General features: G+C 67.9%; 50 protein-coding genes, 1 tRNA gene, 1 other RNA gene and 1 pseudogene (1 of these 53 only partly in view). 18 read left to right on the top strand and 35 right to left on the bottom strand.

The window, feature by feature from the left end; all coding sequences use genetic code 11:
- Positions 1–3 precede the first annotated feature (3 nt).
- The 3 genes from ACWDTD_RS12070 to ACWDTD_RS12060 are packed head-to-tail and all read right to left on the bottom strand — an operon-like array spanning position 4 to position 3,380.
- Complete coding sequence (locus ACWDTD_RS12070; RefSeq protein ID WP_449747339.1) at positions 4–1,032, bottom strand: fused (3R)-hydroxyacyl-ACP dehydratase subunits HadA/HadB; 1,029 nt, start codon at positions 1,030–1,032, stop codon at positions 4–6.
- A gap of 44 nt (positions 1,033–1,076) precedes the next feature.
- Complete coding sequence (locus tag ACWDTD_RS12065; protein ID WP_449747338.1) at positions 1,077–2,105, bottom strand: aspartate-semialdehyde dehydrogenase; 1,029 nt, start codon at positions 2,103–2,105, stop codon at positions 1,077–1,079.
- Positions 2,106–2,114: 9 nt separating this feature from the next.
- A complete protein-coding gene (locus tag ACWDTD_RS12060) occupies positions 2,115–3,380 on the bottom strand; it encodes an aspartate kinase (protein ID WP_449747337.1) in 1,266 nt (421 codons plus the stop codon).
- A gap of 213 nt (positions 3,381–3,593) precedes the next feature.
- On the opposite strand from ACWDTD_RS12060, the gene ACWDTD_RS12055 reads away from it, so the two are divergent.
- On the top strand, positions 3,594–4,901 hold the full coding sequence (locus tag ACWDTD_RS12055; RefSeq protein WP_449747405.1) for a hypothetical protein: 1,308 nt from the start codon (positions 3,594–3,596) through the stop codon (positions 4,899–4,901).
- 112 nt (positions 4,902–5,013) lie between these two features.
- Here the strand turns inward: ACWDTD_RS12055 and ACWDTD_RS12050 are convergent, their stop codons facing one another.
- The gene (locus ACWDTD_RS12050; RefSeq protein WP_449747336.1) at positions 5,014–5,721 is read right to left on the bottom strand and encodes a TetR/AcrR family transcriptional regulator; all 708 of its coding nucleotides are present in this window, start codon (positions 5,719–5,721) and stop codon (positions 5,014–5,016) included.
- A 209-nt stretch (positions 5,722–5,930) separates the two neighbouring features.
- Between ACWDTD_RS12050 and ACWDTD_RS12045 the strand changes: the two genes are divergently transcribed.
- Positions 5,931–7,466 (top strand): MFS transporter, encoded by a 1,536-nt coding sequence (locus tag ACWDTD_RS12045; protein ID WP_449747335.1) that lies wholly within the window; start codon positions 5,931–5,933, stop codon positions 7,464–7,466.
- A 10-nt stretch (positions 7,467–7,476) separates the two neighbouring features.
- A complete protein-coding gene (locus tag ACWDTD_RS12040) occupies positions 7,477–8,049 on the top strand; it encodes a nitroreductase family protein (protein WP_449747334.1) in 573 nt (190 codons plus the stop codon).
- A gap of 27 nt (positions 8,050–8,076) precedes the next feature.
- Here ACWDTD_RS12040 and ACWDTD_RS12035 read toward each other — a convergent pair whose 3' ends face one another.
- Entirely contained in the window at positions 8,077–8,505 is a 429-nt protein-coding gene (locus ACWDTD_RS12035) for a hemophore-related protein (RefSeq protein ID WP_449747333.1), read from the bottom strand.
- A gap of 353 nt (positions 8,506–8,858) precedes the next feature.
- On the opposite strand from ACWDTD_RS12035, the gene leuA reads away from it, so the two are divergent.
- On the top strand, positions 8,859–10,712 hold the full coding sequence (gene leuA / locus ACWDTD_RS12030) for a 2-isopropylmalate synthase (RefSeq protein ID WP_449747332.1): 1,854 nt from the start codon (positions 8,859–8,861) through the stop codon (positions 10,710–10,712).
- Positions 10,713–11,049: 337 nt separating this feature from the next.
- Entirely contained in the window at positions 11,050–11,457 is a 408-nt protein-coding gene (locus ACWDTD_RS12025) for a DUF6325 family protein (RefSeq protein WP_449747331.1), read from the top strand.
- On the opposite strand, the gene ACWDTD_RS12020 is transcribed toward ACWDTD_RS12025, so the two are convergent.
- The 6 genes from ACWDTD_RS12020 to ACWDTD_RS11995 all read right to left on the bottom strand — a co-directional run bounded on the left by ACWDTD_RS12020 (position 11,454) and on the right by ACWDTD_RS11995 (position 18,748).
- Complete coding sequence (locus tag ACWDTD_RS12020; RefSeq protein ID WP_449747330.1) at positions 11,454–14,159, bottom strand: LuxR C-terminal-related transcriptional regulator; 2,706 nt, start codon at positions 14,157–14,159, stop codon at positions 11,454–11,456. The two genes, ACWDTD_RS12025 and ACWDTD_RS12020, sit on opposite strands and share 4 nt — an antisense overlap.
- Positions 14,160–14,528: 369 nt before the next feature.
- Positions 14,529–15,938, bottom strand: coding sequence for a hypothetical protein (locus ACWDTD_RS12015; protein ID WP_449747329.1), 1,410 nt, complete (start codon positions 15,936–15,938; stop codon positions 14,529–14,531).
- An 11-nt stretch (positions 15,939–15,949) separates the two neighbouring features.
- On the bottom strand, positions 15,950–17,383 hold the full coding sequence (locus ACWDTD_RS12010; RefSeq protein WP_449747328.1) for a DUF2252 domain-containing protein: 1,434 nt from the start codon (positions 17,381–17,383) through the stop codon (positions 15,950–15,952).
- Between the two features lie 16 nt (positions 17,384–17,399).
- Complete coding sequence (locus ACWDTD_RS12005) at positions 17,400–17,801, bottom strand: DUF7144 family membrane protein (protein WP_449747327.1); 402 nt, start codon at positions 17,799–17,801, stop codon at positions 17,400–17,402.
- 89 nt (positions 17,802–17,890) lie between these two features.
- Positions 17,891–18,205: an SHOCT domain-containing protein gene (locus ACWDTD_RS12000; RefSeq protein ID WP_449747326.1), complete on the bottom strand. Its 315-nt coding sequence runs from the start codon at positions 18,203–18,205 to the stop codon at positions 17,891–17,893.
- Positions 18,206–18,271: 66 nt separating this feature from the next.
- Positions 18,272–18,748, bottom strand: coding sequence for a DUF6325 family protein (locus ACWDTD_RS11995; protein WP_449747325.1), 477 nt, complete (start codon positions 18,746–18,748; stop codon positions 18,272–18,274).
- Between the two features lie 263 nt (positions 18,749–19,011).
- Here ACWDTD_RS11995 and ACWDTD_RS11990 point away from each other — a divergent pair, with 263 nt between their 5' ends.
- On the top strand, positions 19,012–20,388 hold the full coding sequence (locus tag ACWDTD_RS11990) for an FAD-dependent oxidoreductase (RefSeq protein WP_449747324.1): 1,377 nt from the start codon (positions 19,012–19,014) through the stop codon (positions 20,386–20,388).
- A gap of 19 nt (positions 20,389–20,407) precedes the next feature.
- Here the strand turns inward: ACWDTD_RS11990 and ACWDTD_RS11985 are convergent, their stop codons facing one another.
- The gene (locus tag ACWDTD_RS11985) at positions 20,408–21,292 is read right to left on the bottom strand and encodes a LysR family transcriptional regulator (protein ID WP_449747323.1); all 885 of its coding nucleotides are present in this window, start codon (positions 21,290–21,292) and stop codon (positions 20,408–20,410) included.
- A 101-nt stretch (positions 21,293–21,393) separates the two neighbouring features.
- On the opposite strand from ACWDTD_RS11985, the gene ACWDTD_RS11980 reads away from it, so the two are divergent.
- The 3 genes and pseudogenes from ACWDTD_RS11980 to ACWDTD_RS11970 form a co-directional block, all read left to right on the top strand.
- On the top strand, positions 21,394–22,413 hold the full coding sequence (locus tag ACWDTD_RS11980) for an LLM class flavin-dependent oxidoreductase (RefSeq protein ID WP_449747322.1): 1,020 nt from the start codon (positions 21,394–21,396) through the stop codon (positions 22,411–22,413).
- Positions 22,414–22,521: 108 nt separating this feature from the next.
- On the top strand, positions 22,522–23,475 hold the full coding sequence (locus tag ACWDTD_RS11975) for an EamA family transporter (RefSeq protein ID WP_449747321.1): 954 nt from the start codon (positions 22,522–22,524) through the stop codon (positions 23,473–23,475).
- A gap of 446 nt (positions 23,476–23,921) precedes the next feature.
- Positions 23,922–26,059: pseudogene (locus ACWDTD_RS11970) on the top strand (MinD/ParA family ATP-binding protein); the annotation flags it as partial.
- Here ACWDTD_RS11970 and ACWDTD_RS11965 read toward each other — a convergent pair.
- Positions 26,047–27,117 (bottom strand): alpha/beta hydrolase, encoded by a 1,071-nt coding sequence (locus ACWDTD_RS11965; RefSeq protein WP_449747320.1) that lies wholly within the window; start codon positions 27,115–27,117, stop codon positions 26,047–26,049. The pseudogene ACWDTD_RS11970 and the gene ACWDTD_RS11965 overlap by 13 nt on opposite strands.
- 83 nt (positions 27,118–27,200) lie before the next feature.
- On the opposite strand from ACWDTD_RS11965, the gene ACWDTD_RS11960 reads away from it, so the two are divergent.
- A complete protein-coding gene (locus ACWDTD_RS11960) occupies positions 27,201–28,556 on the top strand; it encodes a MurT ligase domain-containing protein (protein WP_449747319.1) in 1,356 nt (451 codons plus the stop codon).
- Positions 28,553–29,275 carry a type 1 glutamine amidotransferase gene (locus tag ACWDTD_RS11955; RefSeq protein WP_449747318.1) on the top strand — a complete coding sequence of 241 codons (723 nt, stop codon included), beginning with the start codon at positions 28,553–28,555 and terminating at the stop codon, positions 29,273–29,275. Before ACWDTD_RS11960 ends, ACWDTD_RS11955 begins: the two co-directional genes overlap by 4 nt.
- Before the next feature lie 184 nt (positions 29,276–29,459).
- Here the strand turns inward: ACWDTD_RS11955 and ACWDTD_RS11950 are convergent, their stop codons facing one another.
- The 8 genes from ACWDTD_RS11950 to ACWDTD_RS11915 all read right to left on the bottom strand — a co-directional run bounded on the left by ACWDTD_RS11950 (position 29,460) and on the right by ACWDTD_RS11915 (position 35,452).
- Positions 29,460–30,197 (bottom strand): uracil-DNA glycosylase, encoded by a 738-nt coding sequence (locus tag ACWDTD_RS11950; protein WP_449747317.1) that lies wholly within the window; start codon positions 30,195–30,197, stop codon positions 29,460–29,462.
- A 16-nt stretch (positions 30,198–30,213) separates the two neighbouring features.
- Entirely contained in the window at positions 30,214–30,711 is a 498-nt protein-coding gene (locus ACWDTD_RS11945; RefSeq protein WP_449747404.1) for a uridine kinase family protein, read from the bottom strand.
- A 115-nt stretch (positions 30,712–30,826) separates the two neighbouring features.
- Positions 30,827–32,389 carry an alpha/beta fold hydrolase gene (locus tag ACWDTD_RS11940; protein WP_449747316.1) on the bottom strand — a complete coding sequence of 521 codons (1,563 nt, stop codon included), beginning with the start codon at positions 32,387–32,389 and terminating at the stop codon, positions 30,827–30,829.
- A 171-nt stretch (positions 32,390–32,560) separates the two neighbouring features.
- The gene (gene recR / locus ACWDTD_RS11935) at positions 32,561–33,172 is read right to left on the bottom strand and encodes a recombination mediator RecR (RefSeq protein WP_449747315.1); all 612 of its coding nucleotides are present in this window, start codon (positions 33,170–33,172) and stop codon (positions 32,561–32,563) included.
- A gap of 42 nt (positions 33,173–33,214) precedes the next feature.
- The gene (locus ACWDTD_RS11930) at positions 33,215–33,589 is read right to left on the bottom strand and encodes a YbaB/EbfC family nucleoid-associated protein (RefSeq protein ID WP_449747314.1); all 375 of its coding nucleotides are present in this window, start codon (positions 33,587–33,589) and stop codon (positions 33,215–33,217) included.
- Positions 33,590–33,612: 23 nt separating this feature from the next.
- A complete protein-coding gene (locus ACWDTD_RS11925; RefSeq protein WP_449747313.1) occupies positions 33,613–33,993 on the bottom strand; it encodes a hypothetical protein in 381 nt (126 codons plus the stop codon).
- Between the two features lie 5 nt (positions 33,994–33,998).
- On the bottom strand, positions 33,999–34,967 hold the full coding sequence (locus tag ACWDTD_RS11920; RefSeq protein ID WP_449747312.1) for a pseudouridine synthase: 969 nt from the start codon (positions 34,965–34,967) through the stop codon (positions 33,999–34,001).
- A gap of 44 nt (positions 34,968–35,011) precedes the next feature.
- Entirely contained in the window at positions 35,012–35,452 is a 441-nt protein-coding gene (locus ACWDTD_RS11915) for an SRPBCC family protein (RefSeq protein ID WP_449747311.1), read from the bottom strand.
- Positions 35,453–35,547: 95 nt separating this feature from the next.
- Here ACWDTD_RS11915 and ACWDTD_RS11910 point away from each other — a divergent pair, with 95 nt between their 5' ends.
- Both ACWDTD_RS11910 and ACWDTD_RS11905 read left to right on the top strand, forming a co-directional pair.
- Positions 35,548–36,945, top strand: coding sequence for an FAD-binding oxidoreductase (locus ACWDTD_RS11910; protein ID WP_449747403.1), 1,398 nt, complete (start codon positions 35,548–35,550; stop codon positions 36,943–36,945).
- Complete coding sequence (locus ACWDTD_RS11905) at positions 36,942–38,264, top strand: class I SAM-dependent methyltransferase (protein ID WP_449747310.1); 1,323 nt, start codon at positions 36,942–36,944, stop codon at positions 38,262–38,264. The genes ACWDTD_RS11910 and ACWDTD_RS11905 overlap by 4 nt, the downstream gene beginning before the upstream one ends.
- A 544-nt stretch (positions 38,265–38,808) precedes the next feature.
- On the opposite strand, the gene ACWDTD_RS11900 is transcribed toward ACWDTD_RS11905, so the two are convergent.
- The 9 genes from ACWDTD_RS11900 to ACWDTD_RS11860 all read right to left on the bottom strand — a co-directional run bounded on the left by ACWDTD_RS11900 (position 38,809) and on the right by ACWDTD_RS11860 (position 48,090).
- Positions 38,809–40,968 carry a DNA polymerase III subunit gamma and tau gene (locus ACWDTD_RS11900; RefSeq protein WP_449747309.1) on the bottom strand — a complete coding sequence of 720 codons (2,160 nt, stop codon included), beginning with the start codon at positions 40,966–40,968 and terminating at the stop codon, positions 38,809–38,811.
- 247 nt (positions 40,969–41,215) lie between these two features.
- Positions 41,216–42,502: a glycosyltransferase 87 family protein gene (locus ACWDTD_RS11895; RefSeq protein ID WP_449747308.1), complete on the bottom strand. Its 1,287-nt coding sequence runs from the start codon at positions 42,500–42,502 to the stop codon at positions 41,216–41,218.
- 6 nt (positions 42,503–42,508) lie between these two features.
- A complete protein-coding gene (locus tag ACWDTD_RS11890; protein WP_449747307.1) occupies positions 42,509–43,789 on the bottom strand; it encodes an aminotransferase class I/II-fold pyridoxal phosphate-dependent enzyme in 1,281 nt (426 codons plus the stop codon).
- A gap of 67 nt (positions 43,790–43,856) precedes the next feature.
- Positions 43,857–43,951, bottom strand: an RNA gene (gene ffs, locus ACWDTD_RS11885) — signal recognition particle sRNA small type.
- A 149-nt stretch (positions 43,952–44,100) separates the two neighbouring features.
- Positions 44,101–44,189: transfer RNA gene (locus tag ACWDTD_RS11880), tRNA-Ser, on the bottom strand.
- Between the two features lie 69 nt (positions 44,190–44,258).
- The gene (locus ACWDTD_RS11875; RefSeq protein ID WP_449747306.1) at positions 44,259–44,909 is read right to left on the bottom strand and encodes a trypsin-like serine protease; all 651 of its coding nucleotides are present in this window, start codon (positions 44,907–44,909) and stop codon (positions 44,259–44,261) included.
- A 57-nt stretch (positions 44,910–44,966) separates the two neighbouring features.
- Positions 44,967–45,872 (bottom strand): DUF5996 family protein, encoded by a 906-nt coding sequence (locus ACWDTD_RS11870; protein ID WP_449747305.1) that lies wholly within the window; start codon positions 45,870–45,872, stop codon positions 44,967–44,969.
- Between the two features lie 69 nt (positions 45,873–45,941).
- Positions 45,942–47,036 carry a DNA polymerase domain-containing protein gene (locus tag ACWDTD_RS11865; protein WP_449747304.1) on the bottom strand — a complete coding sequence of 365 codons (1,095 nt, stop codon included), beginning with the start codon at positions 47,034–47,036 and terminating at the stop codon, positions 45,942–45,944.
- A 1-nt stretch (position 47,037) separates the two neighbouring features.
- Complete coding sequence (locus ACWDTD_RS11860; RefSeq protein ID WP_449747303.1) at positions 47,038–48,090, bottom strand: ATP-dependent DNA ligase; 1,053 nt, start codon at positions 48,088–48,090, stop codon at positions 47,038–47,040.
- A gap of 233 nt (positions 48,091–48,323) precedes the next feature.
- On the opposite strand from ACWDTD_RS11860, the gene ACWDTD_RS11855 reads away from it, so the two are divergent.
- Positions 48,324–48,596, top strand: coding sequence for a hypothetical protein (locus ACWDTD_RS11855; RefSeq protein ID WP_449747302.1), 273 nt, complete (start codon positions 48,324–48,326; stop codon positions 48,594–48,596).
- A gap of 67 nt (positions 48,597–48,663) precedes the next feature.
- Here ACWDTD_RS11855 and ACWDTD_RS11850 read toward each other — a convergent pair whose 3' ends face one another.
- Positions 48,664–49,470, bottom strand: coding sequence for a hypothetical protein (locus ACWDTD_RS11850; RefSeq protein ID WP_449747301.1), 807 nt, complete (start codon positions 49,468–49,470; stop codon positions 48,664–48,666).
- 113 nt (positions 49,471–49,583) lie between these two features.
- Here ACWDTD_RS11850 and ACWDTD_RS11845 point away from each other — a divergent pair, with 113 nt between their 5' ends.
- Genes ACWDTD_RS11845 through gluQRS form a run of 3 tightly spaced genes read left to right on the top strand, consistent with a single transcriptional unit; the run spans position 49,584 to position 52,668 of the window.
- Entirely contained in the window at positions 49,584–50,303 is a 720-nt protein-coding gene (locus ACWDTD_RS11845) for a response regulator transcription factor (RefSeq protein WP_449747300.1), read from the top strand.
- A 40-nt stretch (positions 50,304–50,343) separates the two neighbouring features.
- Complete coding sequence (locus tag ACWDTD_RS11840) at positions 50,344–51,663, top strand: sensor histidine kinase (protein ID WP_449747299.1); 1,320 nt, start codon at positions 50,344–50,346, stop codon at positions 51,661–51,663.
- Positions 51,664–51,720: 57 nt separating this feature from the next.
- Positions 51,721–52,668: a tRNA glutamyl-Q(34) synthetase GluQRS gene (gene gluQRS / locus ACWDTD_RS11835; protein WP_449747298.1), complete on the top strand. Its 948-nt coding sequence runs from the start codon at positions 51,721–51,723 to the stop codon at positions 52,666–52,668.
- Between the two features lie 186 nt (positions 52,669–52,854).
- Here gluQRS and ACWDTD_RS11830 read toward each other — a convergent pair whose 3' ends face one another.
- The 3 genes from ACWDTD_RS11830 to tgt form a co-directional block, all read right to left on the bottom strand.
- Positions 52,855–53,874, bottom strand: a complete 1,020-nt coding sequence (locus ACWDTD_RS11830; RefSeq protein ID WP_449747297.1) for a hemolysin family protein — start codon at positions 53,872–53,874, stop codon at positions 52,855–52,857.
- On the bottom strand, positions 53,871–55,265 hold the full coding sequence (locus tag ACWDTD_RS11825; protein ID WP_449747296.1) for a hemolysin family protein: 1,395 nt from the start codon (positions 55,263–55,265) through the stop codon (positions 53,871–53,873). The genes ACWDTD_RS11830 and ACWDTD_RS11825 overlap by 4 nt, the downstream gene beginning before the upstream one ends.
- A 172-nt stretch (positions 55,266–55,437) precedes the next feature.
- Positions 55,438–56,730, bottom strand: coding sequence for a tRNA guanosine(34) transglycosylase Tgt (gene tgt / locus ACWDTD_RS11820; RefSeq protein ID WP_449747295.1), 1,293 nt, complete (start codon positions 56,728–56,730; stop codon positions 55,438–55,440).
- Positions 56,731–56,822: 92 nt separating this feature from the next.
- Here tgt and ACWDTD_RS11815 point away from each other — a divergent pair, with 92 nt between their 5' ends.
- Positions 56,823–57,260: a hypothetical protein gene (locus ACWDTD_RS11815; protein ID WP_449747294.1), complete on the top strand. Its 438-nt coding sequence runs from the start codon at positions 56,823–56,825 to the stop codon at positions 57,258–57,260.
- Between the two features lie 97 nt (positions 57,261–57,357).
- Here the strand turns inward: ACWDTD_RS11815 and ACWDTD_RS11810 are convergent, their stop codons facing one another.
- Positions 57,358–57,671: the 3' end of a UDP-N-acetylmuramoyl-tripeptide--D-alanyl-D-alanine ligase gene (locus ACWDTD_RS11810; protein ID WP_449747293.1), read on the bottom strand. The gene runs 1,003 nt beyond the window's last position; 314 of the gene's 1,317 nt are visible here — the last part of the coding sequence; its start codon lies beyond the right edge, outside the window — the gene reads right to left on this strand; its stop codon occupies positions 57,358–57,360.

Genomic DNA, 57,671 nt, shown 5'->3' with positions numbered 1-57,671 from the left:
CGGTCAGCTGAACCGAATGGTCGCGGTGGCCAGACCGAAGATCTTGCGTCCCAACGACTTTGCGCCCACGATGAGGACGCCGGTGCGCGTCTCCGGGTCGAGGGACTTGATCTTGCCGGTGTACTCGATGTCGCCGCCGGCGGCGGGGACCACCGCGGGTGAGGACAACCGCACCGCGAGACGGGTCAGCGCGCCAGGATCGCCCGACCAGGCGGACACGTAGCCGGCGGCCAGTCCCATCGTGAGCATCCCGTGCGCGATCACGTCGGGCAGGCCGGCGAGCTTGGCGATCGGCTCGTCCCAGTGGATGGGGTTGCCATCGCCGGACACACCGGCGTAGTTGACCAGATCACCACGCGAGATGCGCGCGTCGTACAGCGGCACCACGTCGCCGACGGCCACGTCCTCAAAGCGTGGGGTGCCGGGTGTCCGCTCGGTACCGACAGCGGAGATCCGTTGCAGCCCTTCGGGTCGCACCGTCTTGTGGTACTCCCCGTCGAGGATGTCCTTGGAAGGCACACTCACGTCGTGCACCATGATGGCGCGCGCGGCGGCAGTCATGGCCGGGTCGACGTCGTCGCCCCCGACTCCCACGACGGTGGTGTGCATGGAGTGCACGGTCTCGCCTGCGGCGTCGGTGAATGTGTTGGTGATGGTGAACATGTCGCGCCCGGCGATGCGCCGCACACCGGTCAGTTCGACGTCGGTGCTCAGTTCGTCGCCGACGACGATCGGCCGGTGCTGCTCGAAGACCTGCTCGGTCTGCACAAATGTCTCGTAGCCGACGACGATCGTCTCGAGAAGCTGCCGGTTGGCCGTCATCGCCGGGATCGCGGTGAACGTGAGCGGCGCCACCAAACCCGAATAGCCCAGAACCGCAGCGGCGGCCTCGTTCTTGTGGGCCGGATGCCGATCCTGCACCGCGCGGGCGTACTCACGGACTTTCTCGCGCCCCACCACGTAGGTGTCGTCGACGCGGTAATAGTGGCCGAGTCGGTCGGCCAGCGCCGGGGAGTCAGTGGGCGTGGACATTGGGCATCACCTATCGGAGGGGGTCGCGGAGAAGGGGTCGAAGGTCAGGAGACGAGGAGTTCGGCGATCTGAATGGTGTTGAGTGCCGCTCCCTTTCGGAGATTGTCACCGGAGACGAAGAGTGCGAGTCCACGACCGTCCGGTACACCGGGATCCTGCCGGATACGGCCCACCAGCGATTCGTCACGGCCGGCGGCGGCCAACGGCGTCGGCACGTCGGCCAGCGCGACACCGGGCGCCCCGGACAGGATCTCGGTGGCGTCGGCGACCGAAAGTGGTTGCGCGAACTCGGCATTGATGGACAGCGAGTGACCGGTGAATACCGGAACCCGCACGCAGGTACCGCTCACCAGCAGGTCGGGCACACCCAGGATCTTGCGGGATTCGTTGCGCAGCTTCTGATCTTCGTCGGTCTCACCCGACCCGTCGTCCACCAGCGATCCGGCCAGCGCGATCACGTCGAACGCGATGGGCGCGACGTATTTGTTCGGCGCGGGAAAGCTCACCGCCGACCCGTCGTAGACGAGTTTCTCCACGTCGTCGATCACCGCCCGCGCCTGGCCGGCGAGCTCCTCCACACCGGCCAGTCCGCTACCGGAAACCGCTTGATACGACGAGACGATCAGGCGCTGCAGGCCGGCCGCGTCGTGCAGCGGCTTGAGTACCGGCATCGCGGCCATCGTGGTGCAGTTCGGATTGGCGATGATCCCCTTCGGCGGATTCTGGGCCAACTCGCCGTTGACCTCCGAAACCACCAGCGGCACATCGGGATCTTTGCGCCACGCCGACGAGTTGTCGATCACCGTGACACCCGCGGCGGCAAAGCGCGGTGCCTGCTCGCGCGACATCGTGCCGCCCGCCGAGAACAGGGCGATGTCGAGTCCGGTGGGGTCGGCGGTCGCCGCGTCCTCCACCACGATCTCGCCGTCACCCCACGGCAGTCTTCGGCCGGCCGAGCGCGGCGACGCGAAGAACCGGATCTCGTCGGCGGGAAACTTCCGCTCCGCCAACAGGGTTCGCATCACCCCACCGACCTGACCGGTCGCACCCACTACTCCGATACGTGCTCCCATAACACTCCCCTATCGACCGGTGCCGGCATAGACGACGGCTTCCTCGTCGCCACCGAGATCGAACGCGGTGTGCAGCGCGCGCACCGCGTCGTCGAGCTCGGTGTCACGGCACAGCACCGAGATCCGGATCTCCGAGGTGGAGATCAGTTCGATGTTGATCCCGGCGTCGGAGAGCGCCTCGCAGAATGTGGCGGTGACGCCGGGGTGGCTCTTCATGCCCGCGCCCACCAGCGACACCTTGCCGATGTGATCGTCGTAAAGCAGTTCGGTGAAACCGATTTCGTGCTGGAGCCGGGTCAGCTTCTCCACGCCGGTCGGCCCGAGTTCGCGCGGCAGCGTGAACGTGATGTCGGTCTTGCCGGTGTCCACCTTCGAGATGTTCTGCAACACCATGTCGATGTTGATCTCGGCATCGGCGACGGCGCGGAACACCTTGGCGGCGTAGCCGGGCTTGTCGTCGAGTCCGACCACGGTGATCTTGGCCTCGCTGCGATCATGTGCCACACCGGTCAGAATGGCTTCTTCCACGGGAATGTCCTCCATCGAACCGGCCACCAGGGTGCCGGGTTTGGTCGAGTACGACGAGCGCACGTGAACCGGAACGTTGTATCGGCGGGCGTATTCCACGCACCGCAGCATCAAGACCTTGGCGCCGCAGGCGGCCATCTCCAGCATTTCCTCGAAGGAAACCGTCTCCAGCCGGCGGGCGTCGGGCACGATCCGCGGGTCGGCGGTGTACACGCCATCGACATCGGTGTAGATCTCGCACACATCGGCCTTGAGCGCCGCGGCGAGGGCCACCGCGGTGGTGTCGGAGCCGCCGCGACCCAGCGTGGTGATGTCCTTGGTGTCCTGCGCGACACCCTGGAATCCGGCGACCAGCACGATGTTGCCCTCGTCGAGTGCGGCACGCACCCGCCCGGGCGTCACATCGATGATCTTGGCCTTGCCGTGGCTGCTGGTGGTGATCACACCGGCCTGCGAACCGGTGAACGACTGCGCTCGCGCACCAAGTGAGCTGATCGCCATCGCGACGAGCGCATTGGAGATCCGCTCCCCGGACGTGAGCAACATGTCCATCTCACGGTCCGGCGGTGCGGGGTTGACCTGATGGGCGAGGTCGAGCAGTTCGTCGGTGGTGTCGCCCATGGCCGAGACCACCACGACCACGTCGTTACCCTGCTTCTTGGTCTCGACGATGCGCTCGGCGACACGGCGGATGCGCTCGGCCGTTGCGACCGAGGATCCACCGTACTTCTGCACGACGAGTGCCACGTTCGACTACCTCCAGGCGTTGGGTCGGGTCGGGATTACTGATCTGTCTGCCGCAACAACCTTACCGGCGCCACCGTCGGCCGACCGATCCGCGGTGCCCCCGACCTGCAGCGGTCCCCTACCATCGCTTTCGTGTCCAGTGATACCGGCGCGCGCGCCACGCGACCGCGACGCCAACCCGGGTCGCCATCGCGCGAGTCGACCGCACCGGCGCTGTCGGGACAGAACGGCAGGGCCCAGGATGAGAAGAGCCACCGGTCGCGGCCCGCGCGGTCCGGCCCCGACGCCGATGCGCCGCGTCGCTCGGCCGCGGTCCGCGCCGCGGGGTCGGCGACGGGGAGTGTTCCCGATTGGGTCCTCGCGGTCGGGGTGTTTCTGGTCATCCGCCTGGTCGGCGCCCTCGTGCTGTGGCGTTTCACCGCATTGCGCGACACCACGCTCGGCCGCGCACTGACGGTGTGGGACGGCAAGTGGATGCTCGCCATCGCCGAGCACGGTTACGCCGACATCCCGTTCGACCTCACCGATGCCCGTGGGCTGCACACCGCCGACACCGCCTACGCGTTCTTTCCCGGCTACCCGTATCTCGTCGGTGCGCTGGCGCGGCTTCCGCTGGTGAGTCCGTTCGGTGCGGCGCTCACCCTGAGCCTGCTGTTCGGCTGCCTGGCCGCCGCCGGCACCGCCCGGCTGGGCGCCCGGTCGGTGCGTCTGATGGCCCACCGATCGCCACTCGTTCGCGACCTCGACGTCGACCCCCGGCGTGTCGGACTGTTTCTGGTGGCGATCTTCGCCGCCACCCCCATGTCGGTGGTACTCAACATGGCCTACACCGAGGCGATGTTCTGTGCGTTGGCGGTCTGGGCGCTGGTCGGGGTCCTGGAGCGTCGCTGGCTGCTGGCCGGAGTGGCCGCACTCGTGGCCGGCGCCGTCCGGCCGACCGCGATCGTGGTGATCACTGTCGTCGTCGCGGCGGCCATCGTGACGTTGGTGACAGATCCGGCGACGCGTTCACTCCGTGGCGAGGGCGCACGGATCTGGGCGGCGATCGTGCTCAGTCCGCTCGGGTATCTCGGCTACCTTGCCGTCGTCTGGGCGCACACCGGATCACCCACCGGCTGGTTCCGCATCCAGACCGAAGGCTGGGACACCCGGTTCGACGGTGGGGCGGTCACGTTCAACTTCGTCAACGACTCGCTGGTCAACTCCGGCGAGGTGGCTCCGGTGGCCACCGCCTGGATCATCATCGCCACGGTGGTGTTGGTGATGGTCGCCGTCTGGTCGCGGCTGCCGTGGCCGGTGCTTCTCTACGGCACGCTGGTGGTGGCGTCGATCCTGCTCTCGAGTGGCCTGATGATCAGCCGCGCCCGGCTTCTGCTGCCCGCATTCGTGCTGCTGCTCCCGCTGGCGATCGTGCTGGCGCGGTGGCGGACGTCGGCGGCCATGGCCGTGGTGATTCCAATGGTCATCGGCTCCGCCTGGTTCGGCGCACACATGCTCACGGTGTACCCGCACGCCATGTGAGACCCGACCATCCGCGGGCACGCTCAACCAAAATCTGGGCACGCTCGACCCAGATCCGGGCACGCTCAACGAGAATCCGGGCACGCTCGACCGCTCGCGGCAATCCCGACCGTCACGTTTCGGTGGTCGTTGCGCCCGCACTCGCCTCGAAACCGGCACACAGATAGGCGACGCCGGCATCGAGTCCGACCCGGGGGTCGGCGAGCTGCGCCACCCCACCCCGTCGGGCCAGCGCGGCGAGAATGGGCAGTTGCGCAAGCCGCGGGTCCGACGCCGCATCCTCGCCACCGTCGAGAAGGTCCGCGACACCACCGGTGACGTCGGGGGACGCCTCGGCTCGCAGCAACTGCTCGCTCACCGTGATCAGCGCGACACCGTTGATGAAGTTCCAGAGGGTGAGCACCATCTCCACCGCGCGGGCGCCGTCGACCCCGAGTTCGGTGAATCCCTCGGCAAGCCACTCGAGACCCTCGAGACAATCGGCCCCGAGGCCGTACCGCGGCACCGAGTACGCCAGGACCACCCACGGATGATGCTGGTAGAGCTCCCAGTCGATGTCGACGGCAACGGCCACCCGCTCGCGCCAGGTCCGCGACACCCCGTCGCGGACCGGATACGGATATCTGCGACCGATCTCGACGACCATCGCCTGGAGCAGGGCGTCCTTGTCGGAGACATGGCGGTACAGCGACATCGCCCCGACCCCGAGTTCGTCGGCGATCCGACGCATCGACAACGCGTCGAGCCCATCGCGAGCGGCCACGTCGATGGCCGCGTCGACGATGGCCGACGCGGTCAACTTGGCCGTTTGCGTGGTCAAACGCCATCACTCCCGAGAATCGTGGCCTGGATCAGGACGTACGTCCGGAATAAAGCTCTTGCGTACAGCGTACTCACTTCCGTACCGTCGAATGGCGTACGGCGTACGCGCCGCATTCGCCCGACCACCGAAACCCCGACCACCGAAACACGGTCACCGCAGCACGTCCATCACCAAACCGAAGCACGTCCACCAAGGAGTCAGTCATCATGTCCGTCGCCGTCCGGCCGTCCGATCAGCGCACCCGGGACCACTCGGCCGCCGATCGACGCGCCTGGTGGGGACTGGCGGTGCTCACCCTCCCCGTGTTGCTGGTCTCGATGGACTTCTCCGTCCTCTACCTCGCGATTCCGTCGATCACCAACGCGCTGGACCCCAGCGCCACCCAGCAGCTCTGGATCCTCGACATCTACGGCTTCCTGATCGCGGGCCTGTTGATCACGATGGGCAATGTCGGCGACCGGATCGGCAGGCGCCGCATCCTGCTGGCCGGTGCGGCCATCTTCGGTATCGCCTCGGTGATCGCCGCGTTCGCCCCCACCGCGGGCGTGCTGATCGCCGCACGTGCCCTGATGGGCGTCGGTGGTGCCACCCTGATGCCGTCGAGCCTCTCGCTCATCGCGAACATGTTCCCCGACGCCCGCGCCCGCGGCCGCGCAATCGGTGTGTGGACCGCGTCTTTTGCCGGCGGATCGGCGATCGGTCCGGTGGTCGGCGGGGTTCTGCTGCACCACTTCTGGTGGGGCGTGGTGTTCCTCATCAACGTGCCGGTGCTCGCCGTCCTGTTCGCGCTGGCACCGCGTCTGGTGCCCGAATACCGCACCGGAAGCGGCGACCCGTTCGACTTCCTCGGCGTGGCGCTGTCGATGCTGGCCATCCTGCCGGTGGTGTACGCGGTCAAGACGCTGGCCGCTGAGGGAGTGCACGGCCCGGTGATCGCGCTCGGCGCGTTCGGGATGCTGATGTTCGTGCTGTTCCTGCGCCACGAACGGCGCGCCGCCCACCCGCTGCTCGACCTGCAGTTGTTCGGCAACGTGGTGTTCAGCGGGTCGATCGCAGTGGCACTGGTGGGGATGATGGCGCTCGGCGGCATGTCCTACCTGACCGGCGTCTACCTGCAATCGGTGCGCGGGTTCGACGTGTTGACGGCGGCGCTGGCCGGACTTCCGATGGCCGTGGCCGTGGCGGTGTTCTCCATCGGCGCCACCCGGGTGGCCGCACTCATCGGCGCACGCACCGCATTCGTCGGGTCACTCGTCCTCGCGGCCGTCGGCAACGTCGGACTGCTGTGGCTGTCGATGACGAGTCCACTCTGGATCTATCTGGTGTTCACATCGATCGCGGGCATCGGCTACGGCATCCAGTTCAGTCTGGTGTCCGACGTCGTGGTCGGATCGGTACCGCCGGAGCGTTCCGGCGCGGCGTCGGGCATCTCGGAGACGAGCTTCGAACTCGGCACCGCGCTCGGCCTGGCGCTGCTCGGATCGCTGGCCACGCTGGTGTTCCGCGAGCACACCAACGGCTGGGCGTTCGGCGACACCCTCGGCGACACGCTGCACACGGCCGACGGAATGGGCGCCACCGGAGCACCGCTGGCCGATGCCGCGAAGTCGGCTTTCGTCGACGGCATCCATGCCGCCTCACTCGCATCGGTCATCGCTCTCACCGTGCTGTCGGTGGTCCTGGCTGTGGTGATGCGCACACCCCGCGCCTCCGTGCGCGAGGACATCATCGACCCGCAGTAGCGTCGTTTTCGTGCATCCTTTGATCCGACAGCGCTGGAGCGCCCGCGGGTTCGACCCCGAGTCCACCGTCACCGCCGACGAACTGACCGAGATCCTCGACGCAGGACGGTGGGCTCCCACCTGGGGTCGCATCCAGCCGGTGCGGTTCCTCGTCGGGGTGCGCGGGGACGACACATTCGACACCCTCGTCGAGACGCTCAACCGCGGCAACAAGAGCTGGGCGCCGGCGGCCGGGGCGTTGATCCTGTTGTCCACCACCGACACTCCCGACGATCCGGCCCCCGACACCTACGGCGCGGTCGACCTCGGATTGGCCCTGGGACAGATGACTCTGCAGTGCGAGGCCCTCGGACTCAACGGCCACCCCATGGAGGGCTTCGACAAAGCCGCCGCGCGTGCGGCATTCGCGATTCCCGACGGACACAAACCGATGGTGATCCTGGCCGTGGGACGCCTGGCCACAGACCCCTCGACGCTGACCGAGGCGATCCGCGAACGCGACTCGTGGCCGCGTGAACGGCTACCGCTCTCCGAGATCGCGTTCACCGGCAGGTGGGGTCAGTCGTTCGACGCCGCCGACTGACCCCACCGGTGGGTCACCTGTGGTCGATCACTTGTAGTTGCCGCAGGTCTCCATGGCCTTCTTGATCGCGGCACGGTGCTCGGTGCGATCCTTCTTGCCGATGCCGTGGTCACGCAGGAAGTTCATGATCTCGGCGCGCTCGGGATGATGCTTCTCGGCTTCCAGCCGGCGCTGCTTGCGCTGCTCGGGGGTGAGCACGATGGTCTCCTCGAAGTGACGCTTGGCGCGCGGATGACTCGAGATCTCGTGCCATAGCTGCGGGTCCTCGGCACCGAGCGCGCGCTCCACCTGCGCGAGCGTGCATGCGGTACCCGGCACCATCGTGGTGGGCGCGGGTGCTGCCTTGTGCGGGTGTGCGGGTGCGGCGTTGGCAACACCTCCGGCGGCGATGGCCGTCGCGGCGCCCACTCCCGCGATCGCCACTGCGATCCGTCGGGCCACTACTCCTGAAGTCATACGAGACATGCACTCACCTTTCGTCCACCGAACACCCGCCGCGACCGGCGGGGACATCGTGTCGAATCGAGCTCGACGAGAACGAAGACAACCCTAGATTTCTTTGTGCCGGCTGAGAATTCACCCAGAAATGCCCTCAGTAATGCCCGCCCAAAGAGACCGTCAGTACCCCGTCACTCAACGAACGACCGACGGGCATTTGATCCGCGACCGGCCCGAGGAGTACATTCACACCCATGCATCGCGCGCTCCTTCTCGGATGCCGCGGCGGGGTCTGACACGACCGGCCCTCCGCCGCGGGCCTTTCGACGTGCCGGTCACCTCCCCCTAGATCCACTCGGAGATCGACCATCATGGCACCAGCAGCAGACACCTTTACTTCGGGCGCGAGTCGCATCGTCGAACCGTCCGGCCCCATCCCCGACGGCCAGCCCTCCTGGAACACCCAGCGCAACTCCGCGATGCCGGTACATCGCTACCGCCAGTTCGCCGACGAGGTCGAGACGGTGTCGGTACCCGATCGCACCTGGCCCGACACCACCATCACCCGCGCCCCGCTGTGGTGCGCGGTGGACCTGCGCGACGGCAACCAGGCGCTGATCGACCCGATGAGCCCCGCGCGTAAGCGCCGCATGTTCGACCTGCTGGTCCGCATGGGCTACAAGGAGATCGAGGTCGGTTTCCCGTCGGCGAGCCAGACCGACTTCGACTTCGTCCGCGAGATCATCGACGACAACGCCATTCCCGCCGACGTCACCATCCAGGTGCTCACCCAGTGCCGCGACGAGTTGATCGAGCGCACCTTCGAGGCCTGCCGCGGGGCGGCCAATGTGATCGTGCACTTCTACAACTCGACGTCGGTGCTGCAGCGTCGCGTGGTGTTCCGCGCCGACAAGGACAAGATCACCGCGATCGCCACGCACGCGGCGCACAAGGTACTCGAGGAGCAGCAGAAGTACCCGGACACCAACTGGCGTTACGAGTACTCGCCGGAGTCCTATACCGGCACCGAACTGAGCTACGCCAAAGAGGTCTGCGACGCGGTCACCGAGATCATCGCGCCCACACCGCAGAATCCGATGATCATCAACCTGCCCGCCACCGTCGAGATGGCGACGCCCAACGTCTACGCCGACTCCATCGAGTGGATGAGCCGCAACCTGGCCCGTCGCGATTCCATCATCCTGAGCCTGCACCCCCACAACGACCGCGGCACCGCCGTCGCCGCCGCCGAACTGGGCTACCAGGCGGGCGCCGATCGCATCGAGGGCTGCCTGTTCGGCAACGGCGAGCGCACCGGCAACGTGTGCCTGGTGACCCTGGGCATGAACCTGTTCAGCCGCGGGGTGGATCCCCAGATCAGCTTCTCCGACATCGACGAGATCCGTCGCACGGTGGAGTACTGCAATCAGCTCAACGTCCCCGAGCGCCACCCGTACGGCGGCGACCTGGTGTACACCGCATTCTCGGGCAGCCACCAGGACGCGATCAACAAGGGCCTCGATCAGATGAAGTTCGACGCCGACGCCGCGGACGCCGACGTCGACGACATCGTCTGGCAGGTTCCTTACCTGCCCATCGACCCCAAGGACGTGGGCCGCAACTACGAGGCCGTCATCCGCGTCAACAGCCAGTCGGGCAAGGGCGGCGTCGCCTACATCATGAAGGCCGACCACGGCATGAACCTGCCGCGACGCCTGCAGATCGAGTTCAGCCGCGAGATCCAGAAGATCACCGACGGCGAGGGTGGCGAGGTGTCGCCCAAGGAGATGTGGGATGTCTTTGCCGACGAGTACCTGCACCCGATCCGCCCGCTGGAGCGGATGCGGCAGCGCGTCGATGCGGCCGAGGTCGACGGCGGCGAGGATCACATCAGCGCGGTGGTGAAGGTCGACGGCGTCGAACGCGAGATCTCGGGTAGCGGCAACGGTCCGCTGGCGGCGTTCGTCGACGCACTCGCGACCGTCGGCTTCGACGTGCGGGTGCTGGACTACAGCGAGCACGCGCTCACCGCCGGCGGCGATGCCAGTGCCGCGGCGTACGTGGAGACCGAGGTGAACGGCGAAACCGTCTGGGGCGTCGGAATCGCGTCGTCGATCACGACGGCAAGCCTGCGGGCGGTGGTGTCCGCGGTCAACCGCGCCCACCGCGTCAATGCACCGTCGGTCGAGGAGGCGGGCACCGCGCCACGCACCTGGGCTCCCTGAGCACACGCCCTCCCCATCCCCCTCATCCCCATCCCCCTGCGCCACGCCGGTGGCACGCACGCAGGGATGAGAAATGAACCCGCACCGCGGCCGATGACCTCTGCCGCGCGCGTGCCGGGCATGGGCCGGACACACCGAGCGATCCCCGGGTGTCCGGCCCATTCCTGTCGGTTCTCCAGACCCACCGGCCCTGTGTGCGCACGCCGCTCACCCTGATCGGATGACGGTCTCGACCGTCCTCGGGTGCACACTCGACGTAGTCGAATTGGCCGAGTCGAGGAGGCGCCCGTTGGACAGCGACCACAGGTTGAGCCGACATGACCACGGGTTGGGCCCAGTGGACTACGTCGTCGTCGAATTGCCGGATGGATTCGGCGGGTTCGAGGCCCCGCTCACCGAGGCGCTCACCGTGCTGCTCGCCGACGGCACCGTTCGCGTGCTGGATCTGCTGATCCTGCACCGCGCTGTCGACGGCACGCTCGACGTTCTGGAGTGCGAAGATCTCAGCGGTCGTCTTCCCGAACACCTCGGCGACAACCTCGCCGAGATCCTCGCCGAAGAAGACCTCGAGAATCTCTCCGCGGCAATCACTCCCGGAAGCAGCGCACTGATCCTGGTGTGGGAGAACCACTGGGCGTGCCGATTTGCCACCGCCGCACACATGGCGGGCGCGAAACTCGTTGCGCAGGGCCGCATTCCCACGCAGGCCATCGTGCAAACCCTCATCGGCGACGAGGAGGCCTAGAGCAGATTGTGCTCACGCGCGCGGTCAACGGCCTCGCGCCGCGACGAGGCACCGAGCTTACGGTAGATCGACTGCTGATGTGTCTTCACGGTGTTGACCGACACGAACAGGTGCGAGGCGATCTCGGCGGCCTTGTACATCGTCGGCAGATACCGCAGCACCGCCATCTCGCGCTCGGTGAGCGCCTCGTGGGCCGACGGGGTGTCCGCGGCGGCAACGGTCCCGTGCGCACGAGGGACCACGTCGGAGATCTCGCCCATCACACGATCGATGAGCGAACGCTCCTCGACGGACAGGTCCGTCGACAGGTGCCGGACGCGGGTCAGCAGGTTCCGCAACTCACCGCCGTGTTCGGTGAAGGGCAGGAGCGCGCCGATCGGCGTCGCCGTGCCGATCGCGTCACCGATGCGCACGAGCGCTACCGCATCGCGTCTGAGACGATCGGCGGCCACCGCCGACAGCACACCGGCTTCCACGCGGAGTACCGCGAACTCGGCGTAGCGTGCGGGCTCGCCGAGAACCTGCAGCGCGTTCGCGGGCCGGTTGGTGGACAGTGCGATTCGGGCCCGGGCAATCCGCACGAGCGCCGCGATGAATCCGATCGCCTCCGGCACCGAATCCAGCGATTCCCGGGCTGCGTCGAAGTCACCGCCGAGCATGTCCACGTGGGCCGACGCCACCACCGACCAGGCATCGATCAGGTCACCGAGACCACCCGAGTGCCGGCGCATCGCCTGCAGGCGAGCACGCGCGAGACCCGCGGCGTGCAGGTCTCGACGAGCCGCCGCCAACCCCAGCGCAACGATCTCCACCACCGCCGCCGCGGCCCGGTCCGACCCCGCATCGGCCAGCGGCCGGGCGAAGCGGATGTCCTCGGCGGCCGCGTCGCAGTCCGCCCGCGATAGGTGGCTCAGCGCGGCGGCGGCATGCACGGCCAGGAACTGTGGCTGACGGCTCCAGCCGCGGCGGGCGACCAATCCGATCACGGCGGCACACCGGCGCCCGGCGTCGGGCAGTTTCCCCTCGATCGCATCGAGCATCGCCAGGTAGGCGTCGGCACCGGAGGAGGTGATCGCCATGCCCGCCCGGTCGGCCACCACTCGCACCTCGTCGAGTTGGGCCCGTGCCAGACCGAGATCGCCGGCCAGCACCAGGCTGATGGCGACGTTGTTGCGACCGATGAGAGCGTAGGACCCGGCCGCCGGGAGCTCGGCTCGCGGCGTGTCCGCCGCGAGCCGCATCAGTTCGGTGGACGCCTCGTGGAGTTCGGCCACCCCGGCCACCCGGGCCAGCACCAGCCGCACGTTCGCGAGAATGGCCTGCGCCCACACCGGACAGTCGCCACCGCGGGCCGCGAGTTGACGTTGCGCATCGTGCGAATTGCGTCGCACAGTGTCGTAGTCGCGACGGTCGTGGGCCACCACGCATGCCAACAGCAGCACCTCCGGGCTGGGATCGTGCGTGGCCTCGGCAACCGCGGGAACCAGCGCCCCGGCCAATGCCGCGGCATGGACGGTGACGATCAACGGCAGCGCCGAGGTCCCGACGATCTCGGCGACCCGCCTCCAGTCCCCGGCGGCGACGAGATGCCGAACTGCCGGTATGGACTCACCCTTACCCAGAAACCAGTCGGCGGCGCGCCGATGCAGATCGGGAATGCTCTCGGGACTCTCGGCACCGAGCCGGTCGAGGAGTAGTTCACGAAAGAGCGGATGATAACGAAACCAGTCCGGACGCTCCGACAACCGCACCGTCAGCGCGTTGCGTGCCACCAGGTCGTCGAGCACAGCGCGGCTGTCGGCTCTTCCGGTGAGCACCTTGGCGAGTTCGGCGTGAATCATCGGGGCCACACTCGTGGCGAGCAGGAATCTCTGGTCACTGGGCGACATCCGGGCGAGGATCTCCTCGAGCAGATACGCGGCCACGAGCCGGTTCTGTCCGCCGAAGCCACGCAGCGCCTCCCCCGGGTCGCCGTCGGACGACGGACTGCTCAGCAACGCCAGCCGCATGCCGGCGGGCCACCCCTGAGTACGTTCCACCAGCAGATCCAGCGCGGCCTCACCGATCGGCAGGCCGGCGCGCGCGCAGAACTCCCTCGCCTCGGTCTGCGTGAAAGCCAGTTCCGCACTATCGATTTCGACCAGCCGACCGGTCAGTTGGAGTCGGCGTAACGGAATCTGGGGCTGCTCACGGCCCACCAGAACCAGGTGCAGATTCGGCATACCACCGTCGACGAAGGCATTCAGCGAGTCACGCACGTCGTCGTCGACGATCCGATGGCAGTCGTCGACGACCAGGACGATCTCCTGCGGCAAATCGGCGAGCGCATCGGCGAGGCGGTCGACGTCACTGCCGCCGAATTGCGGGCCGGGCATGAACTGAGCGATCCGGGCGTCGGCGGCCACCAGATCGAGAGTGCGAAGTGCGGTGATGACCTCCAGCCAGAATGCCGGTACGTCGGTGCCCTCGCCGACGGTCAGCCACGCGACCCGCCCACGTCGGGCCGGTTGTCGCGCCCAAGCCGCGACGGCCAATGTCTTTCCGTATCCGGGTCCCGCACAGACGAGGGTGAGCGTTCCGCTCTCGCCGCGCGACAACAGGGCATCGAGGCGTGGCCGGGGGACGAAGCCGGGCGGCAACGCAGGACTCGATGTCCTCAGGCGCAGGGTGCCGGGCACCTCCGCAGCGTCGTTCTTCGCCACGTCATACCTTCGTTCGGCGCGGGCTGCTCCACGCGTCTCGACAGAATGGTACCGGCGGTGATGGGGTCGGGGTGGCGCTGTTCACCCCGTTCGCATGACGCATCCGCGTTCGAGGTGGCAGCACAATGGGGGAATTCGGATCGGAGTGGGCCGAAGGCTGCGGCCTCGGCTGCGGACGTCGACGGAAAGGGTTGCGATGGCCATGCGTTGGGGGCGGACACACCGCCGAGCCGTGATCGGCCATCCCGTGGCGCGAAACGCGGAACACCGCGATGCCGTCGAGATCCTCGAACGCGGAATTCGCCGACGCGGGCACGCACCGGCGAGCCGCACGACGGCCGCTGACGAGAACTGACGCCGGCGGCGCGCTCAGGCGGTCACAGCCGTGTGCGCCGCGCGACGGGCCGGCGCGACCGCGAACTCGAAGGCGATCAACACCAGCGCCCCGACCAGCACCACCCAGAACACCACCATGCCCGTCGGGTAATGCCAGAACATCAGGATCAGGGCACCGATGGTCGGCACGGCGATCCGGATCGGTAGCCGCGCCTGCCAGAGGCCTCGTTCCACCACGGAGGGCGCGCGATCCTTCCGTCGGGCGTCGATCGCACCGAATCCGCGCCGAATCCAGGCGCGCACCACGACCGCGGAGCGGGATCCGCTTGCGAAGAACCCGACGAGAGCGAGCACGAGGCCGACCACCGCGACTGCACGCAGTGCCAAGCGCATCGGGTTGATCACGGTGTCGAAGATGGCTTGTGCGGCCGGTTGGGACAGCACATCTGTGGGCATCTCGCTGAGATAGACGGACCGTCCCACCAGGACTGCCAGCGCCAGCACCAGCATGGCCAGCACCACCGCCACGCCCACGGCGGCCAGCGTGCGCATCCGGCGACCGCGCCCCGCGACACCCACCGCGGCGAAGATCACCAGGATGGTCAGCCACGGCAGAATGTCGGCCACCTTGTCGAGGGCGCTGACGAGGTTCTGGGCGCGGACCAGGTGTTTGGACTGCCAGATCACGAAGTCCTTGTTGACCACCGGGATCCTGTCGGCGAACGCGAACCCGCGTTCGGTCAGCCGCTGCTTCACCTGGGTGATGATCGGTCCGAGTTGGATGCTGATCGACCCGTTGTCGGTGTCGACCTGGATCGCGCCGTGGCGGGTGTCGCCGGTCACGGCGGCGACCACTGCCGCGTGCGCTTCTCGATTGGCGGTGACCCAGAGTTCCTCGAACTGCTGGGATCCGACGAACTCGGCCACGGTGGAGCGAATGAAGGCCTCGGCCTGGCCGGCGATCACCGGCGCCAGCCCCACAACGGCTTGGTCGACGCGAGGCCGGTCGGCCGGAGTCAGTTCCGTCAGAGTTGTCAGCGCATCGGTGGTGATCTGCTTGATGTTCACCTGGCCGTTGATCTCGTCGACGATCGCGTTGGTGACCTGTTGCTGCACAGCAGGATTCGACGCGAGGGGCGTTACTGTGGCGACGTAGTGATCGGTGTCGAGGATCTGGCTGCGCACAAACCGTGTGGTCACCGACAGCAGCGCCACCACAGCGCACAGAATGACCAGCGTGATGGCTCCCACCGCGCGCCAGTTCACCCGGCGGCGTGGGGATGCGGCGGCAGCTACGGCGGTGTCGCCACCTGCGGCGAGTTCGGCCACCTGGGCGCGCAGGCGCTCGAGTTCGGCGCGCTCGTCGGTGCTCAACGGATCGGGGATGCTGTCGGCAGCATTCGGTGATGGCTCATCGATCGAGCCGGAGGCGTCGTCGGACACGTGGGTCGCTTTCAGATGTCGGTGATGGCGGGGATCTTGGCCGCGGTGATGGCATCGACGAAGACGGCGTGGTCTGCCATGTTGCGCTTTGCGTATCTGGACGCGAAGCGCATGATGCTCTTGTCGAACTCTTCGGCGTCGCCGAGGTACGCGGCGATCGCCACTGCGTCACCCGAGCGGGCATGTCCATACGCCAGCACGCGGCCACACGCACGCCCGTACGCATCGAGACCGCCTTGGTCGAGCCCTTCGATGAGGATGGAGCCCTTGGCATCCCGTAGCTGGCGCAGATAGAAGTCGCGCGACACACCGTCGTGTCCGCGGCCCGAGTCCCAGCCGAGGAAGACGTCGCTGACCGCTTGGGTGAGTTGCTGCCCCTGCACCACGCGCCGACCCTGATTGTCGAAGGTCGGGCCGTCGAGGTAGCGCGCGAGGACCGACTCCTGCGCCTCCTTGGCCTGCAGGATCAATGGGTCGTTCTCGTCACGACCGCGGAAGAGCAGCACCCAGGCCTGAGTGCCCACACTGCCCACGCCCACCACCTTGCGGGCCACCCGTTCGAGCCGGAACTTGTCGAGCAGAACACGATGTCGGGGTTCCATCGTCGCGCGGAACGCGGTGAGGCGGTCGCCGAACTCGGCGTAGATATCGCGCGAGCTCTCCAAGCTCCACAGTTCCTCGATCGGAACGATCAGCGGTGGGGCACTGACGAATCGCAGCTCGCCGTCGACCACGGTGGTCAGTTTGGTCAGCGCCGACAGGCTGTCTCGCCGCCACGCCTTGTCGATCTGCTTCCGGATGCTCTTGGCGGTGGCCGCGTCGATCATGTCACGCATGTTGACGAGCTTGCGGGTCGGCTCGGCGTGCATGTACCAGCTCTGCAACGTGCCCATCTCGGACTGCTGGGCGATCGTTTCGCGGTACTCGCGGGCGCATGAGCGGGCGATTTCCTTGGCCGCCCTCCGCTCGAACCCGTTCTGCAGGGCCGCTACGGCGAGGCTGGCGGCCAGTCGCTTGACGTCCCACTCGAACGGTCCCGGGTAGGTCTCGTCGAAATCGTTGACGTCGAAGGCCAATCGGCGCTCCGGGGTCGCGAACAGGCCGAAGTTCGAGAGGTGGGCGTCACCGCAGAGCTGCACCGTGAGACCCGAGTTCTTCGTGCGGCTCAGGTCGTCGGCCATGACGAGCGCCGCACCCCGATAGAACGTGAAGGGAGACAGCGCCATTCGGCCGTGGCGAACCGGAACGAGTTCGGGGACCCGAGAAGTCGCCTGCTCGAGGAGGAGGCCGATCGGGTCCCGATCGGCCTCCTCGTCGAGATCTCCCACCGACGACAGCGGTAGGCGTTCACGGGCGTCGATGCCTTGTGCCTGCCGGTCCGCGACCGTAGCGAACGACGCGGCGGGGGCGGTGACGCGCTCGCTGTCGGTGGTCGGAGCGTTCATGGTGAATCCGGACTCATCACTCTTCGTCGGTGTCCCAGACGGACACCGCCCAGATGCCGACCAGTGCCAGCGCGATCAAGGTGATCGACCACCACGGGTAGTAGGGGATCCACAGGAAGTTGGCGATCACCGACAGTGCCAGGAACACCACCGCCAGCACACGCGCGAGGGTGGAGCCGAAGAACAGCATGAGCCCCGTGATGGCGATGATGACGCCGATGACGATGTGGATCCAGCCCCAGGTGGTGAGGTTGAATTTGTAGATGTAATTGGGTCCGACGACGAAGAGGTTGTCGGCGGCGACGGCCGAGACGCCCTGGAAGAATTCCAGGATGCCCACGATCAGCAGTATTGCGGCGGCCGCGATGGACAGACCACCGGCCCACTTCTGCTCCGTCGACGGGTCTTGGTAACTCATCTGATCCCTTTCTGTGACTACCCACTCGGCGAATTGCCGACCGGACACATACCTACTGGGCGAAAACCTGTTCGGCGCAATGCTTATGGTCAGGAACCGAGGATGCGACGCTTCTCCGCGTCGAACTCGGCGTCGGTCAGCACTCCCTGCGCGCGCAGATCGCCGAGTTGCTCGAGTGCAGCGATGCGGTCCTCGGTCGATGCGGCCGGCGGAGCCTGCGGCGGGGGCGCGTACGCCGGCGGTGCCTGCTGGTAGACGGGCTGGGGCTGCTGGTAGACGGGCTGGGCCGCGGCTTCTTGGCGCGCCCAGCGCTCCCCCTGTCGGCGTGACACGCGGTTCGAGACCGAGGTGGCGGTGCCGGCGATGACCGCCGTGCGGGCCACCCCTCGTAGTAGTCCTGGCATGGGTCCCTGCTTTCGTTCGGTGTGAGTGGTCGATCGTGTGCGTGAGTCGAGCTCCGGCCCTGCGCGTCAGTCCTCCGCTGCTTCCTCGACCGCGTCGAGCGCGGCGATGAGGGCGTTGACGGGGATGCGGCCGGACGCCACGAGCTGCGCCCCGCTGCGACGCAGACCAGTGGCCAAGGGCGCAGCCCAGAGATTCTCGTAGACGACGAGCACGCCGAGGCATCCCGGCTCCAGCGCCGACGCCGCCTCGGCCAGATCGGTCTCGTCGAGCAGACCGCTCGACGCCTCGGCCAGGAAACCGGTGTCGATGTCGCCGGTGAAGTCGACGTCGGCGAAGTCCACTCCGACCGCCGACCCGTCGGGCTCCCGGCGGATCATCGCCAGGTCGAGGACCCGGATGGTGCCGGCATCAACCAGGTCGAGCAGCAGGGAAAGCGCCGAGCCGTCGGGCTCGTGATCGGCGGGAAACTCGACGAGCAGGTAATCGATGGGGCCCATTTCGACATCGGTGTCGACGTCGCTGTCCACAGAGGAATCGTCCATACTCTGACTCTTACACCCGGTATGCCGGCATCCATCACCCGAACGGTATGAATCGGCATGAAATCGTGGCAGAACTGCGTCGACTCGGAGATTGAAGGTAAAGAGTGGATTGACGGCAGAGAGTGGATTGACGGGCAGAGAATGACAGTGCCGTAGATCGGTGTCATCTGGTGACACCAAACTACGGCACTAGCGAAACTACGGCACCAGCGCCCGACACCGACCGACTATCCGAGGCTCGGGCCGCGGGTAGGGTGGCGCGGGTGAAACGGATCGTGGTGGTCGGCGGCGATGCTGCCGGAATGAGTGCCGCTCACCAGGCACTGCGCACGGCCCGCACTAAGCATCGGGACGTCGACGTGGTGGTACTCGAAAAGACCTCCGACACTTCGTATTCCGCCTGCGGAATCCCCTACCTCGTCGGTGGACTGGTCGATTCGACCGACGACCTCACCGCCCGCACTCCCGTCCAGCACCGCGAGATGGGGGTCGACCTGCGTCTGGGCACCACCGTCACGGGATTCGACATCTCCGCGCAGACGGTCACCACCTGGACCGACGACGGCGTCGAATCGGAACTGCACTTCGATGAGCTCGTCCTCGCCACGGGCGCAGACGCCACCGTTCCGCCCTGGGCACGCGACACATCCGGCGCGCTCATCGACGGAGTCCATCCGGCGAAAACGCTTGAGGATGCCCGCTATTGGCTCGATCTGCTGATCGGCAGCGGACGGCGCGGGGTGGTGGTGGGCGGTGGGTACATCGGCCTGGAGATGGCCGAGGCGCTCGCCAAACGCGGTTTCGACACCACGCTCCTCACCCGAACCACGGTGATGAGCAAACTCGACCCCGAGATGAGTGCGCGCATCGAATCGGGCCTGGTGTCCGCCGGTGTCGAGGTGCTCACCGGCACCGTCGTCACCGGCGCCGACACGTCGACGTCGGGCACCATCCGGTCGCTGACCACCGCCTCGGGACGTGAGATCCCGGTCGACGTGGTGGTGCTCGCGCTCGGCGTGGGCCCGTCGACGTCGCTGGGTGCCGCCGCCGGGGTTCCCATCGGCGTGCACGGCGGCTACCTGCCCGACGACCGCCAACGCGTCGCCAACAACGTGTGGGCCGCCGGTGACTGCTGCGAGGTCGTCGACCGGATCACCGGAACCCGGATCTATGCCCCGCTGGGCACTCACGCCAACAAGCAGGGCCGCGTCTGCGGCTACAACGTCGCCGGCGACGACCGTCGCTTCCCCGGCGTGCTCGGCACCGCAATCACCCGATTCGTCTCCGGTGCAACCAATCTGGAGATCGCACGCACCGGCCTGAGCACGGAGGTGGCCAACCGGTTCGGCTACGACGTCTTCTCCTTGATCACCGAAAGCAACACCGCCAGCGGATATCTGGCCGCCGCCGCCCCCATCGCCACGCTGATCACCGCGGACCGGTCCACGCGCAGAATCCTCGGCGCCCAGATCGTCGGCGGCCCGGCGTCGGGCAAACGGATCGACACGGTCGCCGCCGCGCTGTGGGGCGAGATGACGGTGGATGATCTGGCCGAGATGGACCTGGCCTACGCCCCACCCTTCGCCACGGTGTGGGAGGCGGTGCAACTCGCCGCACGCCGTGTGGCAGAACGGATGTGAGTCTCGCCGGATGCTCGACTCAGCGGGTATGACCCGCGGCAGCCGACCGCAACGCCGCGACCACGTCGTCGACGGCCGTTCCGATTCGCGATCGGGTCAGTGCTTCGTAGACCCGTGCCGCACGAACCCCTTTGAGTTCCACCGCACGCACCCCGGGGTGGCGCACCGCGAATCGTGGCATCAGCGCGATTCCGTGGTTGGCGGCCACGAGTGCCTCGATGGTGGTGAAATCGAGCATCCGCTGCGTCACGCGCGCCGCCACTCCGGTGAGCGCGGAGATCGACAGCAGCACGTCGTCCACCGGGAATCCGCCCTCCACACTGATCCAGTCGTGGTCGGCCAGTTCGGACACCGACACCGAGTTCCGTACCGCCAACGGCGAGGCCGCCGACACCACCACGTCGAGCGGCTCGCGCATCAGTTCGGTGACCCGGACCCGTGGGTCGGTCACCGGCGGCATGCGTTCATCACGGTGGGTCACCACCACGTCGAAATCGGCCAGCGCGGGCGGGGCGTCGGCGTAGGCGACGTCGAGATGGGAAGCGACGATGTCGATGTGCTCGGCCGCGGCGCGCTCGAGGACGTCGGGGAGCAGCAGGGTGGCACCCGAGGGGAACATCGCAAGGCGCACCTGCGCGTTTCCCGATCGGTAGGCCGCCATCTCCTCGCGGGCACGATCCACCGCGGCGATCACCTCGTCGGCGCGCAGCACGAGGGCCCGTCCGGCGCCGGTGAGCCGAATCCGGCGGCCGTCCTGTTCGAGCAGGTCGACTCCGGCCTCCTTGGCCAGCACCTTGAGTTGCTGGGAGACCGCCGACGGCGTCATGTGCATGGCGGCGGCCACCTCGCCCACCGATCCGCGATCGGCGAACTCGCGGAGCAACCGCAGGCGCTTGACCTCCATATAGCAATACTAAGGTTTGGGAGCCGATCAATTCGGATCTGCTTCATCGACTCATGCACGCGGCCGGGAACAATCCGGACCGCAGTCCGGTTGAAGTCTCTGTGAAGAAGATAGGTTTTCTCTCGTTCGGACATTGGTCGCCGTCGCCGGGGTCGCAAGCGCGCACGGCGTCGGACGTGTTGCTGCAGTCGATCGACCTGGCCGTGGCAGCAGAGGAACTCGGCGCCGACGGCGCCTACTTCCGGGTCCACCACTTCGCCCGCCAACTCGGTTCGCCGTTTCCGCTGCTCTCCGCGATCGGCGCGAAGACCAGCACGATCGAGATCGGCACCGGCGTGATCGACATGCGCTACGAGAATCCGATGTACATGGCCGAGGACGCCGGGGCCGCCGACCTCATCTCTGGTGGACGTCTGCAGCTCGGCATCAGCAGGGGATCACCCGAGCAGGTGATCGACGGCTACAAGTACTTCGGTTACGCCCCGTCGGACGGTGAGACCGACGCCGATATGGCGCGTGCGCACACCGACGTGTTCCTCAAGGTGATCAAGGGGACCGCGTTCGCGCAACCCAATCCGCGGCCGATGTTCCCCAACCCGCCGGGTCTGCTGCGCATCGAGCCGCAGTCCGACGGTCTGCGCGACCGCATCTGGTGGGGTGCGGGCAGTCGCGCGACCGCCGAGTGGACCGCCCAGCAGGGGATGAACCTGATGAGTTCCACGCTGCTGACCGAGGACACCGGCATCCCGTTCCACAAGTTGCAGGCCGAGCAGATCGACCGTTTCCGCGACGCGTGGGCCGAGGCCGGTCACACCCGTGAACCGCGGGTGTCGGTGAGCCGCAGCATTTTTCCGCTGACCACGCAGACCGACCGGATGTACTTCGGCGGTGATCGCAACGACCGCGACCAGGTGGGCATGATCGACGGCGGTACCGCACGGTTCGGCCGCTCGTACGCGGACGAACCGGACAAGCTCATCGAGCAGCTTCGCGAGGACGAGGCCATCGCGGCCGCCGACACGCTGTTGCTGACAGTTCCCAACCAGCTCGGCGTGGAGTACAACGCGCACGTCATCGAGTCCATCCTCACCGACGTCGCCCCCGCCCTCGGCTGGCGGTGAGCCGCGCGGGCCGGGGGTGCCCTTCGGGACCAACAGTGAAGCACAACTGAACTGTCCATCCAGATAAATTCGATTGTTCTTCATCGATGACCCCCACATCATGGAGTCATGTCCACACGCGATCGTCTTCTGGGTCTCACCGTGGTGGTGCTCTGGGGTCTGAACTTCATCGCCATCAGGGTGGGGCTCGACCACTTCCCGCCGTTCTTCTTCGCCGCACTGCGGTTCGCGGTGATGGCGGTGCCGGTGATGATGTTCGTGCGTTTCCCGCGCGTGCAGCTGCGGTGGTTCCTGTTGTACGCCTTCGGTTTCGGTGTGGGGCAATTCGCCTTCCTATTCCTCGCGATGAGCCTCGGGATGCCCACCGGACTCGCCTCCCTGGTGCTGCAGACGTCCGCCCCGTTCACGGTGCTGCTCGGGGTGCTGTTCCTGCGTGAGCGTCTGGTGCCCGCCCAGATCATCGGCATCGTGGTGGCGGTGGTCGGCATCGTGCTGATCGGCATCGACCGCGCCGGACACAGCACGCTCGGTCTGGGCATCCTGATACCGATGGTCCTCACCGTGCTCGCCGGTCTTTCTTGGGCTTTCGGCAACATCGGCAGCCGGCTGGCCCGGCCCGACGACGCCCTGCGGATGACGCTCTGGATGTCGGTGGTGCCACCGATCCCGCTGTACCTGCTCAGCCTCGTGATCGAGGGGCCGTCGGCCGGATTCCATGCCGTGGTCACCGTCGGCACGTCGTCGGGCCTGCTCGCTCTCGCCGGCCTCGCGTATGTGGTGTTGCTCGGCACCATCGCCGGGTCGGGTCTGTGGACCACGCTGTTGCAACGGCATCCGGCCAGTCGGGTGGCGCCGTTGTCGCTGCTGGTGCCCGTGGTCGGCATCACCGCCGCATGGCTGATCCTGGGTGAGGTGCCCACCGTGATCGAACTCGGTGGTGCCGCACTGGTCATTGCCGGGTGCGCGGCCGGGGTGCTCGCGTCCCCGCGCTCCCGGCCGGTTCCGACCGCCGGTCGTCGCGGGAGGTCGGCGCATCCCGAGAAGGCGTCGACTCCCGCGTGACGAGCAGAACTCCACCACATCTGTGGTACCCGCCGAGCCGTCGGCGGGTGGGCGCCCTACTATCGTGATTCGAACGCGGTCCTTCGGGCCGGGGGGACCGCACGAGGGGAACAGTCACACCGATGTCGCACGCCGATGCCGAGGGGGCGCAGCCGCCCTGGCTGCACACCGACGCCGACAACCCGCCGGGTGAGGTGTACGCCGCCCCCGTCGACACCGACCGCTTCCCGCCGCAGAGCCCCGCCGCCCATCCGGGTCCGCCTGCTCACCCGCATCCGCCCATGCCCGTCGCGCCGGTGCCGCCGCCGGGGTATGCCGCTCCGCCACAAGTGAATCCACCGCAGATGGGGCCCCCGCCGATGAGCCCCCCGCCGATGAGCCCCCCGCCGGGCTATCCGCCTGCGCACACGATGCCGCCGGGATACGCCATGTCACCCGAGCAGGGACGTACCGCACCGCCCACCAGCGGATGGCGCCGCGCCGTGCACACGGCATCGGGCGGACTGATCAACCTCGGCCAGAGCAAGTCCCAGCAGCAACTCGACGCCATGATCGCGCGTATCCGCCGGCCCATCACCGGCCAGTTCCACCTCGCGGTGCTGTCGCTCAAGGGTGGCGTCGGCAAGACCACCACCACGCTGGGCCTGGGGTCGGCGTTCGCCTCGCTGCGTGGTGACCGCGTGATCGCGGTGGACGCGAATCCCGACCTGGGGACCCTCGCCAACCGGGTGCCCCAGCAAACCGTTTCCACGGTGCGCACCCTGCTGCACGATCGGGGCATCGTCGGCTACCCCGATGTGCGCCGGCACACCAGCCAGGCGTCGAGTAGACTGGAAGTTCTTGCCTCCGAACGTGATCCGGCGATCTCGGAGGCATTCGACGCCGACGAGTACCGGCAGGTGGTGTCGATTCTCGACAACTTCTACAACATCATCATGACCGACTGCGGCACCGGTCTGGTGCATTCGGCCATGCAGGGCGCGCTCGGCTCCGCCGACGCGCTGGTGCTGGTGACCTCTCCGGCGGTCGACGGCGCCCAGAGCGCGTCGGCCACCCTGGACTGGCTCAATGCACACGGCTACGCGCATCTCGCGCAACAGGCGGTGGTGGTGATCTCCGCGTCGAAACCCGGCAGCGCACCCATCGACCTGGACATGCTGACCCAGCATTTCCTGGGCCGCACCCGCGCTGTGCAGATCATCCCGTTCGACGACCACCTGGCCACCGGATCGCACGTGGAACTCGACAACATGCACCGCCGCACGCGCACGGCGTTCCTCGAACTCGCTGCGACGGTGGCCGACTCCTTCGCCCCGGCGCCACCGGTCCACGCCGCACCCCATCCGGGCGCGATGCACTACCCGGGTCCGCCGCAGCAACCGGGTCCACCGCCCGGACCGCCCATGCCCTGGCCGCCCAACGCCTGAGCACACCACCATCTGAGCACGAGGGACACCCACACATGCCCGACGATCAGTCGAATCAGCCACTGCCCAGCTGGATTCCGGCCCCGGAACCCGAATCCCAGCCCGTTGCGGTACCCCCGGTCCAGTCCGGTCCACCGGCCGGATATGGACCGCCGGTGGCGCCCCGGACCGCGCCCCCGATGGCCCCGCCGATGCCTCCCGGCCCTCGTCCGGTGTCGTCGCTCGACGAGGTGCCCCTGCTGCGCCGCGCCCAGCACGCGCCGGCGAGCGGATGGCGACGCATGCTCTACAAGGCGTCGGGAGGCAAGATCAACCCGGGCGATTCGCCCGACGACCTGCACTACGCGGAACTCGTCCGCTGGGTCAACCAACCCATCCGCGGCGACTACCGCATCGCCGTGCTCTCCCTCAAGGGCGGCGTCGGCAAGACCACCACGGCCGTCGGACTCGGCGCCACCCTCGCCTCGCTGCGGGGCGACCGGGTGATCGCCGTCGACGCCAACCCCGACCTGGGCACCCTCGCCCAGCGGGTGCCGCAGCAGACGTCGTCGACGGTGCGTGACCTGATCGCCGATGAGAACGTCACCCGCTACTCCGACGTCCGCGCGCACACCTCGCAGGCTCCGAATCGACTGGAAGTTCTTGCCTCCGAACGTGATCCGGCGACCGCCGAAGCGTTCAGCGAGGACGACTACCGCAAGGTGATGGAGATCCTGCGGCGGCACTACAACATCATCATCACCGACTGCGGCACCGGACTGAGCCACTCCGCGATGAACGGCGTGCTCGATCACGCCGACATGCTGATCCTGGTGACCTCACCGGCGATCGACGGCGCGCGCAGCGCGGCCGCCACACTCGACTGGCTGCACGCGCACGGTTACGGCGCCCTCGCCGCACAGTCGGTGGTGGTGATCGGTTCGTCGCGGGCCGGGTCGTCGACCATCGATCTCGACCAGCTCTCGCAGCACTTCCTCACCAAGAGCCGTGCCGTACAGCAGATTCCGTTCGACGACCATCTTGCCGAAGGCGCCGAGGTGGATCTCGAACTGCTGCACAAGCGCACGCGTCGCGCGTTTGTCGAACTCGCCGCCGTGGTCGCCGGCGACTTCCCGAACACCGCACACCGCGAACAGCGCGCGGGTCAGCCCGGCTGAGCCGACAGCGCCTCGGCGATCGCGGCGGTGTACCTGTTCACCGCCTGCGACGAAATCGGGCTGATGCCGGTCAGATTGGCGAAGCCGTGAATGAGTGAACCCGCGCGCTGCAGGGTCACCGGTACTCCGGCTGCGGTGAGCGCATCGGCGTAGGCGATGCCCTCGTCGCGGAGCGGATCAAATCCGGCCACCACCACGATGGCCGGCGGAAGCCCCGAAAAGTCTTCCGCGCGAAGCGGTGACACGCGCGGATCTGCCCGCTGATCCAGATTGGGCACGTACGAGTCGTTGAACGACTCGATCCGCTCGCGGGTCAGGAGGTAGCCGGTGGCGAACTCGTTCATCGACGGATGCTCCCGTGACATGTCGGTCATCGGGTAGATCAGCACTTGCAGTGCCGGCGTCACGGGTTGGCCGCGTACCTGCTGGGCGAGCACCGCGGCGAGGTTGCCGCCGGCACTGTCGCCGGCGACCACGAGCCGGTCACTGCCCACCCCCCATCCCGGCACGGCCGCCACCACGCCACGCCAGGCGGCCAGCGCGTCGTCGAGCGCGGCGGGAAAGGGATTCTCCGGAGCCAGCCGGTACTGCACCGACACCACGTCGGCCCCCGTGTCGACGGCGAGACGCCGCGCCATCCCGTCGTGGGAGGAACGACTACCCAGGGTGAAACCGCCACCGTGGAAGAACAGGATCACGCCGGTGGTGTCCACACCGAAGCGGTATCGGGTCGCCGGTACCGGACCACCCGGTCCGTCGAATTCGAGATCCTCCTCCACCGCCAGCGCAACCGGCTTCTCGGTGGTCAGCGCCGCCCCGATCTCCATGCCGGCACGGGATTGATCGACGTCGTCGTCGCCCAACCCGACGGCCGGCAGCAGCCTGGTGACCACTCCGATGGCCGCGAGTTCCGGGCTCACGTGTTCGCCGTCGGCATTCACCGGGCACCATCGGGACACGGCGTCGAACACCGGGGCCGGAATGCGGCCAGTGCCCAGCAGGACCGAACGCATCGGACGCAGCGGGAGGGGCAGTGTGGAGGATGTGGCGCGGCTCACGGCGCCGAGACTACCGGGCGGGTGCACCGGCCACGACGCCGTCCCTCACGGCACCCCTGGGGCAGCTGTGACAGACTCTCCCCATGCCCGATCGAGCGTCACTTCCGGGTCTCCCACCCGCCCACCCAACCACCCGCATCCCGCTCCGCACTTCCGTGGCGCTGGGCGCTGCGTCGGCCGCTCGGTGGGCCTCGCGCACCGCGGGACGGGGCAAGGGGTCGATGATCGGTGGCCTGGTGGCCGAGAAGATCGATCCGCAGATCATGCGCCGCCTCGCCGCGGGCAAACGCACCGCACTGGTCACCGGCACCAACGGCAAGTCCACCACCACACGCATGACCGCGGCCGCGCTCTCCGAACTCGGCGAGGTTGCCACCCAGGCCGACGGTGCGAACATGGACGCCGGCATCATCGCCACCCTCAGCCTGCAGCGATCGGCACCGATCTGTGCACTGGAGGTGGACGAACTGCACGTGCCGCACGTCAGTGACGCCACCGACCCCGAGGTGCTGGTGATGCTGAACCTGTCGCGCGACCAGCTCGACCGGGTGGGCGAGATCAACATGATCGAACGCAGGCTGCGTGCGGGCATCGCCCGCCATCCGCAGATGACGGTGGTGGCCAACTGCGACGACGTGCTCGTCACCTCGGCGGCGTTCGACGCACCGAAGGTGGTGTGGGTGGCGGCCGGTTCGAGTTGGGTGGGCGACTCGGTGAGTTGTCCACGTACCGGCGAGCCGATCGCCCGCGCCACCACCGACCCGACGGCAACCACAGAACACGCGGTCCCGGCAGTCCATACCGGTGTCGAGTGGTACTCGACCGGCGACGAGAGCTTCCGCCGTCCCACACCCGAGTGGTGGTTCGACGACGACAACATCTACGGACCCGGCGGCTTCGTCGCCCCGATGACGCTCAGCGTGCCCGGCCGCGCGAACAGGGGCAACGCCACCCAGGCGGTGGCGGCGGCGGTCGCGATGGGCGCCGACCCGGCGAAGGCGGTCGCGGCCGTGGGCACCGTGGGCGAGGTGGCCGGGCGTTACGGCATCCACCAGGTGGGCAACCACTCCGTGCGTACTCTGCTCGCGAAGAATCCCGCGGGCTGGCAGGAAGCACTGTCGATGATCGACCAGGACGCCGACGGACTGGTGATCGCCGTCAACGGGCAGGTTCCCGACGGCGAGGACCTGTCGTGGCTGTGGGACGTGCGGTTCGAGGCGTTCGAGACCATGGCTGTGGTGGCCGCCGGTGAGCGGGCCGCCGACCTGTCGGTGCGGCTGCTCTACGCAGGTGCCGAACACACCACCATCCCCGACCCGATGAAGGCCATCGAATCGTGCCCGCCCGGCCGCGTCGAAGTGCTGGCCAACTACACCGCGTTCCGCGACCTCGGCATCGCGATGGATCGGGCCGAACGCGCGCGGAAGGGGCAGCCGTGAGTGAGTCGACGCTGCGGATCGGATTGGTACTGCCCGACGTGATGGGCACCTACGGCGACGGCGGCAACGCGCTGGTGCTGCGGCAGCGGGCGCGGATGCGCGGCATCGACGCCGAGGTGGTCTCGATCACCCTCGACGACGAGGTACCCGACTCGCTCGACGTGTACACCCTCGGTGGCGCCGAGGACTATGCGCAACGGCTGGCCACCCGGCATCTCGCACGGTTTCCGGGACTGCAGCGGGCTGCGGCGGCCGGACGTCCCGTGCTCGCCATCTGCGCGGCGATCCAGGTTCTCGGCCACTGGTACGAGACGTCGGCGGGTGAACGGGTCGACGGGATCTCGCTGTTCGATCTCACCACCTCACCGCAGGCCACCCGCAGCATCGGCGAACTCGTCACCGACCCTGTCGAACCGGAACTCACCGATCCGTTGACCGGATTCGAGAATCACCGCGGCGGAAGCACTCTCGGGTCCGACGCGAAGCCTCTCGCGCGGGTCCGGCACGGCGTCGGCAACGGCGTCGGCGATGGCACCGAAGGAGTGGTCCAGGGGTCGGTGATCGGCACCTACATGCACGGCCCGGCACTGGCCCGCAATCCCCAACTCGCCGATCTGTTGCTCGCGCGGGCCATCGGGGTCGATTCGCTGGCCCCGCTCGATCTGCCCGAGGTGGATCTGCTGCGCCGCGAACGACTCGCCGCCGGCCGCCGGGGCTGACACCTTCGCGGGCCGCCGGCCTCAGTCGACGGGGCGGCGCCACGGTGCGAAGCGGAACCGCGCGCAGTCCTGTGCCCCGCACCGCGAGCAGTCGGTACCCGAACGGTAGTGCTGGTGCGCACTTCGTGAATGTCCGCACCGGCAGGCCGATTCCGGTGCCCTACCGGTCATCCGGCGCACAACGTCACTCATCGTTGCCATCGTAGTCATCTCCGGTCACGGACAGACCCGCATGCCGTCCCGCGGCGATCAGCACCGCGCGCAGCATCGCCGGCGTGAGCCGGCCGGTGAAGGTGTTGTGCTGGCTCACGTGGTAGCTGGCGAACACCGACAGCTCGCGGCCGTCCCGGACGATGGTGGTGCGCGCACCGTGGGCAAAGCGCGGTCGCGGTCGCGGGACCTGCCAGCCCAGGTCGGCGAATCCGGTGAGTGCGCTGCGCCATCCGAACGCGCCGAGCACCACCACCGAACGCAGCGTCGGCAGCAGCAGGTCGAGTTCGTCATGCAGCCAGTGCGCACATCGGTCCCGCTCATCGGGGGTCGGCTTGTTCTGCGGCGGTGCGCAATGCACCGGTGCGGTGATCCGCACTCCGTCGAGCGTGAGGCCGTCATCGGCCGAAATCGCGGTGGGTCGGTTGGCGAGCCCCACGTCGTAGAGCGCCCGGTACAGCACGTCGCCGCTCTGGTCGCCGGTGAACATCCGGCCGGTCCGGTTGGCGCCGTGGGCGGCGGGGGCAAGACCGAGAATGAGCATGGCGGCGTCGGGCGGACCGAATCCGGGCACCGGCCGTCCCCAGTAGTGCCAGTCGGCGAAGGCCGCCCGCTTCTCGCGGGCCACCTGCTCGCGCCACCGCACCAGCCGAGGACAGGCCCGGCACTCCACGAGATCGGCGTCGAGTGCACTGATACTGTTGTAGGACATGGTGTTTCGCGCTCGCTCAATCGAGGACGCGGCACCGTTCCCGGGTGCGGTCGACGGCAAACCAGCCGCGCTCGAACTGTTGCCACCGTTCCAGGAAGGGACGAGAGGCCTCGCCGTCGCGGGCCACGGCCCGTTCGATCCGTTCGGGCGCCGTCCCACCGTCGAGCCACAGCGCGTAGGTGAGGCGGTCGGCGATGCGCCGTCGTGCCGACGACACGCCCTCCACGATCAGCAAGGGCTCCCACCGGTACCAGACCCGGCTGCCGAGGGTGGGTTCGCCGTCGACCCACACCCGCGGGCGGTACCGGTAGTCACGTCGGCGCACAAAGCTGTGCAGCACATCCGATTCCAGTTCCGGCCACCACGCCACGGGGTTGTCCCAGGTGGCGAATTCGTCCGTGCGGACGAGGACCACACCGGTGCCGCGGGCGGTGAGTTTCGCGACCAGCGCATCGGCGACCGTCGACTTTCCGGCGCCCGAAGGTCCGTCGATGGCCACGATCCCCGACACCATCTCGGCGGCGAGCTCGTCGAGTTGGGCGTCGACATACGGGTCGATCGCTCCCGCCGCACCTTGCGCGGGAGTCGGCGAATGGTCTTGAGTCACTTGCACACTCATACTGCTCCGATCACCAGATCACCCCGGAGCCACGCGTGGGCGCCGACGGCAGCTTGGGCACCAGAGGTGTGGTGATCGGGGCCTGCGGGGCCTCAGTGACCCCGGTGCGCCCGGTGCGGAGATATTCGACGATGGCGTTGTCCACCGGTGCGTTGTCGCGACCGAACTGACCGTGATCGCCGCCCCCGACGGTGATCAGGTGACTGCGCATGGCCCGCTGAGTGGCGAGCGACCCCTGATACGGGGTCTGCGGGTCGCCGACACTGTCGAGTTGCAGAGGCTGCACGGCCAGACCCCGGTTGGCGATGGCAACCGGCTTGGTCACCGGAGGCGCTCCGGCACAAGCCATCCCGGACTGATAGATCAGTCCGGGGCCGGTGAAGACGTCACCGACGAGGAAGTTGGCGTAGAGCGAGGCGGGGATCAGTCCGGGCTGGGCCGGTGCCTGATTCTCGTTGCACAGGATGAGTTGCTGCATCTGCTGCAGATTGGTGAGAATCTTCTCGACATCTTTGCTCGGCGGTTTCGCCTTGTACCGCCCGGAGGTCAGCAGGGCGACGACTGGCCAGGCGTTCCGGTCGGGTGCGGCTTCCCGGGTCAACAGCAGCAGACGTGAATTGGTCTGCACCCCATCGGGAACCACCAGGGTCGCGATGAGATTGGCCAGTTGTGCCCGCGCCTCGGCGGTCAGGTTCACCCCGGCGATGTACTGCTGCGCGATGGCCGCGAAGGCCGGCGGTACGTCGCCCACCTGTGCCGGTGGCGCGGCGAGCGACGGGGGAACGCCCGCCTCGAGCGTCACCCGGTCACTCCAGCGCCGATACACCGCCAGCGGTGTGGTGCCGAGGTGATAGACGTTGTCGTGCTGAGCGATCCACGTCATCATGGCATTCACCCGCGCCTTGTATCCCGCGGTCTGCTCGGCGAGCACGTCGTTCCAGATCCACGCCGGATTCACCGCGGAGTCGAGTACGAGCCGATCGGTGTGCTGCGGAAACAGCGTCGCATAAGTGGACATCAGCAGGGTGCCGTAGGAGATGCCGTAAAGACTCACCTTGTTCACGCCCAGGGCGCGTCGTACCTGCTCGATGTCGCGAGCGGTGGTCTCGGTGGTGATCGTCTTGGTGTAACCGGGCGTCTTCTGTTCGCACGACTCGCGGCCGGCTCGCCCGATTTCGAGTTCGGCGCCGACGGGCACCGTATCGCTGCACTGCACCGGGGTGGAGCCGAGCAGGCCACGCGGTTGCACCGCGACGAGGTCCCACTCGTCGCGCATCGCCGCAGGCGGCGTCAGCCCGCTGAACATCCCGATGGCGTCGCCGCCGGGACCGCCGGGGTTCCCGACGATCACACCGCGCTTGGCCGCCTGGTCGCGGGCGGGAAGCCGACTGATGGTCAGGGAGATGGTGGGTCCGGACGGGTCGGCGTAATCGCGCGGAACCCGCAGCGTCGCGCACCGGGTCTCCTTGGAGGCACCGTGGATCGGTGCGCACGGGCCCCAACTCAGCGTCGGCGAGGCGGTGGCGGGAGCGTTCGCCACGCCGGTCGCCGCGAACGCGATCAAGGTGGCCACGGCGGCGAGCAGCCCGAGGCACCGGACCGATGGGCGTGGACGAGTTCCCCTGGGTGGCACCCACCATCTGTAGCAGACGCCTCGACCGGATGTGAGACAACAAGCCGCAGCCGGCCGCGGTCGCACGCCGTCGTTCGCCGGGAAGTACGTCGTTGAGGTGAGGATGCCCGTTCAGGTGAGGATGCGGCGACCCGACAGGGCACGACCGAGGGTGAGTTCATCGGCGAACTCGAGGTCGCCACCCATCGGCAGGCCCGACGCGAGGCGGGTGACCGACAGCCCCGGGAAATCCTTGAGCATCCGCAACAGATAGGTGGCGGTGGCTTCGCCCTCGGTGTTCGGGTCGGTGGCCACGATCACCTCGCTGACCTCTACGCCGTCGTCGGCAGAGGCGAGGCGGCGCAGCAGCTCGCGGATACGCAACTGATCGGGACCGATGCCCGACAACGGGTCCAGCGCCCCGCCGAGAACGTGATAGCGGCCGTGGAACTCCTTGGTGCGTTCGATCGCGTGCACGTCCTTGGGTTCTTCCACCACGCAGATCTTGGTGGCGTCGCGTCGCGCATCCGCGCAGATCCGGCAGAGCCGGTCGGCCGACACGTTGCCGCATTCGGCACAGAAGGTCACATCGTCGCGAACCCTGCCGAGCGCGGCGATCAGGCGGTCGATGTCGGCCTTCTCGCCGGCAAGCAGGTGAAACGCGATGCGCTGGGCACCCTTGGGGCCGAGCCCGGGCTGCTTGGCCAGCTCGTCGATGAGGTCCTGGATCGGTCCCTCATACATGGATGCACGCACACATCTGCGGTGCCGTCGGCTGACTCGCCATCAGCCCAGGCCGGGCAGCCCGCCCGAACCACCCAGTCCGCCCGCGAGCGGGCCCATCTTCTCGCTGGTCAGTTCGTCGCGTTTGGCGGCGAGGTCCGACAGTGCGCCGAGCAGCAGATCCTGCAGGGTCTCGACGTCGTCGGGGTCGACGATCTTGGGGTCGATGGACACCGCGGTGATCTCGCCGGTGCCGGTTCCGGTGACGCTCACCAGTCCGTTGCCGGCCGAACCGGTGACCTCGGCGGCGGCGATTTCCTCCTGGGCGGCGAGCAACTGGGCCTGCATTTGCTGTGCTTGGGCGAGCAGCCCGGCCATCGGGTTGTCGTCACCGCCGCCACCGCCGAACAGGGAGCTGGGATCGAAAGGTTGAGTCACGCGGTCCAGGGTAGTCGGTGGGTTCAGCGGAGCAGCCGCTCGACATGCTCGACGATCTCGTCGACCGTCGCATCCCCCACCGGTGTGATCTCGAAGGACAGTTCCGGTTCGCCGAACAGCATGCCCGCGCGGCGGGTGAGGGCGAATTCGAGCCGGTTGCCATCGACGCGGCGCCACTCGAGGACGGCCCCGTAGATCGGGGCGCTCGCCCCGGTTGTCACGCAGTGCTGGTGCCGGCGCCGATCACCGCCCTCCGGGTTCCCGGCCGTCCGGGTCCCCGCGACCTGTGTGTCGGCGAGCAGTTCGCGCTGGATCTGGAAGCAGGCCATCGACTCGTCGTCGATGAACACCACCGCCTCGCAGCCGAGGTCGGGGTGCCGCTCGTAGGAGGCCCGGATGGTCACGGACCTCAGGGTAGTTCGTCGACGCGGTGCCGGGACTGGAAGAGTCGGCGCTCCCCCGAGATCGGGTCCTCGAACTCCAGCGAGTGCGCGACGAGCCGCAACGGGTGGTCGAAGTCGCCGTGGTCGGGTCGCGCAGCGAGGTCGGGGCGCACCTCGGGATAGAGCGGATCGCCGACGATCGGGGTCCCCAGCGAGGCCATGTGCAGCCGCAACTGATGGGTGCGGCCGGTGTGCGGGATCAGCCGGTAGACGCCCAGCGCCTCGGGTCCGGGCCGCACCGTGTGCAGCAACGTGATGTCGCTGATTGCGTTCACCGGGCCGTCGACCACCAGCGCGCGCAGGTCGCCCGAGGTCTTCTCGATGCGATCGCGCACGGTCACCCCGTCGGCGAGGCGGTCGTCGACGGGCGCCAGCGCGCGATACTCCTTGCGCACCCGACGCGCCGCGAACAACTCCTGGTAGGACGCTCGCACCTCGGGGCGAAGCGTGAACAGCAGCACCCCTGCGGTGAGTCGGTCGAGGCGATGCGCGGGGGCCACCTCGTCGCTGCCGAGTTCGCGCCGCAGCCGGACGAGCGCGGTCTGGGTGACGTGCCTGCCGCGCGGCATCGTCGCGAGGAAGTGGGGTTTGTCGACGACGACGATGTTCTCGTCGCGGTAGAGAACCGGCATTTCGAAGGGGATCGGCACCTCGTCGGGCAGGTCGCGGTAGAGGTACAGCGAGGTGTTGCGGCGAGCCGGTTGATCAAGATCGACCGGGGCACCGTCGGCGTCGACGATCTCGCCGCGTCCGGCACGTCGGCGCAGTTCGGTTTCGGTCAGGCCCGACAGTGAGTCCGTGTCGAGCAGGCACCGCAGCACCGTTCGTTCGGGTCCGTCACGCAGCACCACCCGGGTGGCGTCCACACCGTCGCGCGGCGGCAGCGGTGACGGGCGTGCACGGCCCCGACGACGCGGCCGCTCATCACCGCGCACGACGCCCGCCGAGTACTTCTCGCGCTGTCGACTTCTCGAATCGCCTACTGCTCGAGCCGCTTCTTCAGATTGCCGAGCACCTCGGCCTGAATCGCGGCGAGACCCTTCGGCGCGAATCTCTTCTCGAAGAATCCCCCGACGCCGGTTGCGTTGCTGGTCCAGGTGGTGGTGGTCCGCACCGAGCTGCCCGAACCCGCGGGGCTCACGCGGTAGCTGGTCACCATCGAGGAATTCTCGTCGCGTTCGGTGACGGTGTCGGGGGTGACCGACACGACCGCCTTGACGTCACGCTGCCGCTTCGAGGTGGCCTGCAGAATCCAGTGCACCACCGTGCCGTCGCCGTTGCCGCCGCTGATCACCGCGTAGTCCCGATACTGCTCCGGGAGAATCGCCGGCCGTACCTCGTTGTAGTCGGCCAGCGCGCCGACCACCGCGTCGGGTGTGGCGTCGATCTCGATCGAATGGGTAGCGGAAATCTCACCCACGACGGGTACTCCTTTTCGGATGAACAACAACCAACGGATTGGCGGGTCTGGTGAACAGGTCCTAGGCTAGCCGGGTGAACTCGGCACGGTTGGAGATGGGGGCACAGGCATTCGACGCAGGAGTCTCGAGGCTTCTGGCGAGCTATCGCGCCATCCCGCCGCAGGCCACCGTACGTCTGGCCAAGAAGACGTCGAACCTCTTCCGCACCCGCGCCAAGAACCCCTACCCCGGCCTTGACGTGTCGGGTCTCGACCGGGTGATCTCGGTGGATCCCGACGCGCGCACCGCCGATGTCGCCGGGATGTGCACCTACGAGAATCTGGTGGCCGCCACGCTGCCGTACGGTCTGGCACCGCTGGTGGTTCCGCAGCTCAAGACCATCACGCTCGGCGGCGCGGTGACCGGACTCGGGATCGAGAGCACCTCGTTCCGCAATGGTCTGCCGCACGAATCGGTCCTGGAGATCGACATCCTCACCGGCGACGGCGAGATCGTGACCGCCACCCCCACCAACGACTACTCCGACCTGTTCTTCGGATTCCCCAATTCCTATGGCACGCTGGGCTATTCGGTTCGCCTCAAGATCGAACTGGAGCGGGTGGAGCCGTATGTCGCACTGCGGCATATCCGTTTCACCGATCTACGCGAACTCGAGGCGACGATGAGCACCATCGTCACCGAACGCAGCCATGACGGCGAGGCCGTCGACTATCTCGACGGAACCGTGTTCACCTCCGACGAGGCGTACCTCACACTGGGCCGCCGTACGGACGAGCCGGGACCGGTCAGCGACTACACCGGCATGGACATCTACTACCGCTCGATCCAGCATGCGCCGTCGGCCACCCCCAAGCGCGACCGGCTGACCATCGGCGACTACCTGTGGCGCTGGGACACCGACTGGTTCTGGTGTTCACGAGCCTTCGGTGCGCAGAACCCCAGAATCCGCCGCGTGTGGCCGAAGATATTGCTGCGCAGCAGCTTCTACTGGAAGCTCATCGGCTACGACAAGCGTTTCGACATCGCCGACCGCCTCAACCGGCGCAAGGGTCTACCCGCGAACGAGCGGGTGGTGCAAGACATCGAGGTTCCTCTCGAGCACACCACGGACTACCTCGAGTGGTTCCTCGAGAATGTACCGATCGAACCGCTCTGGTTGTGCCCGTTGCGGTTACGGGAGCCGGCCTTGCCCGGCGCCGATGCGGTGCGTCCCTGGCCGCTGTATCCGCTCGAGCCCCGTCGCACCTATGTGAATGTGGGCTTCTGGTCGGCGGTCCCGGTGACACCCGGCGACCCCGGACACACCAACAAGCTCATCGAGCGAAAGGTGGCCGAACTCGACGGCCACAAGTCGTTGTACTCCGAATCGTTCTACGCTCCTGAGGAGTTCGACGAGCTGTATGGCGGCGAGAACTATCGGCTACTCAAGAAGCGCTACGACCCACGCGGCAGACTTCTCGACCTCTATGCGAAAGCGGTGAAGCAGCAGTGACCACATTCCGAGAAGGTTCACCGGCCTCGGCCGAGGCACCCGCCGGCAAACTGACCCTGGCGCAGGTCTTCGAGGCGATCGTGGGCGGCGACCTGAGCATCCGCATCACCGCCTACGACGGCAGCGCCGCCGGTCCCGCCGACGCCGAGTACGGCCTGAACCTGAAGACTCCGCGTGGCACAACCTATCTGGTCACCGCTCCCGGCGATCTCGGACTGGCCCGCGCATACGTTTCCGGCGACCTGGAACTGGTGGGCGCACACCCCGGCGATCCGTACGAGGCGCTCCAAGCGCTCGCCGCCGACCTCGAGTTCAAACGCCCGTCTCCGCTCACCCTGGCCCACGTGGCCCGCTCCCTGGGACTCGAGCATTTCCGTCCGATCGCCCCGCCGCCGCAGGAGGCACTGCCCCGGTGGCGCCGGTTCGCCGAAGGCCTGCGGCACAGCAAGGCCCGCGACGCGGAGGTGATCCACCATCACTACGACGTGTCGAACACGTTCTACGAGTGGGTGCTCGGGCCGTCGATGACGTACACGTGCGCGGTGTACCCCGACCTCGAGGCGTCGCTGGAGACCGCCCAGGAGAACAAGTACCGCCTGATCTTCGACAAACTGCGACTCAAGCCCGGTGACCGGCTACTCGACATCGGTTGCGGCTGGGGCGGAATGGTGCGGTACGCCGCGCGGCACGGCGTCAAGGCGCTGGGCGTGACGCTCTCCGCCGAGCAGGCCGCCTGGGCCAAGCAGGCCATCGTCGACGAGGGTCTCGGCGACCTCGCCGAGGTGCGGCACAGCGACTACCGCGATGTGGTGGAGAGTGATTTCGACGCGGTGTCGTCGATCGGCCTCACTGAGCACATCGGGGTGAGCAACTATCCGTCGTACTTCTCGTTCATGCGAGACAAGCTGCGCGTGGGCGGAATGTTGTTGAATCACTGCATCACCCGGCCGGACAACTTCAAGAACGCGCGCGCCGGTTCGTTCATCGACCGGTACGTGTTTCCCGACGGAGAGTTGACCGGTTCGGGCAAGATCATCTCCAAGATCCAGGACATTGGCGGTCTCGAGGTGCTGCACGAGGAGAACTTCCGCGATCACTACGCGATGACCCTGCGTGACTGGAACCGTAATCTCGTCGAGCATTGGGACGAGGCGGTCGCGGAGGTGTCGGAGGGCACCGCCCGCCTCTGGGGCCTGTACATGGCCGGCTGCCGGATCGGATTCGAACGCAACATCATTCAGCTTCATCACGTGCTGGCGACCAAGCTCGACGCCAAGGGCCGCAGCGACCTTCCGCTGCGCCCGTGGTGGCAGCCCTAGGCTGGTCGAGCGGGCCCGGATCCGGGTCGAGCGTGCCCAGATTCGCGTCGAGCGTGCCCGGATCCGGGTCGAGCGTGCCCAGATTCGCGTCGAGCGTGCCCGGATCCGGGTCGAGCGTGCCCAGATTCCGGATGACTGTGCCCACCAGATGGTTTCGAAAAGCTCAACCAGCGGACCATCCAGGTCGAGCGTGCCCAGATCCGCGTCGAGCGTGCCCAGATCCGGGTCGAGCGTGCCCAGATTCCGGATGACTGTGCCCACCAGGTGGTTTCGACAAGCTCAACCAGCGAACCGACCGGGTTGAGCGTGCCCGGATTCGCGTCGAGCGTGCCCAGATTCCGGATGACTGTGCCCACCAGGTGGTTTCGACAAGCTCAACCAGCAGACTATCCGGGTTGAGCGTGCCCACCAAGTGGTTTCGACAAGCTCAACCAGCGGACACTGCCCACCAAGTGGTTTCGACAAGCTCAACCAGCGAACCGACGCGCAACCAGCGGACCCACGCTCAACCAACGGACAACCCTCAACCAGCGGACGGCGGGTGTCACTCCAGCGGGCGCGCCCCGAGTTCGTTCTGCAGTAGCTCCATCGCGAGTTTGTCCTGATCGACACGGACGCCAGGTCCGCCGCGATGGGCCTCCGCCACCATCTCGGCGCGTTCGGCGTCGGGGATCTCGTCGTCGGGACGCGGCGGTTCGGGTTCCTCGGGTTCAGCGGCCGTTTCGGGCTGCGCGACTGGCCGTTCGCCCGAATCTGATTGTCCGCGAGCACGGCTCGGCCGCGCGTAGGTTTGTGCTCGACGGTTGGGTGTGGACTTGGTCGGCGCTGCGGACGCCGACGGAGCTGCCGCACCGGGCGCCTGGTGGATGGTTCGAACGTCGAGGTCGGTGCCGAAGACCTCACGCAACGCCTCACGGATGATCGACACCGCGTGTGGCGCCGACAACCTGCCGACCAGCACCTCCACCGGATGCCCGAATACCACGACGTCGTCGTCGAGGTCGACGATCACGGCGGCCGACAGCATCGGCTCGATGCTCTTGGAACGCTCCCGAACCGCGGATCGCACTTCTTGCAGTCGCCGTTGCACGGTGTCGACGTCAAGGCCGGTGTCGGTCGGCGGCGGTGACTCCGACACGGGCTCCGCAGCCTGCGCGGCCGGCCGACGCGCGACACCCGGCTCGTCCGGCGGCGCAGCGGACTCGTCGACGGGCTCCTCGGGAAGCGGGATGTCGTCGTCGACCGTGACAGCGGGCGGTTGCGGCGAACTGGGTGGCTTCTCCACCGGCGGCTTCTCGGCCACCGGCTGCGGTGCCACGGGTTGCGGTGCCACGGGCTGTGGTGCCACGGACTGCTCTGCCACCGGCTTGTCGGCCACCGGCTGCGGTGCCGTCGGAGTCTCGGCAGGGGGTTCGACGGGCTCGGGGCTGGGCTCGGCCTTGCGCTGCGACGGCCGAACGTACTTCGGCGGATCGTCGGACGGAGGGGGTGGTGGAGGCGCGGCACTGCCCTCACCACTTGGGCTCGCTGTGGGTGCCGATGGCGCGGTTGCTCGCACACCGGATTCGAGCCGTTCGAGGCGCTGGAGCACCGCCGCTTCGTCGTCGGAGACCGCGGGGAGCAGCATCCGCGCGCACATCACCTCGAGCAGTAGCCGAGGCGACGTGGTACCGCGCATCTCACCGAGTGCGGTGTGCACGATCTCGGCGAATCGGGTGAGTCCACCCGGCCCGAGTTTCTCGATCTGGGCGTTCATCCGCGCGAGCTGATCGCCGGGAGCCTCCACCAGTCCTCGTTGTGCTGCGTCCGGAACTGCCTGCAGCAGAATGAGATCCCGGAGTCGCTCGAGCAGGTCGACGGCGAAACGTCGGGGGTCGTGGCCGGCGTCGACCACCTTCTCCACGGTGGCGAACAACCCCGCCCCGTCGGCGGTGGCGAGTGCGTCGATGGCGTCGTCGATGAGCGCGATGTCGGTGACGCCGAGCAGTGCGAGGGCGCGGTCGTAGGTGACGCCTTCGTCCGATGCGCCGGCAAGCAATTGGTCGAGAATCGACAGCGAGTCGCGCGGTGAGCCGCCACCGGCACGGATGACCAGCGGAAAGACGTCGGGTGCCACAGTGACACCTTCTTTGGCGCAGATGCGTTCGAGCAGGCCCCGCATCACCGGCGGGGCGAGCAGCCGGAACGGGTAGTGATGGGTACGCGAACGGATGGTGGGAAGCACCTTCTCCGGCTCGGTGGTCGCGAAAACGAAGATGAGGTGCTCCGGCGGTTCCTCGACGATCTTGAGCAGCGCGTTGAAGCCCGCGTTGGTCACCATGTGCGCCTCGTCGACGATGAACACGCGGTACCGCGACTCGGACGGAGCGTAGAAGGCGCGGTCACGCAGCTCGCGGGTGTCGTCGACGCCACCGTGGCTGGCCGCGTCGAGCTCGATGACGTCGAGGTTGCCCGGTCCGCCGGGGGCGAGCGCCACGCAGGACGAGCAGACGCCACACGGCGTGGACGTGGGGCCTTGCTCGCAGTTCAGCGATCGGGCGAGGATGCGCGCCGACGACGTCTTACCGCACCCGCGCGGGCCGGAGAACAGGTAGGCGTGGTTGATCCGGCCACTGTCGAGCGCGCGGCTCAGCGGATCGGTGACATGTTCCTGACCCACGACTTCGGCGAAGGTTGCCGGGCGATAGGTGCGATACAGAGCCACGCGTCGAGACTACCGGCGGGTGCCGACACACCAAGCCGCTGCCCCACAGGGGGGCGACACCCCGGGCACGCTCAACCCGAAACCGGGCACGCTCAACCCGAAACCGGGCACGCTCAACCCGAAACCGGGCACGCTCAACCTCGATCCGGGCACGCTCAACCCGAAACCGGGCACGCTCAACCTCGATCCGGGCACGCTCAACGCGGATCCGGGCACGCTCGACTCGGATCCGGGCACGCTCGACGGGCTACCCGACCGGGTCGCGCTCGGTGTCGGCACTGGGAAGGGGAGATGTCCGCGAAGTGCGGAACACCAAGATCGTCGCGATCGACGTCCCGAGGAACACCGCGTTGTAGGGGTACACGGTGAACCATTCGAGCCATGCGATGCCGTGCTTGAAGAACAGCCCGATGAGGTAGGCGTCGGGGACCGTCTTGTTCACGAACCAGATCGGATGCGCGAGATACGTCCGCCACGAGAACGCGACGAGGATCAGGCAGGCGAGCCCGAGCCCCGCGGCGACGCGCCGCGGCGCCGACAGGTCGGTCCGCAACGCCAGGTGCACGCAGATCACCATGACCGGAACGAACCACACCCAGTGATGCCCCCACGACATCGGGGAGATCGCACAGGCGGTTATGCCGACCAGCGACAACGCCAGCAACTCCTGACCGTTGCGGTGCGCCAGAACCGCCGCGTACATCCCCAGCGTCAGCGCGGCCAGCACCAGCACCAGCCACAGCAGCCCGTTGGGATGGTCGGTGTGGATCAGATTGGCCAGCCACCCGCGGATCGACTGGTTGCCGACCGTCTGCGGGGCGCCGACACGATTGGAGTCGAAGAGCTTGTCGGTCCAGTACGCCCACGATTCCGCGGGCAATGCGATGAATCCGACGACGATGGTGCCGACGAACCCGGCGATCACGCCCAGCATCGCCCGCCAACGGCGCAGCAGACCCAGATAGAGGATGAAGATCAGCGGCGTCAGCTTGATGCCTGCGGCGATACCGGTGCCGACTCCCATCACACGGCTGCGGTCGGGTCGTAGCAGGTCGGCGAGCACGATCAGCATCAGGAAGACGTTGATCTGCCCGTACCAGATGGTGGTGCGCACCGGTTCGAGCAGCAGCGACACCGCCACCAGCGATACCGCGATGACCCGCAGCGGCCAACTCGCCCGCCGGCCGAGTGAGCGGAAACTGAGCATGATCACCAGGTAGAGCGCGATGAAAATGCCTGCGGTCCAGATGATTCGAGCGGCCTCGAACGGCATCCACGCGAACGGGAAGAAGATGATGGCGGAGATGGGCGCGTAGGTGTAGTCCATCTGCCCGAGCAGTTTGGCGTCGTAGAGACTCCCACCGTCGAGCACGGTCTGGCTGCCGGCACGATAGACGTCGAGATCGAGCTGATTGTCGAACAGACCCCAGAAGGGTGTGGTGTAGGGCACCACAACGTCCTGCAGCCACAGCGCGAGCACCCCGACGAGCGCGAACCCGGCGGCCACCAGCCACCGGCGAGACACTCTGCTCATCCCGGCTCAGGAGTCGGCGGCCGAGAGCAACGTCTCGGTGGCCGCGAGGAGCACACACGTGGCCACGCCGTCCATCGCGGCACGCAACTCGTCGATGCCGGGGAAGGTGGGCGCGAGCCGGATGTTCCGGTCGTACGGATCGTCCTTGTAGGGGTAGGTCGACCCGGCCGCGGTCAGCGCGATACCCGCCTCCTTGGCCAGCTGGATGGTCCGCTTGGCCGCGCCGTCGATCACGTCGAGGCTGATGAAGTAGCCGCCCTCGGGCTCCGACCAGGCCGCGACCTTGGAGTCGGCGAGACGGTCGGCGAGGATCTCGAGCACGAGCGCGAACTTCGGCGCCAGTAGGGCGCGGTGCCGGGCCATGTGCTCGTGCACGCCCGCGGCACTGCCGAAGAACCGGGTATGCCGGAGCTGGTTGATCTTGTCCGGCCCGATCGTCGAGAACGACAGGTTCTTGGTGAACCAGTCGACGTTGGCCGGCGAGGAACCGAAGAACGCGACGCCGGCACCGGCGAACGTGATCTTCGACGTGGACCCCAGGACGTACACCCGGTTGGGGTTGCCCTCCTGCGCGGCGATGTCGATGATCGGCAGCGGCGGCGGGGGCGCGTCGACGAGGGTGTGTACCGCGTAGGCGTTGTCCCAGTAGATGCGGAAGTCCGGGGCGGCGGGCATCGACATCAACGCCCGCGCGACCTCCTCGGTGTAGGTGGCCCCCGTCGGGTTGGAGTAGGTGGGCACCGCCCACAGGCCCTTGATGCTCGGATCGGCAGCAGTCAGTTCCGCGCACACGTCGACGTCGGGGCCGTTCGGCAGCATCGGCACCGGGATCATCTCGATGCCGTAGTGCTCGGTGATGGCGAAGTGCCGGTCGTAGCCCGGCGACGGGCACAGGAACTTGATGGGTGCCGCACCCCACGGGGTCGTGGAGTCCGGGTTGCCACGCAACAGCGAGAACACGGTGAGCTGATGCATCAGCTCCAGGCTCGAGTTGCCGAAAGCGATGAGATTGGCGGGGTCCACGGCGAGCAGTTCACCGAAGATCGCCCGCAGTTCGGGCAGGCCCGCGATGCCGCCGTAGTTACGGGTGTCGGTGCCCGCGGCGTCCCGAAAGTCGTCGGCGCCGGGCAGGGCCAGCAGTTCATTGGAGAGGTCGAGCTGATCGGCGGCGGGTTTCCCGCGGGTCAGGTCGAGTTTCAGGCCGGCCGCACAGAGCGCGTCGTAAAGCTTGCGCAGGTCGTCCTGGGTGGCGCGGAGCTGGTCGGCACTCATCGAGTGGTAGTTCAACGCGAAGCCCTCTCGCCGGGCCGACGCGGCTTTGGCTCTCGCGGCCCGACGGCGCTGGTGACCTTGTGATGGGGGACCCCGCGCACCCGAGAGAGCCCGTTGACCCTTGCTGCCTTCCGGCCCTGGGGGAGTTCACAGGATGCACGCCGCGCGGGATCCGTCGTCAATTCTAACCAGGCGCGCGCCCAACGAGCACACCGGCCCTGGTCGACGCACACCTTCACCGGATTCAACGCGAGAACGCGGCGCGAACCGGTAGACGCGGTGGCTGTACCACCCGCGTTCACCGACTCGCACCGCGTTCGACGATTTGGCGGAGGATGGGGGATTCGAACCCCCGAGGGCTGTTAACCCAACCCGCGTTCCAGGCGAGCGCCATAGGCCACTAGGCGAATCCTCCAGGCTCAGCGATGATAGCGGGCGTCGCGCCTGCTACCCAAATGCGTGCGGCCGCAGGTGGGTGTCCTGGTCAGCGCGGATGGCCGGGAATCAACGACACGGGTGCGATCAGGGTGGCCGTGTCCGACCCCGCCGACAGGATGCCGATCACTCGCCCGCTCGCGTCCCGCACACCCGCCCCGCTGTCGCCCGATCGGGACACCAGACTCGACTCCACGCTGACGGTGTCGTGCAGGATGAGGAACGGCGGGGCCAGCGAGAAGCCGCGCGCGCTGCGCACTTCGGGTCGGGGGTCGGTGATCACTCCGCGGCCGAATCCCGAGGTCACACCGAACTTGGTCACGGTCTGCCCCTTCCGGAAGCCCGACGACCAGTCGATCGGGTCGACGACAGCCCTGGTGCCGGGCGCCAGGCGGATGATCGCGATGTCGAGACCTTGGTTGATGCGGTTGGCGCGGATGGTCCCGATGCGCTTGCCCCCGCCGGTATAGACGTCTTGACCGACGTTGCCGCAGTGCCCTGCGGTCAGGGCGTCGGTGGCCGAGACGACGGCGCCGAGGGTGCATTCGGCGGCGGTGACGAGTGTCTGCGGGACCTCGATCTCCATGCCGGATCGCACCGGTAGGACGGCGGCGCGCGCGGTGGCCGCGGGAGCCAGCAGCGTCGCGACGACCGCGCCGAGAATCGCGACCATCACAGCGGTCTTCTTCAATGTCCCCACCTCGAATCCGGTCCAGCACGACCTGACGCACCGGCGATCAATCACCCTACGTCCTTCTCAGCGCAGCGGCAGCGGCCAGTCGGCGAGGCGGGCCGCCGCGTCGTAGGTCGACTGCAAGAATTCCAGCACCAGTGCATCGGGGTCCGACGCACTGCGCACCGCCGTGTACGGCAGCAGGAACTCGCCGAGCGATTCGTCGAAGTAGGCGGGGTCGGGAGCGACGACGGCGTCACCGAATCCGTCGGGTCCGGGATAGGCATAGGAATAGAACGCCCCTTCCGCACCGCCGCCCGGCCAGTATCCCGCGCTCGACAACTGCGCGTCGTAGGCCTTGTGCATCACCCAGTCGGGACAGTTGGGTATGCCGCCGGGATGCAGCGGTGCGCCACCTCCGGAGAAACGGGTGACCGCGAGATCGAAAGCGCCCCAGAAGAAGTGCACCGGACTGCATTTCCCGGTGAACTGTCCGCGGAAGGTGTCGAACACCCGCTTGGCACTGACCATCGACGTCCAGAACCGGCGCATGGCGTCGGCGTCGTAGGCGGCGTGCGTGGTGTCGTCGGGAAACGGGGTGGCCTCGGGAAGTTCGACGGGTTTGGGGTAGATCGGGAACTCGATGCCCAGCGAGCCCAGTTGGGCGAGGTAATCGGCATAGAAATCGGCGACGGTGCGGGGTTCGAGCCGCACCTGCCGTCGCTCGCCGCGAGTGGTGACGATCTCCAGAACGTCGGCGGTGAAGTCGAACACCACTTCCACCCCGTAGCCGTCGTAGGGCATCAGTGACGTGGTCAGTCCCACCGAATTCACATACAGCGCGACATTCCACCAGTGATTTTCCGGCGGCGACAAGGCGAGTCGCGTCTTGCCGACGATCTGCGTCCACAACTGCACGGTGTCGCGGGTGTCCTCCCATTCGGCCACCGGCACCTCGGGCCAGGGATGGGGTTCGTGCGTGGCGGGCATCGGATCTCCTTCGTGGTCGGGTGGCCTCGAGCAACCGGTGTTCGGTGGTCGGCGATCACAACGGCGGGTTCAGCCTCCGGTGATGCGGTTACCGTGGGAATCCCAGTGTGCGCCGACCTTCTTACTCGGTTGCACCCGCGGCGGTTCCCCGGGCATCTTCGGATAGCTCGGCGGATACGGCATATCGCCGAGACCATCGGCGTCGTCACGCTGCACGAGTTCCAGCAGGGGTTCGAGCCCGCGACGATGAGAGGCGATGTCGCCCATCGGATCTCCCCTCTTCGCCAGCAGCTCGGGCACGGTGGAGATGGTGCAGTCGTCGGGATTCACGTCGGCGAGTTCGGCCCAGGTGACCGGCGTGGACACCCGGGCGGTGGCGCTGCGTCGCACCGAGTACGGCGACGCCATCGTGCGGTCGCGGGCGTTCTGGTTGAAATCGATGAAGATGCGTTGTCCGCGTTCCTCTTTCCACCAGGAGGTGGTCACCGCGTCGGGCTTGCGGCGTTCCATCTCGCGGGCCAGCGCTATCACGCAGCGCCGTCCGGCGATGAAGTCCCACCGCGGTTCCACCGGGATGTAGACGTGAATCCCCCTGCCGCCGGACGTCTTCGGGAATCCGGTGTACCCGAGTTCGTCGAGCAGCGGGGCCAGCACGTCGAGCGCGACCGCCCGCACGTCGTCGAAGTCGGTGCCCGGCTGCGGGTCGAGGTCGATGCGGAGCTGATCGGGATGGTCGTTGTCGGTGCAGATCGTCGGCCAGGTGTGGAAGGTGACCGTCCCGAGGTTGGCGGCCCACACGACGTCGGCCGGGATCGTGGGCCGCAGCGCGTCTCCGGTACGACCCGACGGAAAGGTGATGCGAGTGGACAGCACGTGTTCGGGACGCTTCTTGGGGATGTGCTTCTGGTAGATCTCGTCACCGTCGACGCCGTCGGGAAATCGCTGCAGAAAGGTCGGGCGATCGCGCACGGCGGTCATCATCGGCCCGTCGCCACCGGCTTTCCCGCCCGCCACGTGTTCGGCGACGCGTTGGTAGTAGCCGACCAGATCGCGTTTGCGGCCGCCGTTCTCACCGAGTTGGGGAAAGTAGATCTTGTCCGGGTTGCTCAGGCGCACCGCGACGCCGTCGACGTCGAGTTCTTCGGCAGGCGAACGAGATGCCATGTCAGTCAGCGCCTTCCAGCACGTCGTGCAGATCGTAGGTCAGCGGCACCTCGAGCTGGTCGTAGCCGCATCCGGCGGGATCGCGGTCGGGTCGCCACCGCAGGAACTTGACCGTGTGGCGGAACCGGCCGTTCTCCATCTGGTCATACGCCACTTCGGCGACGAGTTCTGGGCGGATCGGGATCCACTCCCCCGACTTCTCCGACCGCCAGCGCGTGGGTTGCCCCGCGGCGGGTGCCTCCGGATCGAGACGCAGTGGTTCGAACATCTGCTGCAACTCGATTCGCTTGCGGTCGGTGAACGCCCCCGCGCCGCCGACCATCCGCGGCTGACCATCGGCGTAGAGACCCAGCAGCATCGACCCGAGACCCGTGCCGCTCTTGTGTACGCGATAGCCGATGACCACACAGTCGGCGGTGCGTTTGTGCTTGACCTTGAGCATCTCCCGTTTGCCCTGCACGTAACGACCGCCCAGACGTTTGGCCACCACCCCGTCGAGTCCGGCGCCCTCGAACGCCGAGAACCACTCGTGGGCCTCGGCGGCATCGGTGGTGACGCGACTGACACGGATCCGTCGTCCCACCTCGTCGTCGCCGACGGCGTGCAGCAGCACCTCCCGACGCCGGGCGAACGGCTCGTCGATCACGGAGATGGAATCGAGAGCCAGCGCATCGAATCCGATGAAGATGGCCGGGGTTCTCTCCGCGAGCATCTGCACCCGTGACTCGGCGGGATGGATGCGCTGGGCCAACGAATCCCAGTCGAGCCGATGGGTGTCACCCAACAGCGCCGGCACGCCGATCTCACCGTCGAGCACCACCTTGGCGGGTAGTTCCACACGCGCGGCGTCGACGATCTCGGGAAAGTAGCGGGCCAGATCCTTACCGCCGCGGGAGCCGATGTACACCTCGTCGCCGTCGCGAAAAATCAACGCACGGAACCCATCCCACTTGGGTTCATATGACCACTCCGGCTCACCGTCGGGTTGTTCGGGAACGGCATCGACCGCCTTGGCGAGCATCGGCGCGATGGGCGGCATCACCGGGAGGTCCACCACCCCATCGTCCCTACTGGACTCGATTCCCGCAACGACCCCCGTATCCCGGCGCGACTCTCACTCTGTTCACACGTCGATCCGCATCTGCGCAGTTCGGCCCACGACGCGCATGAGGAACCGGTGAGGCGCGACGTCGCAGCGTTGTCGTGAGCACGCCCGGCCCGCATCGTCGGTGGTGCCCGACGCAGGGCGAAACAACCGAATTGAAGACCCACGGAAAGGAAATGACCATGTCCATCACCACACGTTCGACACGAATCCGCCGCCTTGCCGCCGGTGTCGCCGCCGCCGGCGCCCTCACCGCACTTCCATTGATGGCGGGGGCCGGCAGCGCCCACGCCGCCGACCCGGGCCCCGGCATCGGCAAACCGGGTCCCGGCGTCATCGACTGGGGATGCCCCGGACTCCCGCAGAAGAAGCAACAGCACGGTGATCCCGGCCCCGGAGTCGGCAAGCCGGGTCCGGGAATTCACGACTGGCGTTGCCCCGGACCGCTGAACTGAGCAGCGGGTTGCACCGAACGCCGACCGAACGGCCCCGCGCATGCGCGGGGCCGTTCACGCGTGCACGTCAGCACATGTCGATGCGTTTGCAGATCCGGGTGAGGATCGGATGCTCTCGTGTGGGCACCGGCTCGTTCGTCGGCGTCGACGACGGCGGTCGGGGGGGCGACGTCGGCGCCGTGGTCGGCGTGGTGGTGGCGGCGGCCGCGCGGGATGCGGCAGCCTGATCGTCGAGCACCTGCTGGTGGCGCGCACATCCGCCGATCGGTCCCCGTTGCGCCGACCACGCGTCCGATTCGGCGGCCACCAGGCGCGGGTACAGCGTGCGCCCGGGTTGCGGCATGTCCGCAACCGCGGATGCGACCTGCTTGTCCACCGGTGGTGCGTCCCGGCCATGACGCACCGGCGGCTGCACCTGTGCCTCACCGGCACGCAGGAGCTGTTCGTTGATGCTGGGACCGCTCGGATCGGTGGACCGCGGTGCACGGGGGAACACGTAACCGGTCAGCACGTCGCCGTTCGGGTCGCGGCCGGCGACGCGCGCCACCACCACGGGCGTACCGACGGCGACGGTGCGCGACAGCGCGGCGGAGAGATCGGAGTGCGCGGCAGCCGGCGCCGGTCCCCCCGCACACACCACCGGCACGATGGCGGCCAGGCGAACCGACACCGGTCTGGCCAGTCCGGCGTCGACCGCAAGGTCGTCAGGCCCGATCGCGGACACCTCCCCCACCAGCGTCGCCGCCGCGGGGACCACCAGAGACGTCGACGGCGCCACGTACACCTGATCATTGGAGGCGCAGCCACCGAGGAGTGCAGCCAAGCCGAGCAGGGCGCTCGATCCGAGGACACCCACCGTCACCACGCGATGCACCCTGACACCCTAGCCAGCAGTGGGCGGCGGGTTGATCGTCACGCGTGACTCTCACCGATCTCTCATCGGTTCACGTCCGTCGAACAGGCCCACACGCCGTACCGTTGAGGACCATGGTCAGCGGACCGGAGCACCGGGCACGAGTTCTCGTCGTCGACGACGACGACGCGATACGAGCGTCGGTGAGCCGCGGACTGCAGGTCTTCGGCTTCGACGTCGAGGTTGCCAGCGGTGGCACGCAGGCACTTCGGATCTTCGACGAGGACCAGGTGGAGGCGATCGTGCTGGACATGACGATGCCCGACCGCTCCGGGATGAGCGTGATCAGCGAACTGCGCGACCGCGGCAGCACGGTGCCGATCTGCGTGCTCAGCGCGCGCAGTTCACCCGAGGCGCGGATCGCTGGGCTCGAGGCGGGCGCCGACGACTATCTGGTGAAACCGTTCGTGCTGGCCGAACTGACCGCGCGGCTCGGCGCCCTGCTGCGGCGCAGCAGGCGTGACCCGCATGTGCCGCGGTCTCGACAGCAGCCCCTCGAGGCCGGTCCGCTGAGGGTGGACCTCGCCGCGCACCGCGCGTTCCGCGACGACCTCGAACTCAATCTCACCCGCCGCGAGTTCGACCTGCTGGCCGCGTTCGCACAGAATCATGGCCGGGTGCTCAGCCGCGCCGAACTCCTCGAAACCGTGTGGGGCTACAACTTCGCCACCGACACCAACGTCGCCGACGTCTTCGTCGGCTACCTGCGGCGCAAGACCGAGGTGGACGGGCGCCCGCGGATACTGCACACCGTCCGGGGAATCGGTTACGTGCTGCGGGACGAGGAGACGTGAGGTCGGGGCTCTCGACCACACACGGCGGTCCGCGACGGTGATGCCGCGACGGCCCTTCTCACTGCGGGTCCGGGTGGCCGCGGCGGCGTCGGCCGGGGCATTCATCATCGTGACCGCCCTGGCCGGTTTCATCTCGTATCAGATCGCGCGCAACAATCTGAACCATCTCGATCGGCAACTGGAGACGGCGAGCCGGCTGGTGAGTCTGAACATCGACGTGGCACAGGCCGACCTCGGTCGGATCGGTGATGTGGGTGCTCTCGCGGTGACCCTGCGCAACGGGGACACCGTGGTCGCCGGAACCACCACGCGAATCCCGCGGCAGCCGTATGGGTTTCACACTGTCGATATCAACGGCACCGAATACCGGGTGGACACGGGGTCGGCGACGCTGGCCACCGGAGAACGGGTGGACGTCTCGGTGGCGGCACCCACGCTCACCGCGCGCACCATCACCCGGACCCAGCAGCGCCGGGTCTGGGTCACCGGGGCGGTCGCGGTGATCGCCGCCAGCCTGCTCGGCTGGGTGTTCGGTGGCCGGGCCGTGCGGCCGCTGGTGCGGCTCACCGGGCAGGTCTCGGCCACGCCACCGGACGTGGACGACGCCCCGACGGGCGCACGCGAAACCGATGAACTCGCGTCGGCGATTCGGGGGATGCTGGCGCGCATCCGCCTCGCGCAGGAGGAAACCGGGGCCGCACTGGAGACCGCCCGCGGTTTCGCCGCCGCCGCGGCACACGAGTTGCGCACCCCGCTGACGGTGATGCGTACCGACTTGGAGGTGATCGGTTCGGCGCGGCTCGCACCCGCCGACCGTGACGCGCTGCTCACCGACCTCCTCCACACTCAGGGCCGGATCGAGGCGACGCTGCAGGCCCTGGAGAACCTCGCGGCGGGCGACCTGCGACGCGGCCCCGGCGAACCCGTCGACGTGCTGGAGGTGGCCGATGAGGCCGCCGCGGAGTCGGCGCGCATCCACCCTGGCATCACCGTCACCGTGCTCGGCGACGACCCGCTGATCGTCACCGGATGGGGAGACGGCATCCGTCTCGCCCTGGACAACGCGATCACCAACGCCGTCAAACACGGACGCGCGCACCGAGTGGAGATCAGCGGCCGACGCGAACCGGCCGGGACGGTGGCGGTGATGGTCGATGACGACGGTGTGGGCATCGCACCGGAGGAGCGCCGGCGCGTGTTCGAGCGTTTCGTCCGAGGATCGACCGCGGCGGCGTCGGGTTCGGGTCTGGGACTCGCCCTCATCGCGCAGCAGGCCGAACTCCATGGCGGCCAGACGTATTTCGAGGACAGTCCACTCGGTGGGGTCAGGCTGGTGATCGAACTCGGCGCCCCGATCTGAGGACTGCCGATCGCCGGTCGGGGTGTGGCCCGGCGGCGCGGCGGTAGGCTCGATGCGATGTCTTCCCCGGATCGATCGGCCGCACCTGCATCGGTGGACGTGAGTGCCGCGGGCCGGTTCGCACCGTCGCCGTCGGGCGAACTGCATGTGGGCAACCTGCGGACCGCGCTGCTGTCGTGGCTGTTCGCGCGCACCACCGGTCGCCGTTTTCTGCTGCGGATGGAGAACCTGGACCGCACGGCCGTCGGTGCCGACCGGGGCCAGATCGACGACCTCCATGCCCTCGGCGTCGAGTGGGACCCTCCGGTGATCTATCAAAGTGATCGTCTCGACCACTATCGCGCGGTGATCGACGGGTTGCGCGCCCGCGGCCGCACCTTCGAGTGTTTCTGCACCCGCCGCGAGATCCTGGAGGCACCGAGCGCACCGCACACACCGCCGGGCGCCTATCCGGGGACGTGCCGCCACCTCACCGACACCCAGCGCGCCGAGAAACGTGCGAGCGGACGAGCACCCGCCACCCGGATCATCACCGACGTCACCGAATTCGCGGTCACCGACGCGCTGCACGGCGAATACGTCGGGGCGGTAGACGATTTCGTCATCGAACGCGGCGACGGCACACCGGCCTACAACCTGGCGGTGGTGGTCGATGACGCCGAGCAGGGTATCGATCAGGTGGTTCGCGGCGACGACCTGCTGTCGTCGGCCCCGCGACAGGCCTACCTGTGCACCCTGCTCGGCCACCGCCCGCCGATCTACGCGCACGTCCCGATGGTGTTGAACGAGAACCACATCCGGTTGTCCAAGCGTGACGGCGCGGTGACGCTGACCGACCTGGCCGCGCGCGGTGTCGACGCGGCGTCGGTGCTCGACCACATCGCGGTGTCGTTGGGTCTGGCGGCCCGGAGTGAGCGGGTGGCGCCGGCAGATCTCGTCGCCCGTTTCGATCCCGCGACGCTGCCGCGGGAGCCGTGGATTCTCACCGACGCCGAGTGGAAGTGATCTCGACAAGCTCGATCAGCGGTGGGCAGCTCGATCAGCGGTGGGCAGCTCTGTCAGCGGTGGGCAGCTCGATCAGCGGAGGGCAGCTCGATCAGCGGGGGGCAGCCCGATCAGCGGGGAGCAGCTCTGTCAGCGGAGGGCAGCTCGATCAGCGGTGGGCAACTCGATCAGCGGAGGGCAGCTCGATCAGCCTGCCGAGGCGACCAGCGGGGTCAGCACGTCGTCGAGCGAGAGCACGCCGCGCACCCGGTCGCCATCGGTGACCAGCGCGAGATGACCGCGGGTCTCGCGCATGCGGCGCAGCACCTCGTGCACCGGTAGGTCGGCCGCCACCCGCGCCAGTGGTCGCGCGAAATCGGCTGCGGTGGTGCCGGACGGAGCGGCGAGGCTGTCGCGGACATGGACGACGCCGGTCAGGGCGTCGGCGTCGCGGCCTGATCCGCCGGATCTCACCACGAGACGCGAGTGCCCACTGTCGCGGGACACCGCGCGGATCTCGCCTGGGCCGGCACCGGAATCGATCACCGCGAGCGGCGAGTCGGTGACCACGTCGCCGGCGGTCAGCGACTCCAGTGCGAGCGCACTCGACAGACGCGCGTGATACTCCGCGTCCAGCGTCCCGGTCTGCGCCGAATGGTCGACGAGTTCGCGAAGCGTGTCCGGGTCCTGTCCTTCCGACAACTGGTCGACCGGTTGCACACCCACGCGGCGCAGGCACCAGTTGGCCATCGCGTTGAGTTGCATGATCAGCGGGCGGGTGACCCACATGAACGCGCGCATCGGAACCGCAAGCAGCACAGCCGATTTCTCGGGATGGGTGATGGCCCACGACTTCGGTGCCATCTCCCCGACCACCAGGTGCAAGAAGGTGACGATGATGAGCGCCAGCACAAAACCGGCGATATCGGCCAGCCACAGCGGCGCGCCCAACGATTCGACGGCCGGTGTGAGCCAGTGGTGCACAGCAGGTTTGGTCACCGCACCGAGCGCCAACGTGCACACGGTGATGCCCAGCTGTGACCCGGCGAGTAGCACGGACAGTTCGCCCGCGCTGCGGACCGCCGCACGCGCCGCGCGACTGTGCGCGGCCGCGTCCTCGAGTCGGTGGCGGCGGGCGGCGATGAGCGAGAACTCAACCGACACGAAGAAGGCACTGGCCGCGATCAGGACGATGGTGGCGGCCAGCACCACCCAGGGGTTGCTCATCGGTGGGCTCCCAACTCGTCGACGGCGACACGCACCAGAGAGGGAACGCGGCGGTCGATACCGACCACCGTCGCCGACACCGTCGTCCGATGAGATCCATCGTCGGGCACGGCAATTGGCTCCACCGGCAGCGTCACCCGGTCGCCGGCCGCGGGCAGGCCACCCGCCGCGTGGATCACGAGACCACCGAGCGTTTCGTGGTCACCCTCCACCAGGTCGTGTCCGATGGCCCGGGACACCTCGTCGAGATGGGTGCTGCCGCTGATCAGCCAGCCGTCGTCGACGATCTCGATCGGCGCGCTGGTCTGCGGATCGTGCTCGTCGTCGATCTCGCCGACCATCTCCTCGGCGATGTCCTCGACGGTGATCACGCCGGCCACACCACCGTATTCGTCGATGACCACGGCCATCCGGTCGTCGTGGCCGCGTTCGTTCAACGCGGCGAGGACGTCGGGGAGCGCAAGCGTGGTGGGCACGACGACGGCGGGTCGTGCCAGATCGGCCGCGGTGGGCGCGTCGGCGGGCACGTTAGGACCGGTGTCCGCCGACTCGGCGGCGTGGAGTGCATCGAGCACGTCGTGCAGGTGCACGATGCCGATGACGTCGTCGGCGCGCTCGCCGATCACGGGAAGGCGGGTGTGGCCGCCGGCCATCAGTTCACTCAAGTCCGGCAGCGATGTGTCGGCCCGCACGTGATCCACGCGGGGCCGCGGGATCATCGCGTGTTGGGCGGTACGCGTGGGGAAGTCGATCACGCGGTCGAGCAGCACCGCCAGTTCCGGCGGCAACTCACCGAGAGCCCGCGACTGCGCCACGATGTGTTCGAGGTCGCGCGGCGTGGCCGAATGCTCCACGTCGTGCACCGGTTCGATCCGCAGCACCTTGAGCAGCAGATTCGACGACGCGTCGAAAACCCGGATCACCGGGCCCAAGATCGTCAGGTACAGGCTCGTGGACAACGCCAGACGACGCGCCACCGGCTCGGGCCGGGCGATGGCGAGATTCTTCGGGAACAGCTCGCCGAACACCATCTGCACCACGGTGGACACCAGCACGGCCACCACCGTGCCGATCACGACACCGGCGGCCAGTGGGATGCCCACGTCGCCCAGGATATCGCCGACACCGCTACCGATGAGCGGTTCGGCGACGTAGCCGACGAGCAGTCCGGTGACGGTGATGCCCAGTTGCGCACCGGAGAGCATGAACGAGGTGCGGCGCGTGACGCCCAGCGCGCGGGCGGCCGCAGCGTCGCCGTCGGCGGCGCGCGCCTTGAGGCGGGACCGGTCGACGGCCATGTAGGCGAACTCCTGCGCCACGAAATAGCCGGTCAGCGCGGTGATGGCGATCACGACGACGATGCCGAGCAGAATGCCCAGCGCGGTCACCATGCGATCACCGCCGCGCGCTCAGGTGTGGATGCCCCCGGGTGGGGGCCGGTTCGTCGAGGTTTCGCTCGTTTGCGCCGGGCGCGGTTCATCGCTGCTTTCTGATCGTGGACGTGGTACTTCGCGAATCCAACGAATCGGACAGTGGTGGAGTTCCCTACCCTCGGCGCAGCCCTTAGGTCCGGTCCCCGTTGTGTCGACCCCGGTAGTAGCGGCCCAGGAACTCGTCGCGGTAGGCGGTGTACTCGCCGGCGTCGATGGCGCGGCGCGCACCGTCGACCATCTGCACCACAAAGGAGACGTTGTGCAGGGTGGCCAGGGTGGCGGCCAGACCCTCCTTGGCCTTGAACAGGTGATGCAGATAGGCACGCGAGTACTGCGAGGTGTAGTTGGTGATCTCCGGGTCGAGGGGACCGAAATCGTTGCGGTAGCGGGCATTGGTGACGTTGTAACGACCGTCGAACGAGTAGATGGCGCCGTTGCGCGCCACCCGCGTGGGTGAGACGCAGTCGAAGGTGTCGGCACCGTTCTCGATGGCGGTGAAGATGTCGTCGGGTTCGCTGATGCCGAGCAGATGTTTGGGTGCCTGCTCGGGCAGTTCCTGGTTGACCCAGCCGACGATGGTGCCGAGCTCGTCCTTGGTGAGCGCTCCCCCGATTCCGTAGCCGCCGAACCCTTTTCCGCCGTTGCGCTGATCGATGCGGCTGAGTTCGACGAGGTCGCGGGCCGCTTTGCGGCGCAGATCCTCGTACTGCGCCCCCTGGATCACTCCCCACAGCGACTGCTGCGGGCGGTTACTGCGCTCGACGGAGAGTCGATTGTGTTCGGCCAGACAGCGAATCGCCCACTGCCGGGTGCGTTCGAGCGAATTCTCTTGATAGCCACGGGTGTTCATCAGTGTGGTCAGTTCGTCGAAGGCGAAGATGATGTCGGCGCCGAGCTGGTGCTGGATCTGCATCGACACCTCCGGCGTGAACCGGTGAAACGAGCCGTCCAGATGCGATTTGAACGTCACCCCGTCGTCGTCCACCCGGGACAGACGTTCGCGGCCCTCGGCGATCTTGTCGTCGTCCTGCTCGCCGGTCACGTCCATCGAGATGACCTTCTTGAATCCCGCGCCCAGCGACATCACCTGGAAGCCGCCGCTGTCGGTGTAGGTGGGTCCCGGCCAGTTCATGAAGGCACCCAGCCCGCCGGCCGCGTCGATGATGTCCGGTCCCGGCTGCAGGTACAGGTGATAGGCGTTGGCCAGCACGGCCTGCGCGCCAAGTGCGGCGACGGCCTCGGGCAGCACCGTCTTGACGGTGGCCTTGGTGCCCACCGGCACGAACGCGGGGGTGTGGATCTCGCCGTGCGGCGTGGCGATCACGCCGGTACGGCCGAGCGAATCCGGCAGCCGCGTGCCCACGCGGAAGGCGCGGTCGGGTTCGAGGTGGGCCGCGGGGGTAGCTGCGTCGTGCGAGGTCACCGCTGCATCTTCGCAGGCTGGTGAGCCGCCACCCAAACCGGCGACGCGGCGGCCCGCCGACGCCGGTGTGCGCATTCGCTACGGTTGAGGCCATGTCGCGCAGCCGTGATCGCATCCTTCTGGCCGTGTCCGGCACCGTCGTCGGTGCCGCCCTGCTGCTCACCGCATGCGGTTCGGAGCAGGAGTCGGCAAGCGGCCCGGGAACGGCGTCGGAACCTGCCGATTCGACGAGCCCGGTGGTGGTGGGTGGCCCCAGGCCGGAGTCGCCGGCCACGTCGGTACCCGAGGAGACCGAACCCGGCACGCAGCAGTGCGGCAAGATTTCCGGTCCCGACGGGGCGCTGCGCGTCCTCATCGTCAGCGGCAGCCTCAACTGCAGCACCGCGATGGAACTCGCCAAGGAGTACGGACCCAAGATCGCCACCGGCGAGCCGCACACGGTGAACGGATGGAAGTGCGGGCCGTCGCAGACCACCGGCGTCCTCGCGAGCTGCACCAAGGACGACGCCGAGGTGACCTTCGCGCCGTAACCCGTACACAATCGGCGGCTCAGCGGGTGCCGACCGCTACCTGTGCACCTCGAACCCTTCTAAAGCGCCCATTCTGTACGGATTCACCTCTGTCTGATCAGCACAGACGGTCGGCAACCCGTTCCAGCGCGGCGACGCGGCTGCCCTTGACCAGCACCGCATCGCCCTCGCCGAGGTCGGCGAGGGCCGCCACTGCGGAGTCGATGTCGGGCACGTGGCGGGCGCTCGGACCGTAGTGGGGTTCGTCGACAGCGATCACCTCGATGCCCAGGTCACGGGCTCTGCCCGCGATGGCGGCGTGCTGCTCGGCCGAATCGTCGCCCAGTTCGGCCATGGTGCCCAGTACCGCGACGCGCCGATGCCCGGCGAGCGCGGCCAGCGAGGTCAGCGCCGCCGACATCGACGTCGGAT

The organism is Gordonia sp. NPDC003425 (assembly GCF_053588635.1).
Note: the sequence above shows the minus strand (reverse complement) of the source record. Positions and strands in the feature narration are given on the sequence as shown.

Excerpts from the sequence above, each read along its gene's own strand:
- ACWDTD_RS12070 (WP_449747339.1), bottom strand. The coding sequence starts at position 1,032 with ATGTCCACGCCCACTGACTCCCCGGCGCTGGCCGACCGACTCGGCCAC.
- ACWDTD_RS12065 (WP_449747338.1), bottom strand. The coding sequence starts at position 2,105 with ATGGGAGCACGTATCGGAGTAGTGGGTGCGACCGGTCAGGTCGGTGGG.
- ACWDTD_RS12045 (WP_449747335.1), top strand. The coding sequence starts at position 5,931 with ATGTCCGTCGCCGTCCGGCCGTCCGATCAGCGCACCCGGGACCACTCG.
- ACWDTD_RS12035 (WP_449747333.1), bottom strand. The coding sequence starts at position 8,505 with ATGACTTCAGGAGTAGTGGCCCGACGGATCGCAGTGGCGATCGCGGGA.
- leuA (WP_449747332.1), top strand. The coding sequence starts at position 8,859 with ATGGCACCAGCAGCAGACACCTTTACTTCGGGCGCGAGTCGCATCGTC.
- ACWDTD_RS12010 (WP_449747328.1), bottom strand. The coding sequence starts at position 17,383 with ATGAACGCTCCGACCACCGACAGCGAGCGCGTCACCGCCCCCGCCGCG.
- ACWDTD_RS12005 (WP_449747327.1), bottom strand. The coding sequence starts at position 17,801 with ATGAGTTACCAAGACCCGTCGACGGAGCAGAAGTGGGCCGGTGGTCTG.
- ACWDTD_RS12000 (WP_449747326.1), bottom strand. The coding sequence starts at position 18,205 with ATGCCAGGACTACTACGAGGGGTGGCCCGCACGGCGGTCATCGCCGGC.
- ACWDTD_RS11995 (WP_449747325.1), bottom strand. The coding sequence starts at position 18,748 with ATGGACGATTCCTCTGTGGACAGCGACGTCGACACCGATGTCGAAATG.
- ACWDTD_RS11985 (WP_449747323.1), bottom strand. The coding sequence starts at position 21,292 with ATGGAGGTCAAGCGCCTGCGGTTGCTCCGCGAGTTCGCCGATCGCGGA.
- ACWDTD_RS11975 (WP_449747321.1), top strand. The coding sequence starts at position 22,522 with ATGTCCACACGCGATCGTCTTCTGGGTCTCACCGTGGTGGTGCTCTGG.
- ACWDTD_RS11960 (WP_449747319.1), top strand. The coding sequence starts at position 27,201 with ATGCCCGATCGAGCGTCACTTCCGGGTCTCCCACCCGCCCACCCAACC.
- ACWDTD_RS11950 (WP_449747317.1), bottom strand. The coding sequence starts at position 30,197 with ATGTCCTACAACAGTATCAGTGCACTCGACGCCGATCTCGTGGAGTGC.
- ACWDTD_RS11945 (WP_449747404.1), bottom strand. The coding sequence starts at position 30,711 with ATGGTGTCGGGGATCGTGGCCATCGACGGACCTTCGGGCGCCGGAAAG.
- recR (WP_449747315.1), bottom strand. The coding sequence starts at position 33,172 with ATGTATGAGGGACCGATCCAGGACCTCATCGACGAGCTGGCCAAGCAG.
- ACWDTD_RS11910 (WP_449747403.1), top strand. The coding sequence starts at position 35,548 with ATGGGGGCACAGGCATTCGACGCAGGAGTCTCGAGGCTTCTGGCGAGC.
- ACWDTD_RS11895 (WP_449747308.1), bottom strand. The coding sequence starts at position 42,502 with ATGAGCAGAGTGTCTCGCCGGTGGCTGGTGGCCGCCGGGTTCGCGCTC.
- ACWDTD_RS11870 (WP_449747305.1), bottom strand. The coding sequence starts at position 45,872 with ATGCCCGCCACGCACGAACCCCATCCCTGGCCCGAGGTGCCGGTGGCC.
- ACWDTD_RS11865 (WP_449747304.1), bottom strand. The coding sequence starts at position 47,036 with ATGGCATCTCGTTCGCCTGCCGAAGAACTCGACGTCGACGGCGTCGCG.
- ACWDTD_RS11855 (WP_449747302.1), top strand. The coding sequence starts at position 48,324 with ATGTCCATCACCACACGTTCGACACGAATCCGCCGCCTTGCCGCCGGT.
- ACWDTD_RS11845 (WP_449747300.1), top strand. The coding sequence starts at position 49,584 with ATGGTCAGCGGACCGGAGCACCGGGCACGAGTTCTCGTCGTCGACGAC.
- ACWDTD_RS11840 (WP_449747299.1), top strand. The coding sequence starts at position 50,344 with ATGCCGCGACGGCCCTTCTCACTGCGGGTCCGGGTGGCCGCGGCGGCG.
- gluQRS (WP_449747298.1), top strand. The coding sequence starts at position 51,721 with ATGTCTTCCCCGGATCGATCGGCCGCACCTGCATCGGTGGACGTGAGT.
- ACWDTD_RS11830 (WP_449747297.1), bottom strand. The coding sequence starts at position 53,874 with ATGAGCAACCCCTGGGTGGTGCTGGCCGCCACCATCGTCCTGATCGCG.
- ACWDTD_RS11825 (WP_449747296.1), bottom strand. The coding sequence starts at position 55,265 with ATGGTGACCGCGCTGGGCATTCTGCTCGGCATCGTCGTCGTGATCGCC.
- ACWDTD_RS11815 (WP_449747294.1), top strand. The coding sequence starts at position 56,823 with ATGTCGCGCAGCCGTGATCGCATCCTTCTGGCCGTGTCCGGCACCGTC.